Genomic DNA, 57,671 nt, shown 5'->3' on the forward strand with positions numbered 1-57,671 from the left:
GTTGGCAAAAAGCATTAAAGCAAATAAAATCACCATTCCTGCTATCTGCGCATATTCCAAGAACTTATCACTGGGTTTCCTACCTGATATCATTTCTATTAAAGTAAACAATACATGTCCTCCGTCCAGTGCCGGAATCGGCAGCAGATTCATAAATGCAAGTATGATAGAAAAGAAAGCAGTAATGTTCCAGAATGCCTCCCAGTCCCATCCTGTTTTTGGAAAAATGGAAGCCATAGTTTTAAATCCACCTAAACCTTTGTAAGCACCGGTTTGCGGATTTAAAATCATCTTGAACTGCTGAATGTAAAAGTCCAGTTGTTTTCCCGTTTTTTGAACGCCTGCCGGAAAAGAAGCAAGAAAGCCATACTTTTTTGTTTCCTGTTTAAAGATACCGAGGCTGTCTAATTGGTCCACATCGGTTAGTGTATAAAACCCTATTTTACCGGAAGTATCCACTTTCGTTCTGATAGCCACAGGCTTCTGATCCCTGATTACCGTAAGTAAAACACTGTCGTTCTTTTTCCGGTTGAGTATAGGAGCTACCTGGTCAAAAAATTGAACCGGTGTTGAATCTATTGCTACAATTTTATCAAAAACATGCAGGCCTGCTTTTTCACCAAAACTCTTATTTGATGAATCGAAAGCGCCAACTATAACCGGCACTCTTGGCATTAACAACGTGTTCCGTTTACCTTTCTTCTCTACCAATTGCTCTATCATATTTGGAGGTAACGTAACCGTTTGGTCTTTCCCATCCCGTGAAAAAGTAATTTGTTTTCCCAGAATAATCTTTCCCGGCAAATCGTTGAAATACTTAATTGAATCTCCATTAACCGCAATGATTTTATCACCGTTTCTTAAACCAATGTCATACATTAGGCTGTCTGTAATCCAAATGCCATCTTTTACATTAGCCATCGGCAATTTGGTATCGCCCCATTTGTACAGAATCATTGCGTAAAGAAAAAATGCAAACAACACATTCATAGTAACGCCTCCTAACATAATAATAAGCCGCTGCCATGCCGGTTTACTGCGAAACTCCCATGGCTGCGGAGGTTGCTTCATTTGCTCTTTATCCATGCTTTCATCCACCATACCGGAAATTTTTACATAGCCACCCAACGGCAGCCAGCCAATTCCGTATACGGTATCGCCAATTTTTTTCTTTACCAAAGAAAACCATGGATCGAAAAAAAGATAGAATTTTTCAACCCTGCATTTAAACCATTTTGCGGTTATGAAATGTCCAAATTCGTGAAGTATTACAAGAATCGATAAAGAAAAAATAAGATATGCGGCCTGCAATCCAACCTGAGGCCAGTTAATGGCTAATATTGTCATATAGTGTACGATGTGCGATGTTTGATGTACTATTTTTCGGTTTAAATTTCACTTCGAAATTATAAAAATGTTTTCGCTGGCAGGCTTTATAAATGTATTAATGAAGCGGCGAAATTACGTGCCTCACCGTCGCTTTCAAAATAATCTGTAAGATTTGGCTTTTCTATATAACTTATTTTTTCCATGGTCTTTTCGACTACTGCGGTAATATCAAGGAAGCCGATGCGGTTATTTAAAAATGCCCACACTGCTATTTCGTTTGCAGCATTTAAAACGCTGGGAAGGTTACCTCCTTTTTCCAAAGCAATTTTTGCAAGAACAAGGTTTCTGAAGGTTTTTATATCTGGTTCTTCAAAAGTAAGTGTGCTTATTCTTTTAAAATCCGTCTTTGGATTATTGTTGGGAAGCCGGTGCGGAAATGCAAGCGCATACTGAATTGGAAGCTTCATGTCTGGCAAACCCATTTGCGCTTTTATGCTTCCATCTTCAAATTCAACCATGCTGTGCACGATACTTTGGGGGTGAATAATTACCTGGATCTGGTCGGGTGCCAGGTTGAAAAGCCATTTAGCTTCTATCATCTCAAGCCCTTTATTCATGAGGGTTGCAGAGTCAATAGTAATCTTTGCACCCATATTCCAGTTAGGATGTTGCAGGGCGTGATGCTTCTTCACATTTACGAGAAAGTTTGGCTTCTTGCCAAGAAACGGGCCACCGCTCGCCGTTAAGATAATGCGCTCAATTTTATTTCTTGTCTCACCAACAAGGCATTGAAATATAGCTGAATGTTCACTATCTACAGGAATAACCGGTACCCTGTTTTCTAAAGCTTTCTGCATTACAATATCACCGGCTACCACCAGAGTTTCTTTATTGGCCAAAGCGATAGCCTTCCCTTTATCAATTGCCTTTAAGGTAGGTGTTAGTCCTGCAAATCCTACAATCCCTGCCAGCATCATATCATAGGTATCGAAATCAGCAACTTCTTCGAGTGCTGTTGCCCCCGCAAAAACCTTAATATCTTTTGGAATTAGCGCTGCTTTTACGGCATCATATTTTTTTTCATCACCAATAACTACTGCATTTGGCTTGTGTTTGATCGCCTGTTGAATAAGGAGTTTATCGTTGGTTTGCGCCGTTAATATTTCAACTTCAAATAAATCTGGATTGGCTGCTATTACCTCCAGCGCCTGCGTGCCTATAGATCCTGTGGAACCAAACACTGCAATCCTCTTTTTATTTGCTTCAGCCATAATAATTCTTTACTAATTGAACGGCATATTATTTTTTATAATAAAACACAAAAAACAGCTGCCAGATTTGGCAATTTACTTCAATAATCTTTGTAATGCCTCATTCACTTTTTTAAAATCGAAGCGGGATATTACTGTATTCATCATTTCGATTATAGCATTATTTTGAAGGTTACCAATAGAACCTTCATGCGTATGACTAAGTTGCAGACCATATTGGAAGGTATTATTTTCAATATCCATACCAATTTTCTTATAAGCATCACGCAAAGGAGTTCCCTGCAAAACCAGTTTATTCATTTCTTCAACACTAAACAGATATTTATATTTTTTATCCTGCAGAATATCTTTTTTTATCTCAATGTTCTTAATCATCAAAGTTGCCATCGATATACAGTTGCGTAAATTCTCAAAGGCAGGTATTAAATGCTCCTTTAATAACTGAAAATCGCGATGATACCCTGAAGGAAGATTAGCGGCCATCAGCATAATCTCGTTAGGCAAAGCCTGAATCCGGTTGCAATGTGCACGAATCAATTCAAAAACATCCGGATTTTTTTTGTGCGGCATAATACTGCTGCCAGTGGTAAGCTCAGCAGGAAAAGAAATAAAATCAAAATTCTGATTTAGATACAAACATGCATCCATACTTAACCTTGATAACGATGCACCAAAATTTGCCAACGCCTGCGCAACAATTCTTTCTGTTTTGCCGCGACTCATTTGGGCATAGACAACGTTATAATTCAGATCATCAAAACCAAGCAATTCGGTAGTTAACTTTCTATTAATAGGAAATGACGACCCATAGCCTGCCGCCGAGCCCAACGGATTTTTATTGACAACTTCCCATGCTCCATGCAACGTTATCATATCGTCAGCAAGGCTCTCAGCGTAAGCGCCAAACCAAAGCCCGAATGAGGAGGGCATTGCTAATTGCAAATGCGTATAGCCTGGCAATAAATGCGCTTTATATTTTTCGCTTTGCTCAATTAAAAGAGTAAAAAAGTCTTTTACATCATGAACCAGCATTTGAATTTCATGGCGCATGTATAATTTCAGATCCACTAAAACCTGGTCATTACGGGAGCGGGCACTATGTATTTTTTTCCCGGTATCTCCAAACTTTTTAATGAGCATCAGTTCAATCTGTGAATGAATATCTTCAACATCCTCATCAAGTTTGAATATTCCGGATTCGATGTCTTTATAAATTTCTTTAAGCCCTTTTTGCAGAACAGCTAATTCATCAGGTGTAAGCAAATTAATCGTTTGCAACATTTGAATATGCGCTAGAGAGCCCAGCACATCAAAAGGAGCAAGATACAGGTCGAGTTCCCTGTCTTTACCAACAGTGAAGGTTTCAACTTCTTTGGTTGAAGCAATATTTTTTTGCCAGAGTTTCATTTTGTTATTTTCAAGATTTTACCTCACGAATTACACTAATGATATTAGAATGAATTTGAAAAATTTTCCAGCAGCCGAATATATTTCCCAATGCCATCTTTTATTTCGTCAACAAAAATATATTCATCTGCACTATGACTCCTGGCCGAATCTCCCGGCCCTAATTTAAGCGTTGGAAAATTCATCAATGCCCTGTCGGAGCAGGTCGGTGACCCATATAATGTAAGACCTATGCCACTTCCAGCGATTACTAACAGATGCTTCTCTCCAATAAAAGACGGTTTTAATCGGGTACTCCTTGGCGTTATTTCACTGGTAGTATTGTTTCTTACTTCACTGATTACTTCATCAAATGAATAAAATTCGTTCACTCTTATATCGACAACAAAACTGCATTCGGAAGGTACAATATTATGGGCTTTATTTTGTGTGCTGATGGAGGTAACCGCCATGTGAACCGGTCCGAGAAACGGAGAAGATTTCTCAAACTGAAACGTACTAAACCAATGGATATCATTCATGGCTTTGTAAATTGCGTTTACGCCTTCGCTCCGTGCTGCATGGCCGGCAATACCGTGTGCTGTGCAATCCAGTACCAGCAAACCTTTTTCCGCAACAGCCATTTTCATCAACGTTGGTTCGCCTACAATCCCGCAATCAATTTTTGGCAGCTTAGGGAGAAGAATTTCTATTCCATCATGACCTGATATTTCCTCTTCAGCAGTTGCTGCAATTATTAAATTAAAAGGAAGATTTTCTTTTTCGTAGAAATAAACAAACGTTGCAAGCAACGCTACAAGCGGCCCACCCGCATCGTTACTACCGAGCCCAAACAATTTTCCATCTTTTTCAAAAGGTTCGAATGGATCATTCGTGTAACCGGCGTTAGGTTTTACCGTGTCATGATGAGAGTTTAATAAAACAGTAAACTTACTTTCGTCAAAATATTTATTAACGGCCCAAACGTTATTTAGAAAACGGTTGGTTGTAATATTCCGTTGTGTTAAAAAGTTATCAATCGCATCCGCTGTCTTGCCTTCCTCCTTACTGAAGGAAGGTGTTGAAATTAACTGCTTTAATAATTCCAGCGCTCCTGAGAATAATTTAAGTCGAGATTCGTCAAAATTTATTGTTCCGTTCATGAATTTATTTTTGTTCCACTTTCACCTCTCACTAATTGCAGGAGATCATTTGAATTGCCAATAATAACTTTTTTCACCCCATTATTTACAGCATCAAATGCATTATCAATTTTAGGCAAAATACCAGCAAACAATTTTTTTTCCTCCTTGAGTTTGTTGTAGATTTTGTCTTGTAATTCAGCAATAACAGACTTTTCATCAGTCACATCCGCAAGTACGCCATTTTTTTCAAAACAATAGATCAGCTGAACATCATACAATTTTGATAGCGCTACCGACAATACAGCAGCCATTGTATCCGCATTTGTATTTAGTATGTGCCCCTGTTGATCATGCGTTAGCGGCGCAACAACGGGAATCAAATTGTTATCGATAAATAACTTCCATGTCGACAAATTTATTTCTATAGCGTTTACATCACCAACCCATCCATAATCAATAGTCTTTACCGGGCGTTTTTTTGCAGGTAAAACATTGGCGTCTGCGCCGGAAAGGCCGATTGCATTACATCTCAGTGATTGAAGCGTTGCAACGATTTTTTTGTTTACCAACCCGCCATATACCATTGTAACTAAATCAATAGTTTCGTCATCTGTTATTCTTCTGCCATCAACATATTTCGATTGAATACTTAATTTATCACCGATTGCTGTGGCAATTTTGCCACCGCCATGTACCAGAATTTTTTTGTGGGGGATTGAAGAAAGCTCTTTTAGAAAAGATTGAAGATTATCCTTATCATCAATGACGTTGCCACCTATTTTTATTATATAAAGAATTTCTTTATCACCTGAACCAGAATCATTTTTTGTCATGGCAAATCCTTTAAAATCTTCGCCAATACAGCTTGTGCCGCCCACACCCTGTTAGCCGCCTGCTCTGTAACAATACTGCTTGGGCTGTCTAATACTTCATCGCTTAACTCAACGTTTCTCCGAACCGGGAGGCAATGCATCACTCTGGCATTATTTGTTTGCATTAGCTTTTCGTTTGTCAACATCCAGTCAGCATCATTGCTTGCTACTTTTCCATAATCTTTATAACAGCTCCAGTTCTTAACATATACAAAATCTGCATCTTTAAGCGCTTGCGCCTGGTCGTTAGTAACATTAGCATCATGGATAAATTTTGCATCAAGTTCATAACCTTCGGGATGGGTTACAGTAAAATCACAAGTATTCCACGCAGTCATCCATTCGCAAAAACTATTGGCAACGCATTGTGGTAATGGTTTTACATGGGGTGCCCAGGTGAGTACAACCCTGGGCTTTACTTTATTTTTTAAAGGAAGGTGATCCGCAATAGTAATAATATCGGTAAGGCTTTGCAATGGATGAACTGTTGCACTCTCAAGACTTACTACAGGAATGCCCGAATATTTTACAAACTGGTTCATGACATGTTCGCTATAATCCTTGTCCCTGCTTTTTAACAAAGGGAAAGTACGTACTCCCAAAATGTTGAAATAACGACCAAGAATAGGCGCAGCATCTTTTATATGCTCCACAGACGTTCCATTCATTATGGCGCCTTCCTCAAATTCCAGTGACCAGCCATCCTGCGAAGCATTAAAAACAATTGCTTCCATTCCAAGATTCTGGGCCGCAACCTGTGTACTTAATCTTGTACGCAGGCTGGGATTTAAAAAGATTAAACCCATTCGCTTCCCTTTACCTAAGGACTGCTGCGCAAATGGATCTTTTCTAAAATCAATTGCAGAACTTACCAGTTCATCTATATTGCCGGCATCTTTTACTGAAAGAAAGTTTGTCAATTTTTTTCTGTAATTAAGCGATAAAGATATAATTATTATAAGCTGACTGACGACACACCCGCGCCAGCATATTTTTTTGTAAGTGCGGTTACTTCTTCACGCAATGCATTCAAAAATTTATCTGCATCAGCCTTTATTAAGGCAAGGGAAGGCAGCAACCTTATTACGTTCGGCTTGGCTTCCCCGGTAAAAATGTGATGTTTCATCAGCAGGTTTTTTTTCAAATCCTTTAATCCAGGCGGAACGTCAAAGCCTATCATCAATCCCTTACCACGAAGATTTTTCAACTCAGTGATTTTTTTAATTTCTTCAAATAAATATTTCCCTGTTTGTTCTGCATTCGCCATCAAATTTTCAACATCAATTACTTCCAAAACTGCGAGAGCTGCCGCACATGCCAAATGATTACCACCAAATGTGGTGCCTAATATAAAATGTTTTGAATGAATGTGAGGCGCAATTGAAATGCCGGCAACCGGAAAACCATTTCCCATTCCTTTCGCCATTGTATAAATATCAGCGTCTATGCCCGCATAATCATGAGAATAAAATTTGCCGCTGCGACCATAACCGCATTGCACGGCATCTGCAATGAAAACGGCATTATATTTATCACACAAATTCCTGATTAATTTCAGAAATGAATCTGTTGCAACATTGATACCACCGACACCTTGTATACCTTCTATAATTACAGTGCTCACTTCTTCTCCGGCGTTATCAAAATAATTTTGCAATGCTACTTCATCATTGAATGGAAGGAAAACTACATTATCGGTTTCATTTACCGGTGCCACAATAGATGGATTGTCCGTTGCCGCAACGGCTAATGACGTGCGACCGTGAAAAGCTTTTGAAAATGAAATTATTTTTTTACGTCCATTATAAAAAGATGCAAGCTTCAAAGCATTTTCATTGGCTTCAGCGCCGGAGTTACAAAGAAAAAGCTGGTAATCTTTTTTGCCGGAAACTTCGCCCAACTTATTAGCGAGTTTTTGCTGAATCGGGATCTTTACCGAATTAGAATAAAACGCAATTTGCTCTAATTGTTCTTCAATTTTTTTTACCCAATAGGGATGCGTATGACCGATACTTATAACGGCGTGCCCTCCATACATATCAAGGTATTCATTACCCTTATCATCCCAAACATAAGAGCCGCTGGCCTTTACAATATTGATGTCATTAACGGGATAAACATCGAACATTTTCATATCAAAATATTTTAGAAGTAATTAGCCTTTAATTTTAGTCCAAGTGTTTCTTCAAGGCCAAACATAAGGTTCATATTTTGCAACGCCTGGCCGCTGGCGCCTTTCAGGAGATTATCCAATGTAGAATGAATTACAAGATTGTCTTTTTCTTTTTCTATATGAATAAAACAATTATTTGTATTAACAGCCTGCTTTAAAAATATCGGCTCTTCGCTGACTTTTACGAACGGGTGATCTTTATAAAACTCCTGATATAATTTATAAAGTTCTTCCAATTTCCTGGAAGACTTCAATTGCGAGGTTACAAAGATACCGCGGGTAAAGTCACCACGCCATGGAATAAAATGTATAGAAGCAGAACTGGTTCCTGATAAAGAATTAAGTGATTCATTTATTTCCCCAAGATGCTGGTGGGTAAGCGATTTATACGCCTGTATGTTATTTTGCCGCCATGAAAAATGCGATGTCGTGGAAAGCGATTGCCCGGCCCCGGTAGAACCGGTAATGCCCGTTGCATACACTTCACTAATCTCACCCAGTTCTGCTAACGGCAATAAACCAAGTTCGATAGTAGTGGCAAAACAGCCTGGGTTGGCAACATAGTTAGCGGTCCTGATTTTGTCCTTGTTAATTTCAGGAAGACCATATACAAACGTCTTATTTCTATATACCGAATGAGGCTTCAACCTAAAATCCTGCGACAGGGAAATAATTTTTATTTGTGCAGGAATTTCATTTTCCTCTAAATATTTTTTTGATTCACCATGACCTGTACATAAAAAAAGTACATCAACATCATCATTAGCAAATGCTGAAAACTGCATGCCGGTTTCATTCATTAAATCCCGGTGAATAGCATGGAGAGGTTTACCGGCATTGCTCTTACTGTGTACAAAAATCACCTCACTCATCGGGTGATTGACCAAAAGTCTTATCAATTCTCCTCCGGTATAGCCAGCGCCTCCAATTATCCCTACCCTAATTTTTTTGCTCATCAGCGGTATTTTTTACGGCATGATAAATTGCAGTCTGGTTTCCGAAAATCTTACTGAACCCTCTTACATCATTTCCACTCCAACCTGTATTCATTTCGCCATACTTACCAAATTTTGCACTCATTAAATCGTATGGCGATTCTATACCGGTAACCTGGTAGCGATAAGGCATTAGCTGAACAAATACATCACCGGTTACATGCTGTTGCGAAGAAATTAAAAATGCTTCGATATCTCTCATAACGGGGTCGAGTACCTGCCCTTCATGAAGCCAGTTACCATAAAATTCCGACAATTGGTTTTTGAGATTTAATTGCCATTTGGTAAGTACATGTTTTTCCAATGCATGATGCGCCTTGATAATAACAACAGGCGCAGCCGCTTCAAAACCTACGCGGCCTTTTATCCCAATGATGGTATCACCTACATGTACATCTCGGCCGATGGCATAGGGGCCAGCCAGGGTTTGCAAATATTGAATGGCTCCTACCGGGTGGTTGAATTTCTTTTTGTTGATTCCAACCAGTTCGCCATTTTCGAAATGTAACTTTACCTGCTGCGGTTTATTATTCGTAAGTTGTGTGGGCCATGCATTTTCGGGTATCATACCGTTAGATGATAATGTTTCTTTGCCTCCTACGCTCGTTCCCCAAAGGCCTTTATTAATGGAGTAAGCAGATTTTTCGAAATTCATTTTCACACCTTTCGATTTGAGATAGTTAATCTCTTCCTGCCTCGATAATTGCATATCCCTTATTGGCGTAATAATTTCAACCCCTGGTATCATGATATGAAATATCATATCAAACCTTACCTGGTCGTTGCCTGCGCCTGTACTTCCATGGGCTACTGCATCAGCTTTTAACTTCTTTACATGTTCCGCAATATGTAACGCCTGCGATAATCGTTCTGCGCTTACGCTTAGGGGATAGGTATTGTTCTTTAAAACATTTCCGAAAATAAGATACTTAATTATGGAATCATAATAGCTATTTACTGCATCTATGGTAGTGTGTGTTTTTACACCCAATGCTTTCGCATGTTTTTCTATATCTTTTAATTCCTTTTTTGAAAAACCTCCGGTATTTACAATAATACTGTGCACTTCATAATTCAATTCCTCTCTGAAATATTTTACACAGTATGATGTATCAAGGCCACCACTAAAACCAATTACTACTTTTTTAGTCATCACTACTATTTAAAGATTGAAGAAAAGACTCAATAGCGATTTATTTTTATCCCCTCTTTTTTTTAAAAACTTTATAAGCCTGCTCTGTTTCAAGCGCATAAATCTCTCGTATTGTTTAGAATGCTTTTGAAATTCTGCAGCCGTTTCCTCGGGCTTATAGTGATCCGCAGGATCGTACAACATGGCAGTACACATACAGTTCTTACGTTCCTTACTCATGAGGATATCATAGTTCACACAGCTCTTACATCCTGCCCAGAAATTTTCGTCATCAGTAAGTTCCGAATAGGTAACCGGCTCATAGCCCAAATCGCTATTAATTTTCATAACGGCCAGGCCGGTGGTAAGACCAAATATTTTGGCGTAAGGATATTTTTCGCGGGATAGATCGAATATCCTTTTTTTGATTTGTTTTGCTATGCCGGTTTTTCTGAAATCCGGGGCAACTATAAGCCCACTGTTTGCCACAAACCCTTCTTTACCCCAGGCTTCGATGTAGCAAAAGCCTACCCATGTATCATCGTTAGTAACGGCGATAACGGCCTTGCCTTCCTGCATTTTTTGTTGAATGTATTCTGCTGAACGTTTTGCAATGCCAGTTCCTCTTGCTTGTGCAGATGTTGCCATCTCATCAGTGATGGTTTGTGCATATTTGAAATCTGAGGAAGTTGCAATACGAACAATTATATTTGATTGTTCCACTTTGCGTTTTGTTTAAATGAATTATTTTTTGTGAGCGGGGATTTTTTCACTGATAGGGACAATGTCAACTGCCTCGGCCTATCAGCATCCAGGTCGAAAAAAACAGCGAAGAGGCATTCTTCGTTCAACATGATTTGTTGAAACCAGAGAAGAAAAATTTATAGAATTAAGACCTTTCACTTTTATAACATTTAATGAATTGAATGCAAATGTATATTTTTTTATTATTTATTCAGCAAAACGTTTCTAAGAATTTGTTATTGTTTGAGGGGAAGGCATTTTTATCCATTGCTGTAGTTGATCAGCAATGGCCCGGTCGTTACTCAGTCGTGGTACTTTATTTTGGCCGCCTAACTTACCAATGCTCTTCATATAATTAATAAATCCGTTCTTTTGAATTGGAATTATTTTTAATGGCTGGAGAATGTTTCCTTTAATGAGATCATCATAATATATGTTTCTCTTCCTCAGGTTTTCATCTACTTTAAGCGCAAACTGCTTCAAATTACGCGGAACGGTTTCAAACTCAATATACCATTCATGGTAACTTTTATTATCATCCCTCGAAATTTTTGGAGCAACTGTGAATTCGATAATCTTTATGTTTTCACCATCAGCAGCATTTAACAAGGCGCCTTCTACCTCCTCACCTATTACATGCTCGCCAAATGCCGAGATAAAATGTTTCACTCTACCGGTTACGACTATTCGATAAGGGTTTAATGAAACAAATTTTATCGTATCTCCGAGGTTATATCCCCACAAGCCTGCATTGTTGCTTACAATGAGAACATAGTTTTCATTAAGCTTAACGTCTTTTAAAGTAAGTCGTTTAGGATTTTTAGTAAAGATTTCGCCAGCCGGAACAAATTCGAAAAAAATGCCGCTATCAGTATTCAACAACATTCCTTCCTCTTTAATATTATCCTGGAAGGCAAAAAATCCCTCACTGGCCGGGTACAATTCAATAGTATCAATTGGCTTACCGATGGTTTCCAGGAGCTTGGCTTTATAAGGCTCAAAGTTTACCCCACCTTGTACCAGTACACTAAAATCAGGGAAAATATCTTTGATCTTTTTTCCGGTCTTTTTTACCAATGCATCAAAATACATTTGTACCCATGGTGGAATGCCGCTGATCAAAGTCATTTTCTCAGGAACTGTTTCCTCCACAATTCTATCCAGTTTCTCTTCCCAATCGTCAATACAATTGGTTTCAAACGTCGGCATCTGATTCGTGCGTAAATATTTTGGAATGTGGTGATTTACGATGCCACTTAATCTCCCCGTGGGAATGCCACCTACTCTTTCCAGTTCAGGAGAGCCACTTAGGAAAATCATTTTGCCATTTGCAAATTGCGAATTACCTGTTTTTGCCATATAGCAGAGCAACGAATTTCTTGCCGTGTTGATATGATTATCGATAGAATCTTTTGATATGGGGATGTACTTAATACCGCTGGTTGTGCCGCTCGTCTTAGCGAGATAAAGAGGAACACCTTTCCATAAAATATTGTGTTTACCCTGTTTTATCTTGTCGATATATTTCTTAAAATCTTCGTATTCTCTTATGGGCACATTCTTTATGAAATCGTCGTGATTTTTAATTTTTTCGAAATGATGGTCTTTGCCAAACTCGGTTTTTAAACCCGTTTTTATGAGAGATTGAAAAATATTTTCTTGGTCTGAAACAGCAGTCAGCATTGATTTGCGGACCTGCTTATATATATAAAGGGCAAAGGGTTTGGCGAAAAAGGATTTTATCTTCATTCTACAGGCTAATCTTAAGCCTGCAAATTACATATAATTGATTAAAACTATATGCTAAATCAATTACAATTACATTGCCATTCATTATCAAGGTCGATGCAGGTTATAACAACGAGGCCATCATTTTCCGGCGCCACCACTATCCTTAAATGCTGGTGCTCATTACTGTACCCTTCCAAGGCATACGTTTCATCGCCTTTTTTACCGGGGCCACTTTTGGCTTCATTTACTTTTCCCTCGTGGATGATCTCTTTTATTTCATCTTCAGTAATATGCCTGCAATCCATTCTGCATTTAGCATGTTTGGTTAAAATAAGGTGAGCTGTATTACGGAACGAATCATTGTTGAACCTATTTCCGGGAACATTGGGTTGTTTATGACCTACAATCAATTTAATCGCAAACAGCGCGACAAGCAACACAACCAGAATTATTGAATTCCTTTTCATATTCACGTTAGGGGATTTTGCACAATATAATTTCAAAAAACATAATTCTTTATTTTTGTCACAATATGTCAACCGCTAAATCTGTTGCTTTACATACATTAGGCTGTAAACTAAATTATTCCGAAACTTCAGCTATTGAAAGATTGCTGGAGAATGATGGCTTTGTAAAAAAAGATTTTACAGATGAGGCTGATGTGTATGTAATCAATACCTGCTCCGTTACAGAAAATGCAGATAAAGAATGCCGCCACCTTGTAAGAAGAATACAACGGAAAGCCCCAAAAGCACTGGTTGTCATTACAGGTTGTTATGCACAACTAAAACCTAAAGAAATTGCCGCTATTGAAGGGGTCGACCTTGTATTGGGAGCGGCGGAAAAATTTAATATTACCAGCCATCTCCGGCAACTTACCAAAGGCGACAGCACTAAAATTTGCAGTTGCGACATTGAAGATGTAAATGGCTTTCATTCTTCTTTTTCAATCAACAACCGCACGAGGACTTTTTTAAAAGTACAAGATGGTTGCGATTACAATTGTTCGTTTTGCACTATCCCAATGGCCCGCGGGAAAAGCCGGAGTAATACAATAGAAAATATTTTAGCTGAAATAAAAGAAATTGCAGGAAGTGGTGTAAAAGAAATTGTGCTTACTGGAATTAACCTGGGTGATTTTGGGAAGGACAACAATGGCAATAAAACCACTGAAGATTTTTACGATTTGCTTCAATCCATTGAAAAAACTGAAGGCGTTACCCGCTACCGCATTTCATCAATTGAACCAAATTTATTGTCCGATAAAATTATAGAACTCGTTGCCGGCAGCAAAAAAATAATGCCTCATTTCCATATTCCATTGCAAAGCGGAAGCAATAAAATTCTGGCGTCTATGCGCAGGCGTTATAGGAAAGAGTTGTATGCTGAAAAGATTGCACTCATAAAAAAGCTGATCCCTGATTGCTGCATCGGTGTTGATGTAATTACCGGCTTCCCTGGAGAAACTGATGAAGATTTTAATGAAACCGTAGCCTTCCTTAAAGACATTGACGTATCTTATTTGCATGTATTCACCTATTCGGAAAGAACCAATACTTATGCGTTGAATATCGAACCCGTGGTACCTGTTGGCATTCGTAATAACAGAACAAAAATTTTGCGTAATCTGTCGTATAAAAAATTACAGGACTTCAGCCAAAAACATCTTGGTGAAACAAGAAAAGTTTTGTTTGAACAGCCTGACAAAAACGGCATGATGGAAGGCTATACCGATAATTATATAAAAATTTCTGTACCTTTTAAAGCCGAATGGACCAACAGTATAATCGACTGGAAATTACAATGAAAACTTTTTTGGTAAATATTAAGTTCGATTTCGTTAAGAATTTTATGGACTACGTGCCGGAACATCGCACCTATATCAACATGCTCATCAACACAAATGTAATTGAGAGTTATGCTGTGAGCATGGAAACCCACCGCTCCTGGATTATTATAAATGCTGAAACCAAAGAAGAAGTTAAGAAGATACTTGCCAAGTCCTCTTTATATCAATTCTGGACTTATGAAATCGACGAGTTATTTGTTTACGATAGCCAAAATTTTCGCCTGCCGAAACTTGAATTGAATTAAACCGATTTTTCTTCGAGTTCGGTTAATAAAGATACCTGCGCAGCATTAATTTTTTTCTTCGCCTCATTAATTAAGAACCATTCTCCTTTATCTATTTCCGGAAAGTTTTGAAGTTTCCCTGAACGAGGTGGCCATTCCATTTCAAAGTTGTTAGAGTTAATAGTTGCGGCGTCAATATTTTTTTCTATCGCCCATGCCAATACAGTTTTACCCGATTTTTGAACGACTGAGCGTAATTGCATAAATCTGCCTGAAATGGTATTTCCCGTTTCTTCTGAAAATTCGCGAATTGCTGCCTGAAGCGGCGCTTCATTTTCATCGAATTCCCCTTTAGGTATTGACCAGGCCCCTTCGTCTTTATTCTTCCAAAGCGGTCCGCCGGGGTGCACCAGGAAGACTTCCAACTTGTTTTTGTTTTTTCTGTAAAGCAATAAACCCGCACTTTTTTTCATTGTCATAACAAAAAAATTTGAAAAGTGTCTTCAATTTCCCAACGTTGACTTATATTGTATGACACAAAACTGTAAAAAAAATTTAATTCGTGTTAAATACATTTTTGCCGGGCCATCGGCATGATATTTTCGCGGATACTTTGCTTAATTTACTATTGATATTAAACTATGAAAATTAAAACTTTTGTTCAATTTGTGATTCTTATTTTTTTTACAGGAATATTTATTTCCTGCAAGAAAAATAAAGACACCCAGGGCACGACCCCGCCCACAGATTCCACTACTTTGGCAGCAAAAGCCAGGGACTCTGCATTAATCGATGCCAGGGATTTTTACCTGTGGTATAATAATATTCCCTCAACTTTTAATGCACAAAGCTATGCCGATCCCGGTGCTATTATGACGGCAATAAGGGCCTACAGTAATGAACCAGGATACACCTCACCGGTTGACAAATGGAGCTTTGGGGTATTAAAAACTGACTGGAATCAACTTAGTGGCGGAATCGGATCAAACGAGAGTGTTTCAGTAAACGGCGATTTTGGCTTTAGTGTTTTTTTCAGGGTTGATGGCGATCTGAGAGTGAAATTAGTGGAACGGCTGTCGCCTGCGGGCATTGCAGGTGTTCAAAGAGGTTGGCGGGTTACAAAAATTAATGGTAGCGCCAATATTAATATAGCAAATGCCGATTTTATCGTTAACAGTGTTTTTTACAGCGCAACTACCACCTTCACATTTTTGAAACCCAATGGCACTACGGTCGATGTGACGCTAAATGCGACTACTTACCCACAGCAAACTGTCTACCTCGATTCTGTTTATAGCGTTGGCGGAAAAACAATTGGGTACATGGTGATGAATTCTTTTTTGGGTGATACCGCCCAAATCAATAGCGACCTTCAAGATGTGATGAATAACTTTTCCACAAAAAATGTGAGTGACATCGTAGTTGACTTGCGATACAACGGTGGTGGTTACGTTTCGCTGCAACAAAAGCTTGCCGACTACCTCGCTCCCAAGTCGGCTAATAACCAGTTGATGATGAAAGAAACTTTTAATGATAAGCACCAAAATTATAATACCTCCTTATACTTTAGCAAAGCGGGGCCTTTAAATCCTAACCATATACTTTTTATCGTTTCGCAAAGTACTGCCTCTGCCAGCGAATTATTGATTAACAATTTAAAGCCTTACATGACAGTTAAGCTCGTTGGCCCAACCAATACCGATGGAAAGCCCGTTGGCTTTTTCCCTATTTCTGCCGGAGACTGGTATGTATTCCCCGTGTCTTTCCGCTCGACAAACAGCGCCAATTCAGGGTCTTATTTTAATGGATTTACTCCCGATGCAATTGTCGCAGACGGTCTCGACAAAAACTGGGGTGATACTTCGGAATCGTGTCTTGCAAAAGCAATTAAGTATATTACCACAGGTACTTTTATTGCCCAGGGTCCGCAACAAATTATTAAAGAAGATCCTGCGGTAAGTGCCGCGAATAGCACTTTGGATAAAGCATCATTTAAAGGAATGATTGACGCAAGAGGGATGAGATAACTGCATTCGCCATCGCATGGCTCCTGGCCTGGTCTTGCATTTTAAGTATTTCTATCTCGCTGGTATAATGTAACGTGTGCTAAATAACTTTTAGAGGTTTTATTTAGTTTTGCATTTCGTATGATTCGCGGATCTGAATTTGTAATCCTAACAATTCTCAAATTCTTACTATGTCCTATCTCCATTATTATAAACACAATTTTGCGCCGGAGAAAATTGATTTGCCATTTCAATTGAAAATCAATTTTAAAAAACTCATTGATTGGTGGAAAGACCAGGCTGCAGAAACTCATTCTTTTGAAACAAGTAGGGCGAAAGAAATTTTAAAGAGAATTGAGAAGATTCCCGAACTGTCGGGCCCATTTGATGATTTCAACCTTATTGAAAAATACCAGGAAGATATTAAACTCCTGTTATCGCCTTTTTTTCCGTCGCTCACTTCTACCAACGAAATTAAGGCAGCAGGTATTCCATTTAAGCCAATGGTGTTTAACCTTACCAAACGTTTTACCAATATATTGGATAGCGCTCAGGGTGATTTTATTATACCCGAAAATGATCCCGACCTAATTTACATGTTTAGCTGTGTAACTGTTCTTAACGGTTATTATAAAGCTAACCTAAGCCTGATGCCCAATTTATTCTTTAACATCCGAAACAAACAAACAGGAATTGTACACCGGTACAGGGCTTTTATAAATGTTGATTTCACCGAGGTAATTCCAGGCCCTGACGTTAAACCCCTCTCTGAAAAAGATATACTCGAATTAACCAACAACTTTGGAAATACGGAATTATGGAAGAAAAAAATTCCTCCTAACAGTTTTAGCTTTGAAGGGTTTACCATCCTAACACTCTTCGATGTAACACGTGATGAATCTGTTTCTGCATTAAAATTTGATTTAATAAAAAAAGATTCATTAACCGAACCCGCCAACATTGAGCAAATACAGGAGAACCTGGGAGCCATGCTCCACATACCCGGGTTACGCACCGGTTTTATTTCATTTAATAAAGACAGGGAAATGTTGCAATCGATAGGTTTTGGCAACAGCATTATCATATCTGAGAAAAAGAATATAAAAATAGACGACGCATTTTGCAACCAGTCGAACCTGTTTATGTTCGAAAAAAATCACCCGCTCGTCTTTCAAAACATAGATGAGAAAAATCCTGACCAAAATATCTTCGTAAAAAAACTTACGAAGCTGGGCCTTAAAAGTTACCTGGCTTTGCCTTTGTTTTATAATGATCAACTAATTGGAATACTCGAAGTTGGGTCGCGTGAACCCAATGCGTTGAATACGATCACGGTTTACAAATTACAGGAAGTTATCTCGCTATTCACTATAGCGATGAAAAGATCGCAGGATGAAATGAAAAATCAGATCGACGCAATCATCCGTCAAAAATGCACTGCTATTCATTCAACCGTTGCCTGGCGTTTTATTGAAGCTGCAGAGAGATTCCTCGAATTAAAGTTGAATGTTGATGAAGATAAAATGGAAGACATTGTTTTTACAAATGTTTTTCCGTTATATGGGCAAACTGATATTCATGGTTCTTCCGTCGAACGTAATCTTTCTATCCAGGCAGATTTAATTGAGCAATTGTCCCTTGCCAAGAACATTCTAAATCTTTCTGTAAAAAAATTCGGGCTGCCTGTCTATAAAGATCTTAGGTTTCGGGTAGATGGTTACATTCAGCAGTTGAGCCAGGAATTATCCGCCGGTGATGAGAACATAGTATTGGAATTTCTCAAGAAGGAAATTTACCCGGTATTTACTTACTTACACAGCCAGGACACCGAGATACATGAGGCATTGCAGCACTACGAAAAGCAGCTTGACCCGGTATTAGGATTGTTATATAAGAAAAGAAAAGCTTACGACGAGACAGTGAAGCTTATCAACGAAAATATCTCCGCGTACCTTGATAAAGCCCAACAGGCCGCACAAACAATGTTTCCTCATTATTTTGAGAAATATAAGTCTGATGGTGTGGAACACAATTTATACATTGGACAATCGATGGTGAATAATAAAAAGTTTCACCAGCTTTATTTGCAAAATCTAAGATTGTGGCAATTAATTATAACCTGCGAAATAGAAAATGAAGTACATCGTTTAAAACCACGACTTAAAACCAAGCTGGATGTATGCTCACTTATTTTGGTTCATAGCCAGCCGTTAAGTATTCGCTTCAGAATGGAAGAAAAAAAGTTTGATGTTGACGGAGCTTATAATGCCCGCTATGAGATAATAAAGAAAAGAATTGATAAAGCCATTGTTAAGGAATCAGGTGAGCGGCTCACTCAGCCAGGTAAAATCGCAATCATCTATTCGAATGAAAAGGAGGCAAAAGAATACATGCATTATATTCATTATTTGCAATTTATTAATTACCTCACTTCTGAAGTGGAAACACTCACGCTTAAAGACCTGCAGGGAATGACGGGCCTGAAGGCATTGCGTGTTTCAATCTCGTACAATAAAAATACCGGGTTAAAAGAAAGTAAAGCAGTTGAATTAATAAAAGAAATAAGTCACAATTAAAACAGCCGGATTCTTTCTGCAAACTGTCTTTTTCGGTGCAAATTATTTTCTGCTATTTTCCCAATCTTAAGTTTGCGAGAAACTCTTTGGTTTTTTCTGGATATATGCCCACCTTATGAGTGCGTACAACATCTGGCACAACTTTGCTGGAATTGGCTACTGTTAACACTATCCTTTTTGACGGCAACATGGGCATATGACAGTCAACACAGTTGTCAGCCAATAGAAAATGGGTGTCCTGCGGGATAGAGAAACTATCATGTTTTGTGTTGGTATGGCAGGTAATGCATCTCTGCGAAAATATTTTGGGGCTATTAAATTCGTTGACATGTACGTTATGGCATGAAGAACAATCCATTTGCTGCGACATTTGAAAACATTTACTCGCCGTGAGCAATCCGTATTGGTTACCATGCACATCAAGTGTTGCAGTACTATCTTCATTATATCTTACATGAGAATAGTTATCGAGCGTATCGCCTATTGTAAATTCGAACGCAGGTTTTATTGGAATTCTAAAACCTGAATGACAAAGGGCGCAACCATCGAGCCGTTGCTGCCTGGCGAGTTTCGAAATGCTAACGATATACTTCGCTGTTTTTTCTTCAGGATGCTCCTGCTGGTAGGCAACATGGTCCGCCGCAGGTCCGTGGCACCTTTCACAATCTATGCCATATAATATTTGCGACCTGTCGTAAAAAGTCTCGCCGTTTGCATCCGTATCTGCTTTTGCATAGGTGCCATGGCATTCGAGGCATTGAGCAGGAATAAGCCTGTCGAACTTTATAAAATTGTCGGGAAATCCCGGACTGTTGCACCAACTATTCAGACTAGTATAATAAGAAACAGGAAGCTCAAATAATTTATTGTCATTCCAGTATAAATAAGTTTGTCCCTTTCTGCCAGATCCTATCACAATATCAAAACGTTCACTTTGATATTCGATTCCATTAATATAAGCCTGCTGAAAAAAGGAATCATTTTTCTGCCGCATGATAACTTCCATCCATTTGTTATAAACAAACCTATTGTTACCCTTTACAAAACTTCCTTTAATAAATTGTTTATCGGCCGGCCGTGAATCTAAATAATGAGCGGTTATAAGGTGTGTATCGTAAATATCTTTGTGGCAATCGGCGCAAACAGCAGAACCGGCAAATTTTTTATCGGTTGTATCCCGTATCATCTTCCAGTTTCGATCGTCATTAAACGTAGTGGACATCACATTTCCTACATACAGCAATACCAGTATTCCAAATACTACAACATGTGTTTTTTTTATTTTTCTGAAATATGGAAACATAATGCGGCGTAATAATCAGGTAACAATCAAGAAGCTGTTTTGTTTAAAATTATAAATACGGAATAATGATTAAGTAGGTTGCCTGGGAACAATAGGAATATTTGATGATAATGTTGAGCCCGCATAAGAAATACCAATAATCAGAATTTAGAAGGCACCCATTTAATTTAACGAAAATGAATCAGACAGGAAGTTGACATTCGTTGAGTAATTGCCGGGCCTAAAATCAATATTGAATTAAGAAAGCACCGCCGGTATACAAAAGAAATGAAAGGTTTCAACTTACTCAGGAACGAGTGTTGGCATAATCTACAAATAACTATGCAATAAAAAAATGATTGTAAAAATAGTTATAGCAGCAAGCACAATCAAAACGACATCAGGATATTCCTGAATTTTTTTTATTAGAGACAAAATCGGATTTTTAATGATTCCAAAATACACCATATAATCTTAATCTCCAACGTTAAGTTCATTCTTTTATTATGCGCTTGAAAAAACAATTTCGCGGGGGAAATAGTCCGTGATAAGAAGACGCAAGAAACTGTGAACTCCGGATATTCCAACACGTTCTAACGATGCCCCTAAACGCCGCAGATTCTCTTGCAATTCTGTATTACCAATCTATTGGTAGGCCCGGCGGTACAAACATCGTCTTATCCTTTTCTATTCACAAACTAAAAAATACAATTATGAAAAAGATTATCACATTAATATTTTTCGCAGGGCTTGTAAGCACATCTTTTGCGCAAACGGGTCATCGCAAAAAAATAATGCAACAAACAATGCGAATAGTTGCTAATCTACATGGTCGGGAAAGAGCGACTTTGGGGATGCGAAAACTTCCCATAGCATGGCAGGAAATTCAAAAGACCAATGGAACAAACGAGGTAAAAGTCATGGATATGGTCACGACGGTTGCAGGGAAGGTCGGAATAGATACAAAGGCAATCACTATGGTCATCACAGTCATAACAGGAATCATTCTCACAGAAACAGCCACAGGAGAAGTCTATCTTTTTAGGTCTTTTTATCAAGACCTCGATTAATATTAAAACTTAATAATAAAAGGCTGCAATTTTGCGGCCTTTTTTATCATAATTCGACGCAACAATTTAAGCCGGTTTCCCTCCTTTTATGCGTGTTAGCACTGAAGTTCATAACTTAAACCCTACCACCAGAAATTTTTAATCCTTTAAAAATTCCAGGCTTGCCTCCAGCACGGCGTTCATTGCGGGAGGTAAATCATTAGAAGTCCAGGGATGGCTTCGTCCAAATACATGATCGCTTTGTACAGTAAACAATTGCGCGGATGGTTGCCAACTTTGAAGCTTAAGTGCGCTTGCTATTGGAACAGAATTATCCACTGTGCCATGGCAAAGCATTATTGGAATATCAATACTTTTGATGGCATTTTCTATGTCCAGCTTTTCATGGTTCGTCACATAGTCCTTATACAATTGATAACGCAGCGGCATCTCTTGTTTTGTTCGGGTATTTGTATAATATTGAACACCGTTCTCCTTCCACTCCTTCATTTTTTCTGCAGGCCAATTACCCCATGGAGTTTTACATTCGCTAATACTTGCCCAGGTAATTAATTTTTTTACTCTTTTATCTTTTGCTGCCTGCAGCATCGTTATTCCTCCACCCATACTATGTCCTAATAAAGTAAGGCGACTAAGATCCATCGACCGACTGAATTTATTTGAAGGAGCACAAATCCAGTCTATCACCAGGCGGAGGTCTTCCAGTTCAATTGAATAATTATTGTTACCAAAGGCTTCCAGGTCCACAAACTCTTCGGGGTGTTCGGGTGAGGTTCCATTATGAGAAAAATTAAATTTCACGAATACATAACCAAAGGCTGCAAATTTTTTAGCTATTAAATCAAAATTACCCCAGTCTTTAAAGCCATTAAAACCATGGGCATAAATGACGACAGGCCTTCGTATCGTTTCATCCTCAATAAATATATCAAGCGTCATTGGCATTTTGTCAACTCCTTTCAATAATATATTTTTCTCGATTAGCATTTCGTTTACAAATTTTAAGAAGAAAGCTTTTTATAACAATTCATTAGTTGGGTTAATATTATCAAACTAATCTAGCTCCGGATTTCTTATTTCAGTTTTACTTTAAATTTTCCGTCGGTTATAGTTACGGCATCTCCATTTACATTATATACGGTCCCGCTGAAAGAGCCGGTAACGACTCCCGTATTGTAAACAAAATTTTGAACTTTTATTACGAATGGTGCAGTTGGCAAACTTATTAATATGTCTTTAGGCGCATTATTATCATAATAATAAAATGCGGTTCGGTTGGTGCTCAGGTTAGATCGATCCTGGTCTAGCGGAACGTCAAGGTATACCGATAATACCAAGCCCGTATCAGCAGAACAGGCTGAAGGCCCAAATACAGTGAAGTCTTTTTTCGAATTGCCCCCAATAAAACCCGGGTTGGTGGCACCTCCACATAAAAACGAATTTCCTGTTTTGAAACTCCAGTGTCCAATGGAAATATCGCTTGCAGGATTACAAAGCGAGCAATCGGGAAATGCTTTAACAGTGCCGACTGGCCCCGGGCTGGCAGTATCTCTTACCAACCCGGTTGTGTCTATTCCTTCAATGCTGTATTCTTTATAACATCCAGTATTTTGCAACAGAATTGTTAGCAACATAAAAGCAAGAACCAGGAAATAATATGGTTTTGAAAACTTCATAAAAGGTGCCACTAAACAAGAATGTTCCGGTAAACAAATTTAGATAATAAATACCAGCCGCTAAATCATGTTTTCTAAACGCAACGCAGTTAACAAAGGTTGTACTTTTAATTACAGCACGGCGACTTCTTTTCAGCAATCTCGATGTTTTGGTTTACAATCTCTGTATTGAATTTCACAATTGTAACGACAAAACATGTGGCGGCACATCAATTGTCGCGGAAAAAAAATTTCCCAATTTTACATCTTCGTTCCTTTAATAAGTAAAACAGATTTTATTGATTGATCTTTCAAATGCAAAAATTTCTTTCGTTCCTCGTCTTTTTGGAAATTTTCAAAATCCTGTTCGGTATCAAACTCCACTAAATGGATTTCGTAAGGTTGTTCAATTTGATGTTCAATCAAAGTATTTTCCGTTGGCCGTACCCGCAATAACATTCGACCGTTATATTTTGAAATTACGGGAATTGCAATGTCTTCAAATTGATTAAATACATTTTCCTGCCCTTCTATAATATAAACCAATTGAGTAATAAAAATCATTTCTAAGGTGATTGTTGGAGCTGCAAACTTAATAAAAGTTGTGGGCGGAATTCCGCGACTTTATATCTAGTCTTTCTTCTATAATGAAAAGCAAATATCCTTAAACAAAAAAGTTTCATAGTTTTATGAACATGTCTTTTTAATATTTTTTTATGGAAAAATTAAACCTGTTTTTTTCCAGGATAAGGGAACTAACATTTTGGCAAAGATTATTTTCCTGGCGCCAGGTCAGGAACTTAAGTTATGATGCTTTTGAAGAATTTAAAACCCTTCAGAAAGACCTTACTAATAAAAAGAATCAACTCGATTTATTGGAAAAAAAATTATTGCAGGTAACCACGCAAAGCGAAGGATTGCAAAAGAGCATTCTGCAATTTGAAAAGTCTGTCTATAAAAAAGAAGAAGAAATCACTTCTCTAAATTATAAAATAGATGAATTAAACAGGACCATTTCACAACTAACGTTAGCTAATTCTAAATTTGAAAATACCGAAGAAGAGAGAACCAAAACTTATGAAAATAAAATAACCCAGCTTAATCAAATAAAAGAAACACTGGTTAATGATACCAAACGGCTGCATGATGATCGATTAGAGGAAGAAAGAATTGCCAACGAAAAATTAAAACGACAATGGAGTGAACATGAAATAAACGTGCAGCAAACTTTAAAAATCATTTGCCAGAATCATTTGATAAAATATATTGACGAGGTTCCCTTTCGTGGCAGTCCCGACAACACAATTGAAATCGCTGATGAATATATCATTTTCGATGCCAAGTGTCCTGCCAATGATGACCTTATCAATTTCCCGAAATATATAAAGGCGCAGTCGGAAACTGTGAAGAAATATGCCAACCAGGATAGGGTAAAAAAAGATATTTTTTTAGTGGTACCATCCAGCACCATTCATGTTATAAAACAAGTAACCTATAACATGGGAGATTATAATGTTTATGTAATTACCAAGGATGCACTGGAGCCTATCTTATTATCATTGAAGAAAATTGAAGACTACGAATTTGTAAATCAGTTAAGCCCCGAAGAAAGAGATAATATCTGCAGGGTAATCGGCAGATTTGCGCATACCACAAAAAGAAAAATACAGATAGACCAGTTCTTTGCTTCTGAATTTTTAGAGATTCTTGTAAAATGTACAAATGATTTACCGGAAGACATTTTGAAACAAGTAGTAGAATTTGAAAAAGCAGAAAGGTTAAATCCCCCTACAGAAAAAAAAGCCAAACAGATACTTACCAAAGAACTGCAGGATAAACATGAAGCTATTAACGCGGAAGCGGGCATTAGAGAAGTTGTTATTCCAATAAATTTTGAAGAAGTTAGGAATTTGGAGTGAGAAGTTCAATGGTGAATTTGCATCAAAACATTTTTCGCTTTATACAACTAATTATGCATGGCAAAGCAGAAGTTAATTAGCCAGCTTTGATAGTGTGGCCTTGTGCGTTACAAACTTTAAGCAAATAATAAGTATTGCAATTCTCAATGTATCCCAGAGCAAAACGTATGACACTTTAAACGCAACATCAAATAAACGATGACCCGCTGAAACAAATATTATTAACGATTTGAGTTCTAAGATCATTAATATTACCTGGGAGAGTACATACAAATAGGAAATTGATTTTAATAAAAAGTTGTTTTTCTTTAACGGGCTTAGTATGGTAGCAAAGTATAGCAAGTCCATAAAGATGTGGACGTAAAATTCGGGATATTGATTTATCCGGTGTTGAGGAAATCCTCCAATAAACATTAGAATATAGGCGCTTAATAAGAAGATAGCGCCAAGCCTGAAATAAATATTTCCCTTAAATAACAAATCAGGAACATACTGAACACGGGTAATACTAAATGAAAGAAAAAATAACCCTAGCATGAGGAGTGCTTCATTTAAATGCAATCCCATATATATTTCAAGACCAGTTAGTAAGGCTGTGAATATCATCAATAAAAAGCCTTTATTTTTCATTTCTTTTGGATAGAATCTATCGAATTTGAGTTGTTAAGATATTCGGTACCAAAAACAATACAGCATATGAACGCAGCAAATCCCTTTCTCTAGAATTTCAGATCATTTTTTTTATACAACCTTTCATATTTACTGTTTCTGTGGGCACCGATACTGGTGCCTATTCCACTGAAAATAATCTTAGTCATGTAATTGAAAAATGAAAAGTCCTTTAGTCTTTCGAAATAAATAAGGCCGGTTCTCGACGTATTATTATTTCTCACATAAAAGAAATTTACCAAATTACTTTCGGTACTCTTCAACAATTTTGTTTTTTCGGTTCCGCCCTTCTTTAATAATTTAATGTGCATGTTATGATAATAAAATTTCATTTTACCCCAGGCAACGTTTTCATTCCCGATGGCATTCATTTGGAAATTGTCCAAGTAACCAGTAATAAATTTCACGTTGGAAAGTGGCGCCAATAAAGGGTTTAAAATAGAGAGTGGGCCAGGTTTTACACGCAGATTAAGTCGGAAGCCATACAACGAATCCTTATAAGACTGATGTATATTAACCTCGAATGGAGCTTCATTTAAAAGACGACCATCTATGTTAATTGATAAAGAATCCTTTTGAAGTAGTTGATCATTCTTAATATTGTTGATATTGCCATTTAAATGCGTAAGTTCCAGGGTGCCGTTAAGCCGCGATTTAGCATTTCTCTCCGTATAGGTTACATTTCCATCGTGTATTAAAACCTCGTTAACGGCAAGAGGCATATCAATTTTTTTTATTTGTTCTGTAAATAATTTTTTTCTAACGTCCGGCAACATCGGTGGAAATTTATCACGGTAAACATTTATATATGGATGATTTAAATTAGCTGTTTGTAACGCCAGGGAATTTTCATTGAATAGTTTAACCAAATCAATGCCGGCAAACAAGGATTGGCCAGCATTAAAATATATATAATCCATTTGATAATGACTCGATGCTATTGCAGAATCGCGGGATATTAATGGATGGTAATTGATTGAATCTGCAATAAGTTCCTTTTTATTCCCATTGTACTTTACATTATCAACTTGCCACGAAGAATGTTTAGTGATATAATTTGCTGAAGAAGTACTAAACCAGGCGTCGGCATTTGCGGCAAGTAATTTAAGTGGATTTCTTATTGCATCGCTGTTTAATGCTACATTACCCAGCGACAAGTCTTTCAACAATAGATGATTTTCTTTTATATTGAAAGCGAACCCTTTGGAATTTTTTAAATTTAATACTGCGACAAATGCCTGCCACGGGCGTGAGTTTGCAGCGAAAGGGTAGTTAATCTTTTGCAGGCTTACATTTATATTACGGTCAATATCCACAACTTTTTCATCTCCTTTAATGTATGCTGCTTTGCCTGATTGCAAAGTAAAATCACCGGCGGTAATTTTATCCGAATCAATCGCAACGTCATCTATCTTTATTATACTTTTTTTAGAATAAGGTAATAAAATACTGCTGCGGGATAAACTGTCCTGCAGCAATAAATTGATAGCAGGTTCAGTAATATTTAAGTGTTCAATTTTAAATGAAGGAGCTTTGTTTGAACTTTTTAAAACTGTTGATGACACATTATGTTGCCGGAAATTTATATCGGGAGATTCTAATACAACATTTTTAAGAAAAACATCATTGCTAAAATATTGGTTGAAAGATCCTTTTAATTGAACAGAAGGAATAGAAACAGTTAAACTTACGGCACTATCGTTTCGTTGAAACACAGCATCTTTAAAATCCTGCGCATTATCGTTTAAATTAAATTTCGTCGTTTTCACTTGTATAGATCCATTTGCAAAATTCAATGCTTCCCCGGCAAGATGCAATCCCTTCATTTCAACGGGCCCGTCGTAATTTTTAAATATTGATTCTATTTGAACATCATTTATAAATGCATTCGCTTTATTTTCGTTTTTTTCTATTTGCAAAGAAGTTTGCCTGCCTTGTATGTTTTTTAAAAGTAATGATGTATTTCTGTGACGCCGTTTGCCCTCAACGGATAGATTTACTTTTATGGTGCCTTTTCTCCACAGCAGGCCATCAACTACAAAACTCTTATTGTTATTTTCTGAATAGAGCGTGTTGATTGTCACATCTTCAATCTTCGAATCAATCTGGCCACTATTGTTTTTAATAAACAGTTCTCCGGCGTGCAACTCGTTATTCGCATCAAAGACTACATCTTTCAATTGCGCATTTATATCGCCAATTTTAAGAAGACCATCAGTGAATGATAATGTTTCAACATCGTTATAAAGACGTACATGTTTAATGTCAATAAAATTTTTACCCAGGAGTCCAAGATTAAGTCCGTTTAATTGCAAAGAATTATTAATTCCCCAGTTAACGTTAATGGTTCCATTTATAACTTCAAGTTTGTCAATCGCCATAAAATCATCAAACGTGTAGGTGGAATTAAAGAGCATTGATTTTCTGGAAATTTCAACCTTTCGGTCTTTTTTAAAATTTATAACCGGGTCGTATAATATGGCTTTGGTGGCTGTTAAATATTGATTGAAAATCAACTCAGACCAGTCGATACCTAAAAGAGCAAAATAATGTACGTTGTAGTCCCTGTAGTTCCTTGCTTTATTTTTGCCTGACACAGTGTGTACCGAAAAATTATTCAGCAATAATTTATCATTCGAAAAACGGACACTATCAAAAGAAAAAACAGAAGTACTATCAGCATTGTAGAGCTTGTACCCTTTTACCATCATGTCAAAACTCTCCAGGGATACCAACTGGGATGAATCGGGATTAATGCGAAGATTTTTTATTTGGAAGTTAACCTTACCTGAATGAAAGTTTGACAGCGCTCTTTTTCCTTTCACATTCAAATGTATATCGGCGTTCATTACTCCAACAAAACGAAGGTCCAGGTTTCCAGAAAAAGTTTTCAAAATATTTTCAATATCCGGTATTCCTTTGGCTGTTTTGCTGCTATCACTTCTCGAAGAATTAAGGTTGATATCGGTGACGGGATTTTCGCAATAAACTGAATCTGCCCTTATAATATTTCTTTTACCCAGGGCATTAAAATCAACTCCCACAAGCGCTAACCTTTTAAAACTAATGGAATAACTATTTCCCGATTCATAAGTTGGCAAGCCAATAATTGTACAACTGTCGAGTATTATACTCCTCGCCTGCTTTATAGAAAGCGTCTTAAATATTAATTTATGGATGCCATCGCTAAAAGCAATATCCTGGTTAGAAGAACTAAAATCAATATCATTTTTCTCAAAATACTGACCGGGATGATCTCTGTATTTATTGAGCTTTTTAAGGGTGAAATAAATGTTGGACAACTCAATTGGCTTTTTGCCGGGTGATAGATTGTTAAGAATAAGCTTTGCATTAATAATATAAATTGAGTGAGTGTGTAGCTCTGAAACACCTTCTTCTATTGAATTATATATTTTTCCAAGTTCAGCACCGATGGAAAGTTGATTCGTTGAATCAGCGCTACTTTTTATATGATTGTTGTAAACCTCAATAATTGGATCATAGGCTTTAATTTCCTTTATTTCCAATGTCCGATGATACAGGAGTGACCATATTGAATTGGTGTGCAATTTGATTTTCCTGAAACTAACCTGGTACTTGTTAGGACCATTATTCTTGTCTGTACCTGAAATGTTGGCTTCGCGAATATTTACATCGCTATTAATAAAATCAAAAGTTGCCTCAGCAAGCTTTAACTTTAGCCGGCCACCGGATCTTTCGTTAAAAAGATTGATTAAAATGCTTTTTGAATTATGCACAAACCAGGCGTATCCTGCGCCAAGGCCAATTATAAAAGCACAAAAGATTCCGATACCCAACTTTATAAAATGCTTCCGCAAAGGTCTAAGGCTTTTTGTTGACATAAAAAGTAAGGATTAATCAATCATTTCTGTATTTTAATTTGTAAAAATAACGAGATAATTTCTGCCTTCATTTTAATGGTCAGGATTATTAAAAGCCTAAGCCCGGATAATGAAATGGCGATTAAATCGTTTAATACTCTTTACAATGAGTATCTTTTACTTAAATCGTATTCAAAAGGGTGCTTCATAATGATAATGGTGAGCAAATTATTTTCTTAATTTTAACTAATAATACTACTACCAATGAAAACGATCAAGATAGGATTGTGGACTATTTTTTGCATTGCGTTCGCCTCGTGTCAGAAAGAGTTTAGTAATGAGGACCCCGGCGGCACCACACCAACCGCTTCCAAAAGGGTAAAAACATATACTGAGGACATAACATCTGGAGGGACGCATTCGGTAACTACTTTCGATCTCAGCTATGACAACTCCAACAGGCTTCTTAGCATGACTTCCGAGACGAATCCGGGGGATAAGATTGTATTTAATTATGGTAACGGTAGTTTTACCAGCGATATCTATAATTCTAATGCGTTATCTATACATGAAATGTTTTTCCTTAACAGCAATTCATTTGTTGACAGCACTTTTCAATATAACGATACGAATGATACCACCACAGAGAAATATATTTACAACGGCGCCAAACAATTGGTTACTTTCAAAGAGTATGATTATTCCGTGTTAACCGGCGGCGTTTTAGCTAATACAACCAATTATAAATACGATAGCAACGGTAATCAAATATCAGCTACGGACAACTATTCAGTAACACTTTTTGATTATACTGCGCTCGCAAATACCATTGTAATTGGCGCCCCTTACTTTCCAGTAAACAAATACCTGGTAAAAACTACTACCTATAGTTTTGGCGTTTCATCCATAATTCTCAGTCATACCTACACTTTCGATGGAAGCAACCGGCTGAGCACTGAGACAATAACGGATGGCGCGACATATACTTTCATAAAAACATACACCTATTAGTGACTTGGGTTAAATACCATTTCCTTTCCTCCACATAAAAAAAATCTCAAACAGTTACGTTTGAGATTTCGAAACTTCATAAGAAACCCAGTTAAAAAATTTTGCAGGAAAGAATCTTTATTTTTTCCTGGTATATGTTGATGTTAATTAAATAGAGTAAAGCAATTTGTATGCCATTCCAACGGGTATTGGACGGGTGAAAATATTATTAATATCTAAACTTTTTTAATTGCACATCCCTCTTCCGCGCAAAAAAATTTAAGTCAGCAGAATCTTTTCGCATTCACCCCTCACATTGTCGTTTTTGCACATCATCGATTCAATGTGATCAATATAATTTTATCCTAACAAAAAAATATTGATTATTAAAAAAATTAGCAATGAAAACGACGAAAATTATTTATTGGGCTACCACTATGCTTATTGTTTTGTTTGATGGCCTTATTCCTGCATTAACATCTAACACAGAATTGGCCAGGCAGGGTATCAGCCATTTGCAGTATCCCGATTATTTTAGGGTGATGCTTACATTTTTTAAAGTAGCCGGAGCTTTAGCATTGATTTTACCGTTTATAAAAGGCAGGTACAAGGAATGGGCTTATGCGGGTTTTGGAATCGATTTTATCTGCGCAGCTATTTCTCACTGGGTTGTGGATGGGTTTGGCGCATTAGCCATTGTGCCGCTGATTGCTTTTGCGGTATTAGCTATATCATATGTTTTTTATAACAAAATAAATAGAAAGAGAGAAGTGAGATCGTCTATCACCAATTCCAACTCTCAAAAACTAAAGACTCCTGATCATGTCTTTGTCCCCTTATCTTAAAATACTCAAATGAAAACAAAAGCAACCTTCTAGTACCCGGCTTTAAATGTAAAGTCAAATAAAAAAACCCGGCAATTTTAAAACCAGGTTTTTTATTTAAAACTTATTTTTTTGCTTCAACTTTTACGATCCTGTATAAAATTCGTGCTGGCGGATTGAGGGATATTTTTTGAAGTGAATCAAGCGCCGTGCTGGGAAATGTAACGCTAGGGCTCCAGGTTGGATTTAGCGCCGATTTTAAATTTGAATAAAGATCAACAGATAAACAATTAAATTTCATGTTGCCTCCTGTCGGCAATATCACAATGGAATTGCCCCAGGCTTTCTGATCTACCTGGTTATTATCCATCGCGGTCTTAATAAATGGTCCCCAGTTGTTTTTTTCTATCGCATTAAACTGATTAGGGTCTGACGAGTTATGGTAGTTAAACATAACATAGTTGAAATCTTTATCAGGTACAGCATTTGCCACCTGCACCCACGCATTATCCATTATAAATACTTCAGCGGTTGTTGTACTTATTGAGTTCGTTTCTATTTTTGAAATGGGCACACCCGGAAATAGTTTTGTGGGGTCGAAGACCTTGCTAAGATCTGCATTGATATCGGGGAAAGAATTTACAAACATATAGTTTGACGAAGTACCCAGATCTGTACCACCTACCTTTTCCAAAAGAGCCCAGAAACTCATTTTGCCGTCATCGATCGCTTTCCGTGCTACTTTGCTCCAGTAAGTCGTTTCCCTCTTTATAAATTCAGCTACCTTGTCAGGAGCTACATGCCGATACTGATAAGTGGTAATATCCTGTGCCCTCATTGAATTGAAGGAGCCCAGCATGATGGCCATAATAAAAAACATAATCGGTAATCTTTTGAAATAAATTCTCTTTTTCATTTTTTTGAAGTTTTAGTAATGAAGGATAAATAATTAGTATAGATGCCAGCATAAGTTTGCAACTCATTCTTATCAGAAAATTGATTTGACAAGACGCGACATAGTTCTGGATCAAATAGCAGGGAATTAAGTTAGCACCAAATCGTAAGGGAAACGAAAAAAGAAAGTATTATAAAACTTGTTACGAAAATTAATCATAATATTTCAATTCAACAAGTTTAATAACCAAAACGGCTACCCTAAAATTTTATTGAGGTACGAAGTTACCACATTGGGAAATTTTATGGGCGCAGCAGGATTATCAGGATAATCGTTCAATTGCAAATGCCACCAGCTTACCGTGTTCCATTTGTTCAATTTATATCCAATGTTTGTATAGTCGGCGAGCCGGGTAAAGCCAAAGCCTTTGTGAAACAAAACACTTTTATCGTTGGGTATTGTGATACCGGCATACACGTTCCTGCATCCCTGGTGTCGTAATATCTCAAACAAAACTTTGTACAATGCCTTGCCTATTCCTCGCTGCTGATACTCATTATTTATATACACAGAACTTTCAGCGCACCATTGATACGCTGCTCTTTCCCTGTGCCTAGTGGCATACGCGTAGCCGGCGATTACACCGTCCATTTCATAAACCAGCCATGGCCAGTTCTGCTGATACGTAATTATTCGTTGTTCAAAATTTTCCGTGGAAGGGATTTCCGTTTCAAAAGTAACGGCCGAATTGATAATATATGGGATATAAATATCGAGGATAGAACCAGCATCTGTAGGCCTTGCAAGACGAATTGTTTTCATAAATAAATTTACAATTTCAGAATGATTTATGAAAACACAATTAGCAATTGATATTGATTTAAAATTTTCCTTGAGTCAATATAAACTTAACCATTATTGAACCAGTTTAATGCCAGTTTGTGTAAATTCAATTTTTCGTTCGCGATATAATTTACCCGTAGTCATTTTAAATGTCTTCTTGCTCATGCCAAAAAAAGAATAAATATCTTCCGGTGACGATTTATCGTGGTAAGGGAGGTAACCATCATTTTCCTGCAACAATCGCAATACTTTCGCACTTTCATCTTCAACACGGTTGTAGCCGGGCTTACCAGCGACAACATCTATCATAAACTCGCCGTCTTCATTTACCGGATATATTTTTTTTATAAACCCCGGAAAGCGATCGCCAATTTTAATGGGGCGATACACTTCATTAAAATGCAATAAACCCGTGTGCTGATTATTGATGATCACCACGTATCCAAGATCGCTTTTTCGATAAATTAAAAGATCAACCAAATCCATTTCTTTTACGCTTAACTCCTTGTTGGAAAGAAATGGTTCCAGTTTTTCAGTAGCAAATAATCTACCCGTTTGTTCATCCTTCAGTATCTTAACTACATACTCTCCATTTGGAATCATAAAACTTACCTGCCTGCTTCTTGGTATAAATAAATCTTTCATTAATCCCCAATCTAAAAAAGCGCCTTGCTGGTTGGTGCTTACCACTTTTAATCTCACAATATCACCCAATACTCCTAATGGCTTTTGTGTAGTGGCAATAATCCTGTCTTCGCCATCATGATATACAAACACTTTTAACTCATCTCCTATTTTCGTTCCGGCAGGCACAAATCGTTTTGGCAATAAAATACCAATATCGCCATCATCAAGAAAAACACCCATAGCTTTTTCTTTTATTACCCGAAGCACATTGTATTCACCAATTTTTATCATATTGAAACCGACGTATTAACGTAAAGATACTGTAATCAAAAAACTGAAAGATTCAAATTTGTTGTTGAAGTACCTGGCAGCACTCTTCAGTACATGCGTTTTTCAAAACCGTTAGTTACGAAAATCTTATTTGCAGATTTTCCGTATCTAACCGTTCCATGCATTCAATAATCTTCTTATAATAATAATTTCACCCGTATGATAACTGTTATGATCTGCCAATACCAATGCTTCTTTTAACAGGCTCTGACCAGTACCATGCTTAAATGGCCTGAATAAATCATCCCCTGCATTCTCAATTAATTTTATAAAAGATTCGCGTTCTGTTTGTATTTTTTCCACACATTTTAGCCATGCCTCTTCAGATTGAGGGGCAGATTCTTTCGGCCAATAACCTTTCGGCCATTCCGGAGAAACATGCTTTGGATTTCGCGAAAATTCAAGAAGATCCCATTGGGCAATTCGAATGTGTTCAGTGATCTGCCAGATACTGTAGGGAAGATTCCCCGGTTTTTCGCCTAATAATGAGTAAGGTATGTTCTCAAGCGCCTCATCGAGAAATATATGGGCATTTCCTTTCTCAATTAAATCAACAATATTTTTCACGAGTATATTAAATTGAGAAGAAGTAATTCTTTGTTTGTTCATAATAGATTGACTTTTTGCGTATTGCAATATGTTAACAAATTAGTTCTTTTTCTACAAAATAATTTGGCATAAAAACAGTTTATCATATAGTATTTAACACAAATTTTTGTCCCCGGCTGTTTGCTTACGGACTCGTTTAACGTCTAACTATTAGCGTTAAACTAAAAATTACTTATCATGAAAACGAATTCTACACACCAGGAGATTTTATTATTGACTGGAACTACATTTTCTAAAAGAGAATGGTGTGAAAAAATTTCCGATAAAAAAAATAATCTTTCGGAAAAAGAACAGTTGGAAGAAGCGTGTTGGAATGGCTTGTTACCCGAAATTTTACCCGAAGTGTATTTACACTCAGAATCAGATAAAAAATTATTTCTTTGGCAAATAAAACAAGGAAATTCTTTTATAGATCTTGAAATGGGCGACATTCCCGAAGAAACGGAGAAAGAATTTTCCATAGACCCATATTCATTTCTGCACCTTCAATTACTTTCATAAAGACAAAAGCTTACAGGAATAAGACCTGTAAGCTTTGTTATCTTCATTTTATTATCCTCGCAAAAAACAATTAACTTGGCGCGCTATAAATAACTGCGTCATGAAAATTATTCTGGTAAGTTTTTGTATTCAAATAATTCTAGCAACAGCTTCTGCTCAAACAAAATTTTCTCCTCCTCCCACACCTGCAATTCCCGTTGAAGACACGTTGCACGGAGTAGTGCTTACTGACAATTACCGTTGGCTTGAGGATAAAGAAGATCCAAAAGTCATTGAATGGACAAAAGCGCAGCATGACTATGGTATACAATATTTGAACGCGTCTCAAAAAATACATCCCGGCGTTCGCAATGAAATTGCTGCTTACATTGACATAGATTACGAAGGACCGTTAAGCAAACACGGCAAACGCGTTTTTCAAAACGTAAAGAAAAAAGGTGACAAACAATATAAATTATATACCATTCTCAACGGAAAAAAAATACTGATTTGGGACCCGGTTAAATTAGATACTTCAGGTAAGACCTCTACCTCCGGCGTGGATTATACTTACGATGGGGAACGGGCAGCCATCAGCGTGCAGAAAAGTGGTGCAGAAATTTCGACAACATATATTATCGATACACGAACTGGCAAAATACTATACACTCCCCTTCTTAACACAGATGGTTTTAACTGGACAAAAGACCAGCACCATGCATACTTTACCATTCGCAGCCAGGAAGATGTAAACAAACAATTGCCGCTAAAAACATACCGCTGGGAAGTGGGCGCTCCGGCTAAGACGGCCGAATTTATGGGCACAACAGCCGATGCGAAAAACAGTTACTTCGTTTATGATAACCGTTATAGCGACGTCAGCTTTTATGGCGAAGGCGACTTCTACTCCAACAAATGTTATATGCGAAAGACCGGCACTAACGACCAGGGAATATTAATTTATGAAAGCAAAAAATCGACTTGCTACCCGGAAGCCATCGGAGACAAACTGTACATTCTCACAAACGACAACGCACCAAATTACCGGTTAATGGTAGCCGAAAAAAATGATCCGGAATATAAAAACTGGAAAACGCTGATTCCTGAAAGTGTAACTGTAATGCAGAGCTACGTCGTTACTAAAAACAACATTATTATCCAGGACAAAAAAGATATACAAAGCAGGCTGACATTGTATGATCTTGATGGAGATAAAATAAAACAAATCGATCTGCCTGAGACTGGAAATGTGGCTGGAATAAGTTATGACAGGGAAGAAGATTCCATCTATTTGACGCTGAATACTTTTACCTCAATGCCAAAAATTTTTGTAGCGTCGCCATCTAATTTTAAATGGCGTTTATATTATGAAAGGAAATTACCGGTCGACATGAGCAATGTTGTTGGTGAAATAAAATTTTATTATTCTAAAGACAGCACAAAAGTTCCTGCATTTGTAATTCACAGGAAAGACATGAAACTCGATAGCGCCAATCCTGTTTTACTCACCGCTTATGGTGGGTTTAATATCGGAATTGAACCACATTACTATGGATTTTTTGCTCCCTTTCTTAACCGCGGGGGGGTAATTGTGGAAGCAGGAATAAGAGGTGGCGATGATTATGGCGAAAGATGGCATCGTGAAGGTATGTTGGCCAACAAACAAAATTGTTTTGATGATTTCAATTCGTGCGCCGAATGGCTGATAAAAGAAAAGTACACGAGCCCTTCCAAATTGATTGCCATCGGTGGCAGCAACGGTGGATTGCTCATGGGCGCAATAGCGACGCAACGCCCGGATTTATATAAAGCCATTGTTTGCGAAGTTCCTTTACTCGATATGTTGCGTTACCAGAAATTTTTAATTGCACGTTATTGGATTCCGGAATACGGCACATCAGATAACGACGCTGACTTTCGCTGGTTGCTCCGCTATTCTCCTTATCAAAATATTCGGGTAGGCGTTAACGTACCAACGATGCTGGTTACAGCCGGAGCTAACGATAGCCGTGTGGATCCCATGAATGCAAAGAAATTTGTAGCTGTACTTCAAAACAACATCGGCCAGGTTAGTCCCATAATTTTACACATGGATTATGACAGCGGCCACGGCAGCGGTCAAAGCACTAAGCAATCCATCGATAATTGGGATTTTGTTTTTGAATTTATTATGAATCAATGGGGGCTGTAATTGCTTCTGGCATTTAAATGCCGCGATAATTATCATTTGCATAGAAAAAAATACCTTTACAAAAATTTATTTTATGTCAGTAAACTGGAATGGAGTCTTCCCGGCTCTTACAACGAAATTCACAACTGATGATCAGTTGGACCTTCCCATGTTTAAGAAGAATCTTGATGCGCAATTACGGGCAGGCGTTCATGGCATAATATTGGGCGGCACATTGGGTGAAGCAAGCACTTTAACGACAGAAGAAAAATCGCGATTGGTACAGTTTGCGGTGGAAAATGTGGCAGGGAGAATTCCGGTAATATTAAATATAGCCGAAGGTGCAACAAGCGAAGCGCTAAGGCAGGCAGAACTTGCTGAAAAATGGGGCTGTGAAGGTTTAATGATGCTGCCCCCAATGCGATACAATAGTGATCACCGCGAAACAGTAACTTATTTCAAGAGAATAGCAGACTCAACTGCGTTACCCATAATGATTTACAACAATCCTGTTGATTATAAAATAGAAGTTACCCTGGATATGTTTGCCGAATTGACAGAATGCAAGAATATACAGGCCGTAAAAGAATCTACCCGTGACGTAACCAATGTAACGAGGATGCTTACACGATTTGGCGGCCGTTATAAAATACTGTGCGGCGTAGATACCTTAGCAATGGAAGAAATGCTGATGGGAGCTCATGGCTGGGTAGCAGGCCTTGTGTGTGCTTTCCCCGCTGAAACAGTAGCAATTTATAATCTCGTAAAAGCAGGCAAAATTAAAGAAGCTACTTATATCTATCGTTGGTTTATGCCCTTGCTGGAACTCGACATTCATTCCAAATTGGTTCAATATATAAAACTTGCTGAAAGCCAGGTGGGCCTTGGCACAGAGCACGTTCGCGAACCCAGGCTAACCTTGGCAGGAGCAGAAAGAGAAAGAATTTTAAAAGTAATTAATGATGGCATCGCCTCAAGACCCCGGCTTGCCAATTATTTACAGCAGGAAACATCCTATACCGCTTCTTTAAAAAGTGTATCTCTATAAAAAATCTCAGAAATGTTAGCAACTAAAAAAAACCCTTCGGCAACTACTTCAATTGATGAAATAATGCAGCACGCTTTGCAGGCATTTAATGAATACAAAAATACTTCAGCGGAAAAAAAAGCTATTTTCCTGGAAACGATTGCCAATGAAATAGAAGCATTAGGGGATGTTTTGATAAACAAGGCAAGTGAAGAAACCAATTTGCCCGCAGGAAGATTGACAGGAGAACGGGCAAGAACTACTATGCAACTTCGCACGTTTGCAGCAATGGTAAAAGAAGGAAGTTGGGTGGAAGCTTCCATCGATACGGCTATCCCTGATCGTCAACCGGTTCCCAAACCCGATATAAGAAAGATGTTGATTCCGCTTGGCCCCGTAATAGTATTCGGAGCCAGTAATTTTCCTTTTGCCTATTCTACTGCTGGCGGGGATACTGCGTCAGCATTAGCTGCGGGTTGCAGTGTTGTTGTAAAGGCACATCCAGCCCATGTTGAAACTTCAACTATGGTTTATGAGGCCATTAAAACCGCCATCGAAAAATGTAGGATGCCCGATAATGTTTTCCAACACGTAACTGATGAAGGTTTCACAACGGGGAAAGCCCTGGTGCAGCATCCGGCGACAGCGGCTGTTGGGTTTACAGGTTCCTTTAGCGGTGGTACGGCATTGTATGATTATGCAACCGAGCGAAAAAATCCGATTCCGGTATTTTCTGAAATGGGAAGCATTAACCCGGTTATTTTTTTTGAAGAGACCTTACAAAAAAATGCAGATGCATTGGTTAAAATGTATGCTGGTTCTGTAACATTGGGCATGGGGCAATTTTGTACTAATCCAGGTTTGATGATTGCGGTTGAAAGCAAAGCACTAAATGACTTCTTGGAAAATTTAAGTGAAGAAATTTCAAAATTTATTCCTTCAAAAATGTTGCACGAAGGAATTCAAAAAGCATACATAGAAAAACAGGAGAAAGCACTGTCGCAAAAAGGCGTTACACTCGTCAAAAAATCTACTTCCCAGTCTAACGGTATTAAAACACTTCCCGCAATTGCTACCGTTAGTGGTGAAACATTTTTAAATAACCCAACCCTGCACGAAGAGGTATTTGGCCCTTATTCTTTAATGGTAAAATGTAACGATATTAATGAACTGAAGCAGGTGTGGCAATCAGTTGCGGGCCAGCTCACTACTTCCTTAATGGGCACCGATAAAGATTTTAATGATAACAAGGAATTAATTGCAATTGCTCCAACAATTGCAGGCAGAATCAATTTTAATAATCCTCCTACCGGTGTGGAAGTTTGCCCGAGCATGGTTCATGGCGGGCCCTTTCCTGCAACTACGGATAGCCGTTATACTGCAGTTGGCATTAACGGCGTTAAGCGCTGGGTAAGGCCTGTTTGTTTCCAAAATTGCCCGGAGTATTTATTGCCCGAAGAATTAAAAAATCTAAATCCTAAAAAAATATTCCGGCTTGTGAACAGCCAACATAACAACGGAGATGTTGAATAAATATCAGCATGATCTCAGCCCTACATAAAATACATGAAATATATTTTTGAATGCATTGATGCACACACATGCGGTAACCCGGTAAGGTTGGTAGTAAAAGGTGGTCCGGAGTTACAGGGAAATAACATGAGTGAAAAACGCCAGCATTTTTTAAAGGAATTTGATTGGATTAGAAAAGGCCTGATGTTTGAACCACGCGGACACGACATGATGAGCGGAAGTATTCTATATCCGCCACACGATCCTGCCAATGACGTTGCAGTTTTATTTATTGAAACAAGTGGATGCCTCCCGATGTGCGGACATGGAACTATTGGCACAATCACCATTGCTATAGAAGAAGGGCTATTGACACCAAAAATTCCCGGCATCGTTCGCATGGAAGCTCCAGCCGGATTAGTAAAGATTGAATACAAAATGAAAGGCGATAAAGTTGCGTCAGTAAAACTTACGAATGTGCCATCATTTCTCGCAGCAGAAAATATCACCGTTGATTGTCCTGATCTTGGCAAACTCCACGTAGATGTCTCTTACGGCGGAAATTTTTATGCGATTGTAGATGTGCAGGAAAATTTTAAAGGTCTTGACAATTATACTGCCGATCAGTTAATAAGTTGGAGCAGGATAATGAGAAAGCGAATCAATGAAGAACATACATTCGTTCATCCCGAAAACGCAACGATCAATGGATGCTCGCATATTTTATGGACAGGCAAAACATTAGATGAAAGTTCTTCAGCAAGGAATGCCGTCTTTTATGGTGATAAAGCTATTGACCGCTCACCCTGCGGCACCGGTACATCAGCGAGAATGGCCCAATGGTTTGCAAAAGGAAAATTAAAACAAGGCGATATTTTTATTCATGAAAGTATTATTGGCTCTAAGTTTATTGGCACTATTGAAAAAATTACTGAAGTCGGAGGCAGGCCTGCCATTGTTCCGGGCATTGAGGGCTGGGCAAAAATTTACGGGCATAACGTAATAACAATAGACGAAGAAGATGACCCCTATGCTTTTGGGTTCCAGGTGATATGAATAACCATGATAAATTGTTTTATTGTTAAGTTATTAAGTTTGACTATTGAAAATTCGTAAAAGATAGATGGCTAAGATAATTGTAATCGGCGGCGGAATAATCGGCTTAAGCAGCGCTTATTATCTGCTACGGAAGGGACATCAAATAACTATCATCGATAAAACTGACATGCTCGATGGTTGTTCTTACGGCAATGCCGGCTACGTTAGTCCCAGTCATTTTGTTCCGTTAGCATCTCCGGGTATTGTAAAGCAAGGATTTAAATGGATGGCTGATTCGAAAAGCCCTTTCTATGTGCAGCCAAGGTTAAGCAAAAGTCTTGTGAACTGGGGAATGAAGTTTATCAGGTCGGCAACAAAAGCCAATGTCGATGCTTCGGCTATCCCTCTCCGTGATATTAATTTATTGAGCAAACAATTGTATGAAGATCTCTGCCATGTTCCAGGTTTTAACTTTTATTATGCGAACAAAGGAATGCTTGATTTTTTTAAAACAGATGCGAATGAACGTCACGCAGAAGAAATGGTTGAAGCGTCGAACAAATTAGGCCTCGAAGCAACACTTTTGAACAAACAGGAAGTGGAGCAAATGGAACCCGACCTCAACATGGACATCAAAGGCGCCGTTTATTTTAAATGCGATGCGCACATGTATCCAAATAAACTGATGAGGGATATGATCGCTTATCTTGGAACCAACGGTGTCACCAATAAAACCGGCGAAGAAGTGAAAAGTTTCATCAAAGAAGGCAATAATATCAAGGGAGTACGAACTAATACTTCTGAATATTTTGGAGAACACATCGTGTTAGCAGCAGGAGCATGGAGTGGCGAAGTAGCGGCTATGTTGCAGCTAAATATACCCATGGTGGGCGGCAGGGGCTATTCCATGACATTTGAAGATTTACCATTCAAAATAAAGCAACCGATTATTTTAAGCGAGGCTAGAATAGCATTAACGCCAATGGCTGAAAATAAAATCCGGTTTGGCGGAACTATGGAAATAACATCCACCAATACACCACCAAGAATGAATCGTGTTATGGGGATACTCGAATCGGTAAAAAAATATTTTCCTGATGTGGATTTACCTTTCCCCGAAAAAGATAAAATATGGTTTGGCTTCAGGCCATGCTCGGCCGACGGGCTACCTTATATCGGTAAAGTGAGCAAATATAATAACCTCGTTATCGCAAGTGGTCATGCTATGTTGGGATTAAGCCTTGGTCCCGCAACAGGAAGGTTAGTAAGTGAAATTGTTAGTAATGAAGCAACAAGCATCGACATTAAAGCTTTTAATCCCGATCGTTTTAATTAATCATTATTTGCTCTAAATTAAAACCACCTTTAATAGCCTTAATTCTAATCCTGTTTCGGCCTGCCGCCAGGTGAATATTTTTTACGATTACCGTTTGCCATGCGTCCCTAGCTCCTTTTTTTGTAACATCAACTTGATCCGCCAACATTTTTCCATTAGAACTTATAGAAAATTTACCATCATCATTCGAAGATGCGACAGCGAAATTGAAATTATAATTTCCACTTGCAGATACATCAATTGTGTATTGCAACCATTCACCATCTTCAATATGGCCGACATAATAAGTCTCGTATTTTGAAGAGTCTTGATAAATATCGACACCGTCATTGCGATAAACCCTGCCACGGTTGCCGGCGCTGTTTACTCCTGAAGAACGATAGTTTGCTGTATCCAAATCATAATAAGCAATACCATTTCTTCCTAAATCATAATCGACCGCATTGATAACTATACTGTCTTTAAGATGATGCAAACGATAAGGGATTGCTTTGGCTGAGAATGGTTGCCTGAACATACCATCAATAACATCTTTATGAAAAATATTATTTTCTTCTCTTGCATAAACCGCCAGTTCCAGCAATCCACTGTAGACATTACTTTCTTTCGGTTTTCTTCCGTTGCCATTCATATAATCCCTTACTGCATCATAATTTAAATTTGATCTTATTTCCAAAGGATTATTGGCGCCCATTTTCTTTAATGGCCACATAGACCAACCGATATTATTTTTTTCCAGCAAACGAATTTCTTCTGTGTACCAAACATTAGAATTCTCGCCAGTTTCGCCTAACCACACAGGAACGTTGTATTTATTTCTCGCATCAATAATTCGTTGAATATTTTCCGGTTTGTTATAATCCCAATATTTATGAAAACTCAACACCATGTTTTTATCCCAGGTCGGTAAAATTCCATTGTAGTTATTGCCCCATCCATTGCCTTCAATAATTATGAGATGATTTTTATCTACGGAACGAATTGCACTGGTTATTTTCTGAAACAACTCTCTTATTGGCGCATTGTTTTTTTCTTTAGTTCCATTACGATCATTTACCGTATCCGTAAAACCCCAATTAGGTTCATTCAAAATATCATAGCCGCCAATCCACGGTTCATTTTTATAACGATCGGCTAATTTTTTCCAAAGTGCTATTGTCTTTTGCTTATTAGCTTCGCTTTGCCACAAGGAAGGTTTTGTCGGGTCGCGATCAGAAATATTAATGTCGTTGCCTTGCCCGCCCGGCGCTGCATGCAAATCTAGTATGAGGTAGATGTGGTTGGCTTTACACCACGACAATAAACTGTCGGTTAACGCAAACCCTTTATCGAGCCAGGTATTCTCCCCTGCCACCGGTTCTTTGTCTACCGGTAACGTATAAAGGTTGTAATGCATCGGCAACCGTACTGAATTAAAACCCCACGCATGCATTGCATCAATATCTTTCTTTTGAATAAAATTATGCAACCACGCTTCATAGAATTCTTCGGTTTCTTCAGGTCCCATTAATTCTTCAATGCGTGACCTTATTTTATTTTGTTGCGCATCTTTATAAATTCCGAGCATATAGCCTTCCTGCAACATCCATCCACCCAGACCTTCTCCTCTTAACAGAACATTTTCTCCTTTTGCGTTTACAATTTTTTTCCCGTCAGCTTTTAAAAAGCCCTGGGCCGGTAGTTCATTAAAAACTATCAGCAATAAAAAAAAGCAAATGGTATGCTGAAAGATTTTCCCTGGAAATAATTTTGTGTACATCTTAAACTTTTTACCTACCCTAAATGACGAAACCATTTACCAAACATAGGTTGCCACCGCTTTTCCTTCTAATGTTGCCGAAGCATTTTTCCCTTTGTAACTAATCGTGAAAGTTTGCGGACTCTTATTATCATTCGCAACGATCAACACTTTTTTATTATTAGGTGTTGTAAATGCTACATTGGGCAATGTTTCAATATCGTTTGACGCAATACGGACAGAGCCGGGCCTTACAAACTTTGAAATATGGGCCATTGAATAATAAGCAATATTTCTCGTATAATCGTTGCCGTTAATAGTAACTGCGCCCTGGCACATGGAACAACCACCCCTGTCAGTATAGGGTTTAAAATCAGGGCCGGCAGCAAGATTCCATTCCAGCACATTGCGGCACCAGTTACGGGTAGCGCCGATAATAACACGACTCACAGGATCCGCAATGATCATTCTTGTTGTATCATGAAATTGAACCACCATTTGTTCCGTGAAATAAATATTCTTCCCGGGATGCGCATTGTGAACCACTGTGAATGCATTCACCTCTCCACCGTATAAATGAAATGCTGATCCATCAATATATTTTGCTGCTTCCGGATCATCCAAAATTGTTATGGGATAATCGGGCCTGTCTGCGTTATGATCGTAAATAAGAATCTTGGTTTTTATCCCTGCGGCTTTAAAGGCAGGCCCCAAATTATTTTTTACAAAATCTTTTTCTTCAGGAGCCGTTAACAAAAGGCTTGGATTATTACCGGGATGCAACGGTTCGTTCTGCACAGTTATCGCATCAATAATAATTCCTTCAGCTTTCATTCGCTGTATATATTTTACAAAATACTTTGCATACGCCGCATAGTATTCCGGCTTCAATCTGCCACCTCTTGTATCATCATTTGTTTTCATCCATTTAGGCGGCGACCATGGCGAACCCAAAATTTTTATAGAAGGATTAATCGCCAAAATTTCTTTCAATACCGGTATCACATCCTTTTTATCGGGGCCAAGATCGAACTTTTCCATATTGACATCAGTTTCGCCTTCCCGCAAATCATCGTAAGAAAACACATGATCATTTAAATCGGATGAACCAATGCTTATTCGCAGATAGCTTACGCCTATTGCATCACCTTTCGTTCCAAAAAGTTCATGTAATAAATTTGAACGGCTTTCAGCACTCATGTGTATGATAGGCGTGGCACTTCCGCCCGTCAATGCAAAACCAAAACCTACCATAGATTGATAGGCCGGCTTATCATCTACTGTAATTACGGGATTAGCGCCAGGTATGGCATCAAATTGAAGTTGCTTATCCAGGTGCCGAAACAAAAACGTTTTATCAGGATTCGTTAGCCAAACATCAATCCCATTCTTCGTCTGTGCATGTACGTTTGTAAACCCCGTTGCGAGAAAAAAAGCAACACAATATTTCAATTTATATTTCATTAAAAAGGATGCGTTAACGGAGTGCTTCAAAACTATTTCAGCTTTGAAACCTGGTCGTTATAAAATTTTACTGTTTCTATAACATCCGGCACGCTATGATACCAGTTAGATTCATGTTCTATAGAAAACATACCGCTGAAATGCTGGCGCTTCAATTCCTGGAATATTGGCGGAAAATCAATTACGCCTTTGCCGACAATGGTATCTTCCGCTTTTGTATCATCAAATTTTTTGATGTCTTTTAGATGTACGCCGAATATATGACCTTCCAGTTTTTTCAGGGCATCAACCGGGTTAATACCATTACGTGCCCAATGGCCCAGGTCAGCGCATGAACCAATATTTGGATGGCCAATAGTTGCCGCAAGAACAGAGTCCGGGCTCCAATAAACATTCGGTTTCGGATGATCGTGAATAGCCACTTTAATGCCATAAGCACCTGCCATACTATCAACCATATCCCATTGATTTTTGAGCGGCTCAGCCGTAATGTAGCTTAATCCAAATTCTTTGGCAAGATCAAAAGCTTTCGTCCATTCGTCACGTGTTTTAGGGACAATAACTCCCATGGCAACAATGCTTATACCTTTTTGCTGCAGCAACTGTTTTAATTTGGCTTTACTCTCATCGGTCATTTTTATACCAAAACTGTCTTTCATTCCTGCGCCTAGCGGCTGGCCCCAAAATGCTTCAATATATTTTACCCCGGCACTATCTACTTTATCAAGAGCGTCAGCAAAAGTGAACATTCTGAAAGTCCACATTTGGACACCAAGTTTCCAATTAGAAGTTACATCGGTTGAATCTGACGTTTTCATGGCCGTTGAATCAGTTGTGCCGGAATCTGTTTTTGATCCTGTGGAATTACATTGGATTAATGCAATCATGCATAATAAACCTGCAAGAGATAAAGCAATCTTTTTCATATGTGTGTTTTAATTTAAAAGGAAGCGGAAAGGTAATTATTAATGAGAAAATATTTCGCTTGCTCCATCTTTTAATCAATAAAAAAGAAAATATCTACTAATTATTTTTTGTAGAAACTGCCTGATTGCGGTGTCGTAAATTTATGATTGTTGGCGACCACGCAACCGATAACATAATAAGAACATTGGGATATCGTTATAATAATGAAATCAGAAACTAGATTTACTGGCCAAATCGCCCCCTAAATGTGGGGGCAATTTGAAAGGTCTTTCCCCGAATCTCCATCGTTCGTCTTCCTCATTAATTATTGTAATTGCTTTACCACTTTACAGTAATAATTCTTACATTGAACAATATTAGTTTTGCACAATATGTCTTTAATTCAACAGCCAGCGTACCTTATTACCATTATTTTATTATTAATTGTATTTTCTGAATGGCTCGCTCAGAAGAAATTCTTTAAACATCTTGGCTCCGTCTTGATTATTATAATCGGGGCAGCTATCTTGTCCAATCTCCGAATTATTCCATCATCTGATAATGCTCCTTCGTTATACGGAAAAATCTTCGAGTATGCTGCGCCGTTGGGGATATTTTTTTTATTGATTGATATACGAATTAAAGATCTCAAACTGGCAGGGCTTCCCATGATGCTAATGTTTTTTATTGGCGCAGCGGCGTCGATAGCGGGCGTAATTATTAGTTACAGGATCGTTTCTCCGCAACATCATATTGGCCAGGCTTATGCTGTTGCCGGCATGTTTACAGGAACTTATATCGGTGGCGGCGCTAATCTTAGCGCTGTAGCTTTACAATATGGTGTAAATAAAAACGGGAACCTCTTTGCGGCCGTTAATGCGGTAGATAATATCATCACGGCCGCCTGGATTTTTGTGACCATCTTTTTTCCACCGATTTTGCAAAAAGCCTTTCCGCGAAAAAAAATAATTCCCCCGGAGTTAAAGGGAATTACAGATGTCGACATCGATAGCTTTATCAGCCATGCAAGACCGGAGATAACAATCACGGATATTTCATTGCTACTGGCGCTTGGTTTTGGCAGTATGTTTATCGGGTCAATTGTTACAAAATACTTTCCCCAAATACCATCCATACTTGTATTGACTACGCTTGCATTAATATTTGCGCAAATTCCTTTTGTACAAAAATTAAAAGGTTCTAAAATTTTAGGACTGCTCATGATTATGATCTTTCTTGCAGTTATCGGCGCATTTTGCGATATCCGTGCACTAATGCAAAATGGTGAAGTAGCTGGCACGTTATTATTATGGGACACTATTCTTGTCTTAATACATGGCGTAATAATTTTTTCTATAGGTGGCCTGTTAAAACAAGATTGGGATATTGTGTCCATTGCAAGCAATGCAAATATCGCAGGTGCGACCACGGCGCCTGTATGTGCTGTAAGTCTTGGCCGTTCTGAACTCCAGCTACCGGGTATATTGGCAGGTTCTGTTGGAAATGCAATCGGAACCTATCTTGGAATTTTAATTGCAGAACTCTTGCGATAATAGCATCCATCAGCAGATGAAGTCTTTCTTATAGTAAAGTCAAACGTCGTTATTTTATACTTTTCTTTTTTGATGCTTTGGCTTTTTTGTTAAACTCCAGCGAGAGCCCAACCCAATAGTCAAAATCTTTTTTCGTTTTCATCCCTTCTTCGTTTACATAAACAAAACCTTTGTATTCTCTTCCTCGCATTACTACAGATCTGCATCCTTTCTTTTTAACAACTGCGTCGTGCAATTCAGGATCAATACGGCACATGATTTCATCATTGCTAACGCTAACGCACATTTTCCCATCTACCATAAATGTAATACCACGAAACATTTTCTTTTCCTCTACTTTAGATAAATGTGCAAGGGCGGTCCTCACTTTCACAGCGAGTTTTTCGTTGTAAGCCATGGTTATTAATATTTGTAATTCAAAACTAAATAATCATTGAATAAGTCTGCTTCGCAGAAGGCAACAAAATAAATTTTTTCAGGTCAGGCTATTCGTCACCTAAATATTTTAATACATAATTAATCATTAGCTTAGCCACCGTAAAAATTTGCAATGAATAAATTTGTTTTTACCACTTTAGTTTTACTTGTTATAACCGGCTGCAATCAGCCAACCTCAACTACGGCAAATATGAGCAATGCTTCTCTTAATAAAATGTTTGATAATTATTATGAAGACCGCATGAAATTGTACCCGATAGAGGCAACTCAAAACGGGGACAACCGGTATAATGACCAATTACCAATTTATATAACCGAATCGTTCAAAGACAAGCTGCATAATTTCTATACAAAATATTTAAATGAAGTTGAAAAATATGACAGATCAACACTCGACAAAAATGATTTGATCAGTTATGAAATTTTTGACCGCGAAATGAAAATGCAGTTAGAAGCATTGGATTTGAATATACTATATCCCTCAGAAATGGCCTGCATATACATTCCGTTCCAGCAGTTTTGGGGATTGCCCATCACGATGGGCCAATTAGGTTCCGGTGAAGGCATTCAGCCGTTTCAAACGGAAAATGATTATAGCAATTGGCTAAGCAGGATAAAACAATTTTCCGTGTGGAGCGATTCTGCAATTGCCGGTTTTAAAAAAGGCATCAAAGCAAAATATGTTTTACCAAAAGCAATTGTTTTGAAAATGATTCCGCAAATGGAAGCGATGACCATGACCGATTCATCTAAAAACATTTTCTATGGCCCGGTTAAAATGTTCCCGGCATCTTTCAGCGATTCATTAAAAAAAGAGATGTTCCAAAAATATGTTTATGCGATCAATACTTACATCATTCCGTCATATAAAAAACTTGGATCATTTTTAAAAGATGAATACCTGCCCGCCGCAAGAACTTCAACGGGATACAGCGCATTGCCGGGAGGGGAAAAAATTTATAATTATTTGGTAAGATACTGGACTACTACCAATAAAACACCGGATGAAATTTATAACACTGGCCTTGCCGAAGTAAAAAGAATAAGAAATGAAATGGAGAGAGTAAAAGATGAAACGGGTTTTAAAGGAGACCTAAAGTCATTTTTTGAATATATGAAAACGGATAAAAAGTTTATGCCTTTCAAAACGCCTGAAGATGTGTTGAATGCATTCAGAAATATAAAAAAGAGAATTGACCCTAACTTAAAGAAAATGTTTGGCCGCACACCAGGAACGCTTTTTGAAATAAAGCAAACCGAGGCGTTTCGTGCGGCCAGCGCCAGCGCTGAATACAACCCTGGTTCACCCGATGGAAGCAGGACGGGAATTTTTTATATACCCATTTTGAATGCGACAAAATTCAATACAACTTCCGGTATGGAATCACTTTTTTTACATGAAGCTATTCCCGGACATCATTACCAGATATCGTTACAACAGGAAGACACCAGCCTCCCAAAGTTCCGGCGCTTTGCATGGTATGGCGCTATGGGCGAAGGCTGGGCCTTGTATTGCGAATCGCTGGGAAAAGAATTGGGCTTATATACGGACCCTTATCAATACATGGGCGCATTGGGCGATGACATTCATCGAGGCATAAGACTGGTGGTTGACGTAGGAATGCATTTGAAAGGAATGACGAGAGAGGAAGCCATTAAATATATGATGGATAATGAAGCTATAAGCGAACAGGGCGCTACCGCTGAAATAGAACGCTATATGGTAATACCGGGACAGGCATTAAGTTATAAAATTGGCGCATTAAAAATAAGAGAGCTTAGAGAAAAATATGAAAAACAATTGGGTGACAAGTTTAAGCTTTCAGATTTTCATGATGAATTATTGAAAGATGGGGTAATGCCGTTAGATATACTGGAAAGTAAAATGGATGCATGGGCGGAAAGCGTTAAATGATATTTAAGGCGATCATTTAAAGCTCATCTTGCTGAAAAAATTATGCTTTATTATAAACTTTCAAAACCGGTTCCCGAAGAACACTGGCTTCATCTGTACAATGCCAGTAAATAACGTCAGCTATCGCTTCAGGTTTTACCCAATTGTCGAAGTTAGCATCAGGCATCGATTTGCGGTTAGGAACTGTATCGATTGTACTTGGCACGACTACACTGGTAACAACATTTTTTCCTTTTGCCTCCTGGTTCATTAATTCGGCCAAGCGAAAAATCAACGACTTGGCGAGACCATAAGCTACCATGCCTTTCCCATTCCTCGCATCGAGACCAGGCTTCGACCCGATTATAAAAATTCTTCCGTTATTATTTTGCATCATTTCAATAAATACCGGCCGGGCCACATTGTAAGCAGTTTCAAAATTTAATTTGTATTGTTTTTCGATATCAGTTGTTTTTGTATCGGCTATGGTGCCCATTGCAAAACCACCAACTGTTAATACCGCAACATCTATATTTTTATGTTTTGAAATCACTGACTCAACAAATTTACCCGATGCATCTTCATCACCAAGATCCACAATAATTTTTTCAAATTTGTCAGCGGGAAAATCAAGTTGGGTAGTGTCAGAAGGAATTGCCGTTCCAATTACAAAATATCCCTCATCAATAAATTTTTTTACAACCGCTTGCCCCATGTTACCGGTAGCTCCTGTTACAATTGCTGTTTTCATATGTGATCAATTTATGTGTAAAATATCATTCCAAAATTATGTATCCTAAGTTTATATTCTTAATTATTCTTACATTTAACACCCGCGACTGCTGATGTGACTTAACCAAGAATTTTATTTCATGCACTTAACACCAAGAGAAACCGAAAAATTATTATTATTTCTCGCTGGAGAACTGGCAGAGAAACGCAAGGCCCGCGGACTCAAATTGAATTACCCTGAGTCAATAGCACTCATCAGCAGCCGGCTGCAGGAAGCCGCCCGTGACGGAAGAACTGTCGCCGACCTAATGCAATATGGTGCGACCATTTTAACCCGTGAAGACGTAATGAAAGGAATACCCGAAATGATCCACGAAGTACAAATTGAAGCCACGTTTCCCGATGGAACTAAACTGGTAACAGTCCATGATCCGATCAGGTAAATTGTAATTAAAAATTAAGATTTATGATACCTGGAGAATATTTTGTTGGAACGAAAGATATTGAATGCAATGTGGGGCGCAAAACGGTTATCGTTGCGGTTGCGAATACAGGCGACAGGCCGGTACAGGTTGGTTCTCATTTTCATTTTTTTGAAGTAAACAGGCAGTTGGAATTTGATCGCGAAAAGGCATTTGGAATGCGATTAAATATTGCCGCAGGCACCGCGGTCCGGTTTGAGCCGGGCGAGGAAAAAGAAGTAGAATTGGTTGCTGTCGCAGGAAATAAAAAAATATTCAGTATCAATAATCTTGTGAATGGAAATCTAGATGATAAAGATGTAAAACAAACCGCCTTAGGTAAATTATCAACCTTACATTTTAAAAATAAAAAAGCATGAGCCTTCATATCAACAGGATAAAGTATGCAAACATGTATGGGCCTACTGTTGGTGACAAAGTAAGATTGGGCGATACCGATCTTATCATTGAAGTGGAAAAGGATTATACAATCTATGGCGAAGAAAATAAATTTGGCGGTGGCAAAACAATCCGCGATGGCATGTCGCAATCATCCACAAAAAAAAGAAATGAAGGCGTACTCGATTTTTTAATTACAAGTGCATTAATAATAGATCACTGGGGAATTGTAAAAGCAGATATAGGAATAAAAGACGGTAAAATTGTCGGCATCGGCAAGGCAGGCAACCCGGATATAACGGATGGCGTAAACGCAAATATGATTGTAGGCGCCTCAACAGAAGTGCATGGCGGCGCCGGTTTAATTGTTACACCCGGCGGTATAGATTCACACATCCATTTCATTTGCCCGCAATTAATTGATCATGCATTATTCAGCGGTATTACCACCATGTTAGGCGGCGGCACCGGGCCTGCAGATGGCACTAACGCAACGACGGTTACCCCGGGCGCGTGGAACCTTCAAAAAATGCTCGAGAGTGCCGATGCATTCCCGATGAACCTGGGTTTTTTAGGCAAAGGAAATTGCGGAACAACAGGGCCTCTGGTTGAACAAGTGGAAGCCGGTGCAATCGGACTTAAAATTCATGAAGACTGGGGATCAACTCCTGCTGTAATTGACGCAGCCTTGCGGGTTGCCGATGCGCTGGATGTGCAGGTCGCCATCCATACCGACACATTAAATGAAGCTGGTTTTTTAGAAGATACCATTAATGCAATTAAAGGAAGAACGATTCATACTTATCATACTGAAGGCGCCGGGGGCGGTCATGCTCCCGATATTATTAAGGCCGCGATGTATCCAAACATTTTACCTTCATCAACTAATCCTACGAGGCCATATACGGTTAATACCATTGATGAGCATTTAGACATGCTGATGGTTTGCCATCATTTGGATAAATCAGTTCCGGAAGACGTTGCTTTTGCGGATAGCCGAATCCGTCCGGAGACAATTGCCGCAGAAGATATTTTACATGACATGGGTGTTTTTAGTATGATGAGTTCTGACAGCCAGGCGATGGGCCGCGTAGCCGAAGTAGTAACAAGAACCTGGCAAACGGCAGATAAAATGAAAAAGCAAAGAGGCTTTTTACCTGAAGACGAAAAAAATAACAATGATAATTTCAGGGTAAAAAGATATGTGGCGAAATATACCATTAACCCGGCAATAACACATGGCATATCCGGTTATGTGGGCTCCATAGAAGTTGGAAAGTTTGCTGACCTGGTGCTTTGGAAGCCAGCATTGTTCGGCGCCAAGCCGGAAACGATAATTAAAGGCGGCATGATCATCGCCAGCAGGATGGGTGATCCCAATGCCTCTATTCCTACTCCACAACCTGTAATTTACCGGCACATGTTTGGCGCCTACGGCAAAGCGTTATACAATACCTGTTTTACTTTCGTTTCACAAATCTCAATCGACAATGGAGTTGTTCCATCATATAATTTACAAAAGCAAATTCTGCCCGTGAAAAATTGCAGGAACATTGGTAAAAAAGATTTGATACATAATGATAAAACTCCACAAATTGATGTAAATCCCGAAACCTATGAAGTAAAAGTAGATGGCGAACACATAACCTGCGAACCTATGAGCGAAGTTTCACTTGCCCAACGTTATTTTTTATTTTAAACAAATTAATCAATGATAATTGTAAAAGAAAAATCAGGTAACATTTACTCATCGGTTAATGACAACCGCGATATAGATGCGCTGCAAATTGAATGGCATGAGGCAAGAAAACGTATACTTCATAAAGAAACAAAACAGGGCAGAGCGATTTGCATAAAATTTATGAGGGAAAATCCTGATTTAAAAGAAGGCGATATTTTATTCCAGGATGACAAAATCACAATTGCCGTTGAAATCATTCCCTGCGAATGCATTGTTCTGAAACCTTCAAATATGCGTGAGGCTGCAGCCGTTTCCTATGAAATTGGTAACCGGCATTTACCGCTATTTTATGAAGCTGATGAATTACTGGTTCCATACGATGTTCCCCTCTACAACCTGTTGGTCACGTTAGGTTACACTATAAATATAGAAGAAAGAAAATTAAACTGCTCCTTTCAAACAACCGTTCTACCGCATCTACAGGTAGGCATGGCTGATAGCCTGCTAGACAAGATTCACCATTTTACAACTTCGTTATAAATGTATCCCGATAGCCTTTTGCAATTGCTGCATGTAAGCGATTCAGCCTTACCAATTGGCGGATTTTCACATTCATCGGGACTGGAAACGTATGTGCAGGGCGGAACTGTCAATGATAAAGTTTCTGCCAAAGAATTTGTGATTCAGCAACTCTCACAAAATATTTTTTATACAGATGCCGCTTTATTATCGTTAGCTTATGATGCAGCATGTAATAACGATTTAGAAACCATCATTGAACTGGACAACCTTTGTACCGCTGTTAAACTGCCCCGGGAAATAAGGCTTGCCAGTAATAAATTGGGTGTTCGTCTATTAAAAATATTTGAAAACAATGATGCATTTGTTTTGCCAAAAAAATATAAAGAATGTATCCTTAACAATGAGGCTTTCGGCCATTACTGTATTTCCTTTGGCATATTATCGTATGCAATGAATATTGATAAACAACAGGCCCTCACCGGGTTTTATTATAATGCCGCCAATGGATTTATAACAAATTCAGTAAAGCTAATTCCGTTGGGTCAGCAGGACGGACAGGAAATATTAAGATCGTTATTTCCATTCATAAATGAATTAGCCAATCAAAGTTTACTACCCGATAAAGATATGGTTGGCTATTGCTGTGCAGGCTTCGATATCCGTTGCATGCAACATGAACAACTATATTCGCGGTTATACATGTCTTAAAAATGAAAGAAAGAAATTATATCAAAATTGGTATCGCAGGTCCCGTAGGATCAGGCAAAACAGCATTAATCGAAAGATTATCAAGAGCTATGTATAACGATTACAGCATCGGCGTAATCACCAATGATATTTATACTAAAGAAGACGCGGAGTTTCTTACAAAAAACAGCTTGCTTCCAGTTGAAAGAATTATCGGCGTGGAAACAGGCGGTTGTCCGCATACAGCTATCCGCGAAGATGCAAGTATGAACCTGGAAGCAGTAGAAGAAATGGCAACCCGCATTCCTGGTGTTGAAATAATTTTTATTGAAAGTGGTGGTGATAATCTTTCGGCAACTTTTAGCCCGGACCTTGCTGATGTTACCATTTTTGTTATTGATGTTGCAGAAGGCGATAAGATTCCCCGCAAAGGCGGCCCCGGAATTACAAGAAGCGATTTACTGGTGATTAATAAAATTGACCTGGCGCCTTATGTTCATGCCGATCTTGCCATAATGGAACATGACGCAAGAAAAATGCGTAAAGGCAACCCGTTTGTTTTTACTAATCTTATGGATGGCACCGGACTTGATAGTGTAATCGGCTGGATTAAAAAATATGCCTTGGTTGAAAAAACAAAAGAACCTATGCTATGCCGTTAGATAACCATTTACATATTGCAGCGGCATATAAAAATGACAGAACATTTTTAAAACACTGTTTCTATAAACAACCCTTCAAATTAGCTAACATTACCGAGAATAAGTCTGACGGGTTATTGCGGCTGATGATTACAAGTTCGTCTCCCGGTATATTGAGTAATGATAATTATAATATTGAAATTGAAATTGAAGAAAATGCAAATGTTCATTTAACAACGCAAGGCTATCAAAGGCTTTTTACAATGGCTGATGCTGCAAGTCAATCTATGAACGTGCATGTGGCTAATAACGGATCATTCACATTCTTGCCGCATCCAAATGTACCACACGAAGCATCCAGCTTTTCATCATTCAATAATATTTATTTACAAAAAAAGCATAGTCTTGTTTGGAGTGAAGTTATCACCTGCGGAAGAAAATTAAGTGGCGAAGAATTTAAGTTTACAAGGTTTCAAAACGTTACTAACGTTTATTTGAATAAAAAATTAATTGTAAGAGAAAATGTTTTGATCGAGCCCGCTAAAAGAAATATCTATGCCATTGGGCAACTGGAAGGATATACCCACCAATCAACTTTATTATTTATAAATGATTCAATTGATATGAAAGGACTATTCGAAGAGAGCAAAAAACTTTTATCCTCAATTGACAACATTCTTTTTGGTATTTCCATGCTTCCTGTAAATGGATTAATCTTTCGTATTTTGGGTTATAAGGCCGAACAGCTATTTGATTGTAATAAGAGATTGGCTGCGTTCATACTTAAAGAAAATTTACATGAAAATGAATATCATTGAAAACAAAATTTACGAGATTAGAGGACAAAAGATAATGCTTGATTTGACCTTGCCACTTTGTATGAGGTAGAAACACGGGTCTTAAACCAGGCCATTAAACGAAACCTGGAAAGTTTTCCGATCGATTTTATGTTTCAACTTACTGCGAAAGAGTGGATTACAATCTCATCATCACAAAATGTGATGATGGAAAAACTGCCTAAAAACAGAACTGGTAAATATCGGCCATACGCATTTACCGAACATGGCGTAACCATGCTTGCCAGTGTATTGAAGAGTCCAAAAGCGAGGCAGATGAATATTGCCATCGTAAGAGCATTCGTCGCTTTGCGCAAATTTGCTCTCAGCTATAAAGAACTTGCGGAGCAAATTAAAATAATAATGGACAGGCAAGATGGCGTTGACGGACAACTATCACAGATTTATGATGCCTTGGAAAATCTATTGGATAAAAAAACTGATGAAGAATCAAAACTTACCAAATGGAAAAACCGGGAACGCATTGGCTTTAAAACGAATAACTAATTACAACAACCAATAGTATTCAAAATTGCCCGCCTTTAAAATATTTTACCAGATCATTTAACTTTGGATTTTCAATTAATCTTTTATCAATCCTTCTTAATAATGTATCTGAAATAAACCAGTTCATGGCATAGGAAGGTTCAGTACCAAATGCACCACCTGTTGCATTGTGACTATATTCAGCCGAATCCTTATACAATGAAATCCGGTTATAATTGGCATGATGGCCACCAAATTCATTAATGTCATTAATGTAATTTATTAGCCTCATATCATTAACCGTCGTTTGCATATCATAAGCTCCCGCAATGGTAAGAACCGGGCTCATTAAATCATTCCTGATAGGAGCAACAGGCTGAAGAGTGGCATTTTGATCGACAGGGCTGTTAACAATATGTAATATCGTAAAACGTAACTTTTTTATTTGCGGGTACAGTTTACCGTTAGCGAGGCTATCTTCCTTTTCAATATTTAAAATTCCCCTGATCGTTTCCTGGATTACGCCTGCACCGGAATTATCGAAATAACCACCGTCAACAAAATAACTATTGGCAATTCTTCCTGCCGGACTCAGGTAAGGAAATCTTGCGCCAAGAATGGCACCGGATGTTATGCTGATATCTTTGTTTGCACCTAGCAAACCTACTACATCTATTCGTTC

Annotated in this window: 53 protein-coding genes (1 of these 53 running past the window's edge); 24 read left to right on the forward strand and 29 right to left on the reverse strand. The window is 38.2% G+C overall.

Annotated elements, in window-relative coordinates; translation table 11 throughout:
• The 12 genes from rseP to ACO1O5_RS11830 all read right to left on the reverse strand — a co-directional run.
• Window positions 1–1,347: RIP metalloprotease RseP (gene rseP / locus ACO1O5_RS11775; protein WP_486270414.1), on the reverse strand; the 1,347-nt coding region annotated here is incomplete at its 3' end.
• A gap of 86 nt (window positions 1,348–1,433) precedes the next feature.
• Window positions 1,434–2,600 carry a 1-deoxy-D-xylulose-5-phosphate reductoisomerase gene (locus ACO1O5_RS11780; protein WP_486270416.1) on the reverse strand — a complete coding sequence of 389 codons (1,167 nt, stop codon included), beginning with the start codon at window positions 2,598–2,600 and terminating at the stop codon, window positions 1,434–1,436.
• A gap of 75 nt (window positions 2,601–2,675) precedes the next feature.
• Entirely contained in the window at window positions 2,676–4,007 is a 1,332-nt protein-coding gene (gene argH / locus ACO1O5_RS11785; RefSeq protein ID WP_486270418.1) for an argininosuccinate lyase, read from the reverse strand.
• Between the two features lie 44 nt (window positions 4,008–4,051).
• Window positions 4,052–5,149, reverse strand: coding sequence for a M20 family metallo-hydrolase (locus tag ACO1O5_RS11790; protein ID WP_486270420.1), 1,098 nt, complete (start codon window positions 5,147–5,149; stop codon window positions 4,052–4,054).
• The gene (argB, locus tag ACO1O5_RS11795) at window positions 5,146–5,964 is read right to left on the reverse strand and encodes an acetylglutamate kinase (RefSeq protein WP_486270421.1); all 819 of its coding nucleotides are present in this window, start codon (window positions 5,962–5,964) and stop codon (window positions 5,146–5,148) included. Before argB ends, ACO1O5_RS11790 begins: the two co-directional genes overlap by 4 nt.
• Window positions 5,961–6,923 (reverse strand): N-acetylornithine carbamoyltransferase, encoded by a 963-nt coding sequence (locus ACO1O5_RS11800; RefSeq protein WP_486270423.1) that lies wholly within the window; start codon window positions 6,921–6,923, stop codon window positions 5,961–5,963. Before ACO1O5_RS11800 ends, argB begins: the two co-directional genes overlap by 4 nt.
• Window positions 6,924–6,958: 35 nt before the next feature.
• A complete protein-coding gene (locus ACO1O5_RS11805; protein WP_486270425.1) occupies window positions 6,959–8,137 on the reverse strand; it encodes an aspartate aminotransferase family protein in 1,179 nt (392 codons plus the stop codon).
• Window positions 8,138–8,148: 11 nt separating this feature from the next.
• On the reverse strand, window positions 8,149–9,132 hold the full coding sequence (gene argC, locus ACO1O5_RS11810; protein ID WP_486270426.1) for an N-acetyl-gamma-glutamyl-phosphate reductase: 984 nt from the start codon (window positions 9,130–9,132) through the stop codon (window positions 8,149–8,151).
• A complete protein-coding gene (gene argG, locus ACO1O5_RS11815; RefSeq protein WP_486270428.1) occupies window positions 9,116–10,324 on the reverse strand; it encodes an argininosuccinate synthase in 1,209 nt (402 codons plus the stop codon). The genes argC and argG overlap by 17 nt, the downstream gene beginning before the upstream one ends.
• Window positions 10,325–10,333: 9 nt before the next feature.
• Window positions 10,334–11,026 carry a GNAT family N-acetyltransferase gene (locus ACO1O5_RS11820; protein WP_486270429.1) on the reverse strand — a complete coding sequence of 231 codons (693 nt, stop codon included), beginning with the start codon at window positions 11,024–11,026 and terminating at the stop codon, window positions 10,334–10,336.
• A gap of 246 nt (window positions 11,027–11,272) precedes the next feature.
• Window positions 11,273–12,796: a GH3 auxin-responsive promoter family protein gene (locus tag ACO1O5_RS11825; protein WP_486270431.1), complete on the reverse strand. Its 1,524-nt coding sequence runs from the start codon at window positions 12,794–12,796 to the stop codon at window positions 11,273–11,275.
• Between the two features lie 59 nt (window positions 12,797–12,855).
• A complete protein-coding gene (locus ACO1O5_RS11830) occupies window positions 12,856–13,245 on the reverse strand; it encodes a DUF4258 domain-containing protein (protein ID WP_486270433.1) in 390 nt (129 codons plus the stop codon).
• Window positions 13,246–13,310: 65 nt separating this feature from the next.
• Here ACO1O5_RS11830 and mtaB point away from each other — a divergent pair, with 65 nt between their 5' ends.
• Entirely contained in the window at window positions 13,311–14,585 is a 1,275-nt protein-coding gene (gene mtaB, locus ACO1O5_RS11835; protein WP_486270435.1) for a tRNA (N(6)-L-threonylcarbamoyladenosine(37)-C(2))-methylthiotransferase MtaB, read from the forward strand.
• Window positions 14,582–14,872, forward strand: coding sequence for a hypothetical protein (locus tag ACO1O5_RS11840; protein WP_486270436.1), 291 nt, complete (start codon window positions 14,582–14,584; stop codon window positions 14,870–14,872). Before mtaB ends, ACO1O5_RS11840 begins: the two co-directional genes overlap by 4 nt.
• Here the strand turns inward: ACO1O5_RS11840 and ACO1O5_RS11845 are convergent.
• Window positions 14,869–15,330 carry an NUDIX hydrolase gene (locus ACO1O5_RS11845; RefSeq protein WP_486270437.1) on the reverse strand — a complete coding sequence of 154 codons (462 nt, stop codon included), beginning with the start codon at window positions 15,328–15,330 and terminating at the stop codon, window positions 14,869–14,871. The genes ACO1O5_RS11840 and ACO1O5_RS11845 overlap by 4 nt on opposite strands.
• Window positions 15,331–15,492: 162 nt before the next feature.
• Here ACO1O5_RS11845 and ACO1O5_RS11850 point away from each other — a divergent pair, with 162 nt between their 5' ends.
• Together ACO1O5_RS11850 and ACO1O5_RS11855 are read left to right on the forward strand one after the other, a co-directional pair.
• Window positions 15,493–16,878, forward strand: coding sequence for a S41 family peptidase (locus ACO1O5_RS11850; RefSeq protein ID WP_486270439.1), 1,386 nt, complete (start codon window positions 15,493–15,495; stop codon window positions 16,876–16,878).
• A 170-nt stretch (window positions 16,879–17,048) separates the two neighbouring features.
• Complete coding sequence (locus ACO1O5_RS11855; protein WP_486270441.1) at window positions 17,049–19,433, forward strand: GAF domain-containing protein; 2,385 nt, start codon at window positions 17,049–17,051, stop codon at window positions 19,431–19,433.
• A gap of 52 nt (window positions 19,434–19,485) precedes the next feature.
• Here ACO1O5_RS11855 and ACO1O5_RS11860 read toward each other — a convergent pair whose 3' ends face one another.
• A complete protein-coding gene (locus ACO1O5_RS11860) occupies window positions 19,486–20,736 on the reverse strand; it encodes a multiheme c-type cytochrome (protein WP_486270443.1) in 1,251 nt (416 codons plus the stop codon).
• Window positions 20,737–21,428: 692 nt separating this feature from the next.
• Between ACO1O5_RS11860 and ACO1O5_RS11865 the strand changes: the two genes are divergently transcribed.
• A complete protein-coding gene (locus ACO1O5_RS11865; protein ID WP_486270445.1) occupies window positions 21,429–21,785 on the forward strand; it encodes a hypothetical protein in 357 nt (118 codons plus the stop codon).
• Between the two features lie 138 nt (window positions 21,786–21,923).
• On the opposite strand, the gene ACO1O5_RS11870 is transcribed toward ACO1O5_RS11865, so the two are convergent.
• The 3 genes from ACO1O5_RS11870 to ACO1O5_RS11880 all read right to left on the reverse strand — a co-directional run bounded on the left by ACO1O5_RS11870 (window position 21,924) and on the right by ACO1O5_RS11880 (window position 24,004).
• Window positions 21,924–22,772: an alpha/beta hydrolase family protein gene (locus tag ACO1O5_RS11870; protein ID WP_486270446.1), complete on the reverse strand. Its 849-nt coding sequence runs from the start codon at window positions 22,770–22,772 to the stop codon at window positions 21,924–21,926.
• Between the two features lie 86 nt (window positions 22,773–22,858).
• Entirely contained in the window at window positions 22,859–23,461 is a 603-nt protein-coding gene (locus ACO1O5_RS11875; RefSeq protein WP_486270448.1) for a hypothetical protein, read from the reverse strand.
• Between the two features lie 240 nt (window positions 23,462–23,701).
• Window positions 23,702–24,004, reverse strand: coding sequence for a DUF1330 domain-containing protein (locus tag ACO1O5_RS11880; RefSeq protein WP_486270449.1), 303 nt, complete (start codon window positions 24,002–24,004; stop codon window positions 23,702–23,704).
• Window positions 24,005–24,156: 152 nt separating this feature from the next.
• Here ACO1O5_RS11880 and ACO1O5_RS11885 point away from each other — a divergent pair, with 152 nt between their 5' ends.
• Window positions 24,157–25,359, forward strand: coding sequence for a hypothetical protein (locus ACO1O5_RS11885; protein WP_486270451.1), 1,203 nt, complete (start codon window positions 24,157–24,159; stop codon window positions 25,357–25,359).
• Between the two features lie 72 nt (window positions 25,360–25,431).
• On the opposite strand, the gene ACO1O5_RS11890 is transcribed toward ACO1O5_RS11885, so the two are convergent.
• Together ACO1O5_RS11890 and ACO1O5_RS11895 are read right to left on the reverse strand one after the other, a co-directional pair.
• Window positions 25,432–25,989, reverse strand: coding sequence for a hypothetical protein (locus tag ACO1O5_RS11890; RefSeq protein ID WP_486270453.1), 558 nt, complete (start codon window positions 25,987–25,989; stop codon window positions 25,432–25,434).
• 89 nt (window positions 25,990–26,078) lie between these two features.
• Window positions 26,079–29,891 (reverse strand): hypothetical protein, encoded by a 3,813-nt coding sequence (locus tag ACO1O5_RS11895; protein ID WP_486270455.1) that lies wholly within the window; start codon window positions 29,889–29,891, stop codon window positions 26,079–26,081.
• Between the two features lie 243 nt (window positions 29,892–30,134).
• On the opposite strand from ACO1O5_RS11895, the gene ACO1O5_RS11900 reads away from it, so the two are divergent.
• Window positions 30,135–30,881, forward strand: a complete 747-nt coding sequence (locus ACO1O5_RS11900) for a hypothetical protein (protein ID WP_486270456.1) — start codon at window positions 30,135–30,137, stop codon at window positions 30,879–30,881.
• A gap of 380 nt (window positions 30,882–31,261) precedes the next feature.
• Window positions 31,262–31,705: a DoxX family protein gene (locus ACO1O5_RS11905; RefSeq protein WP_486270458.1), complete on the forward strand. Its 444-nt coding sequence runs from the start codon at window positions 31,262–31,264 to the stop codon at window positions 31,703–31,705.
• 103 nt (window positions 31,706–31,808) lie between these two features.
• On the opposite strand, the gene ACO1O5_RS11910 is transcribed toward ACO1O5_RS11905, so the two are convergent.
• From ACO1O5_RS11910 to ACO1O5_RS11925, 4 genes are all read right to left on the reverse strand, one after another.
• Entirely contained in the window at window positions 31,809–32,600 is a 792-nt protein-coding gene (locus ACO1O5_RS11910; protein ID WP_486270460.1) for a hypothetical protein, read from the reverse strand.
• Between the two features lie 234 nt (window positions 32,601–32,834).
• Complete coding sequence (locus tag ACO1O5_RS11915) at window positions 32,835–33,401, reverse strand: GNAT family N-acetyltransferase (protein WP_486270462.1); 567 nt, start codon at window positions 33,399–33,401, stop codon at window positions 32,835–32,837.
• A gap of 93 nt (window positions 33,402–33,494) precedes the next feature.
• A complete protein-coding gene (locus tag ACO1O5_RS11920; RefSeq protein ID WP_486270464.1) occupies window positions 33,495–34,340 on the reverse strand; it encodes a CvfB family protein in 846 nt (281 codons plus the stop codon).
• Window positions 34,341–34,487: 147 nt separating this feature from the next.
• Entirely contained in the window at window positions 34,488–34,988 is a 501-nt protein-coding gene (locus ACO1O5_RS11925) for a DinB family protein (protein ID WP_486270466.1), read from the reverse strand.
• A gap of 177 nt (window positions 34,989–35,165) precedes the next feature.
• Between ACO1O5_RS11925 and ACO1O5_RS11930 the strand changes: the two genes are divergently transcribed.
• From ACO1O5_RS11930 to ACO1O5_RS11955, 6 genes are all read left to right on the forward strand, one after another.
• Window positions 35,166–35,489, forward strand: a complete 324-nt coding sequence (locus ACO1O5_RS11930) for a hypothetical protein (RefSeq protein WP_486270468.1) — start codon at window positions 35,166–35,168, stop codon at window positions 35,487–35,489.
• Between the two features lie 100 nt (window positions 35,490–35,589).
• A complete protein-coding gene (locus tag ACO1O5_RS11935) occupies window positions 35,590–37,659 on the forward strand; it encodes a prolyl oligopeptidase family serine peptidase (RefSeq protein WP_486270469.1) in 2,070 nt (689 codons plus the stop codon).
• 73 nt (window positions 37,660–37,732) lie between these two features.
• Window positions 37,733–38,686, forward strand: a complete 954-nt coding sequence (locus tag ACO1O5_RS11940; RefSeq protein ID WP_486270470.1) for a dihydrodipicolinate synthase family protein — start codon at window positions 37,733–37,735, stop codon at window positions 38,684–38,686.
• A gap of 12 nt (window positions 38,687–38,698) precedes the next feature.
• Window positions 38,699–40,198 (forward strand): aldehyde dehydrogenase (NADP(+)), encoded by a 1,500-nt coding sequence (locus ACO1O5_RS11945; RefSeq protein WP_486270471.1) that lies wholly within the window; start codon window positions 38,699–38,701, stop codon window positions 40,196–40,198.
• A 33-nt stretch (window positions 40,199–40,231) separates the two neighbouring features.
• Window positions 40,232–41,233: a 4-hydroxyproline epimerase gene (locus ACO1O5_RS11950; RefSeq protein ID WP_486270473.1), complete on the forward strand. Its 1,002-nt coding sequence runs from the start codon at window positions 40,232–40,234 to the stop codon at window positions 41,231–41,233.
• A gap of 67 nt (window positions 41,234–41,300) precedes the next feature.
• Window positions 41,301–42,551 carry an NAD(P)/FAD-dependent oxidoreductase gene (locus ACO1O5_RS11955; protein WP_486270475.1) on the forward strand — a complete coding sequence of 417 codons (1,251 nt, stop codon included), beginning with the start codon at window positions 41,301–41,303 and terminating at the stop codon, window positions 42,549–42,551.
• On the opposite strand, the gene ACO1O5_RS11960 is transcribed toward ACO1O5_RS11955, so the two are convergent.
• The 3 genes from ACO1O5_RS11960 to ACO1O5_RS11970 are packed head-to-tail and all read right to left on the reverse strand — an operon-like array spanning window position 42,544 to window position 46,679.
• Window positions 42,544–44,310, reverse strand: a complete 1,767-nt coding sequence (locus ACO1O5_RS11960) for a cellulase family glycosylhydrolase (RefSeq protein ID WP_486270477.1) — start codon at window positions 44,308–44,310, stop codon at window positions 42,544–42,546. The two genes, ACO1O5_RS11955 and ACO1O5_RS11960, sit on opposite strands and share 8 nt — an antisense overlap.
• Window positions 44,311–44,346: 36 nt before the next feature.
• Complete coding sequence (locus ACO1O5_RS11965; RefSeq protein WP_486270479.1) at window positions 44,347–45,753, reverse strand: glycoside hydrolase family 30 protein; 1,407 nt, start codon at window positions 45,751–45,753, stop codon at window positions 44,347–44,349.
• Between the two features lie 32 nt (window positions 45,754–45,785).
• Window positions 45,786–46,679, reverse strand: a complete 894-nt coding sequence (locus ACO1O5_RS11970; protein ID WP_486270481.1) for a sugar phosphate isomerase/epimerase family protein — start codon at window positions 46,677–46,679, stop codon at window positions 45,786–45,788.
• A gap of 372 nt (window positions 46,680–47,051) precedes the next feature.
• Here ACO1O5_RS11970 and ACO1O5_RS11975 point away from each other — a divergent pair, with 372 nt between their 5' ends.
• Window positions 47,052–48,212, forward strand: coding sequence for a DUF819 family protein (locus tag ACO1O5_RS11975; RefSeq protein WP_486270483.1), 1,161 nt, complete (start codon window positions 47,052–47,054; stop codon window positions 48,210–48,212).
• A 49-nt stretch (window positions 48,213–48,261) separates the two neighbouring features.
• On the opposite strand, the gene ACO1O5_RS11980 is transcribed toward ACO1O5_RS11975, so the two are convergent.
• Window positions 48,262–48,609, reverse strand: coding sequence for a TfoX/Sxy family protein (locus tag ACO1O5_RS11980; RefSeq protein ID WP_486270485.1), 348 nt, complete (start codon window positions 48,607–48,609; stop codon window positions 48,262–48,264).
• Between the two features lie 153 nt (window positions 48,610–48,762).
• Here ACO1O5_RS11980 and ACO1O5_RS11985 point away from each other — a divergent pair, with 153 nt between their 5' ends.
• The gene (locus ACO1O5_RS11985; protein ID WP_486270487.1) at window positions 48,763–50,565 is read left to right on the forward strand and encodes a DUF885 domain-containing protein; all 1,803 of its coding nucleotides are present in this window, start codon (window positions 48,763–48,765) and stop codon (window positions 50,563–50,565) included.
• Window positions 50,566–50,605: 40 nt separating this feature from the next.
• On the opposite strand, the gene ACO1O5_RS11990 is transcribed toward ACO1O5_RS11985, so the two are convergent.
• Window positions 50,606–51,295: an SDR family NAD(P)-dependent oxidoreductase gene (locus tag ACO1O5_RS11990; protein ID WP_486270489.1), complete on the reverse strand. Its 690-nt coding sequence runs from the start codon at window positions 51,293–51,295 to the stop codon at window positions 50,606–50,608.
• A 121-nt stretch (window positions 51,296–51,416) separates the two neighbouring features.
• Here ACO1O5_RS11990 and ureA point away from each other — a divergent pair, with 121 nt between their 5' ends.
• Genes ureA through ACO1O5_RS12030 form a run of 8 tightly spaced genes read left to right on the forward strand, consistent with a single transcriptional unit; the run spans window position 51,417 to window position 57,010 of the window.
• A complete protein-coding gene (gene ureA, locus ACO1O5_RS11995) occupies window positions 51,417–51,719 on the forward strand; it encodes an urease subunit gamma (protein ID WP_486270491.1) in 303 nt (100 codons plus the stop codon).
• 23 nt (window positions 51,720–51,742) lie between these two features.
• Window positions 51,743–52,117 carry an urease subunit beta gene (gene ureB, locus ACO1O5_RS12000; RefSeq protein ID WP_486270492.1) on the forward strand — a complete coding sequence of 125 codons (375 nt, stop codon included), beginning with the start codon at window positions 51,743–51,745 and terminating at the stop codon, window positions 52,115–52,117.
• A complete protein-coding gene (gene ureC, locus ACO1O5_RS12005; protein ID WP_486270494.1) occupies window positions 52,114–53,835 on the forward strand; it encodes an urease subunit alpha in 1,722 nt (573 codons plus the stop codon). Before ureB ends, ureC begins: the two co-directional genes overlap by 4 nt.
• Window positions 53,836–53,847: 12 nt before the next feature.
• Window positions 53,848–54,357, forward strand: a complete 510-nt coding sequence (locus tag ACO1O5_RS12010) for an urease accessory protein UreE (RefSeq protein WP_486270496.1) — start codon at window positions 53,848–53,850, stop codon at window positions 54,355–54,357.
• Window positions 54,358–55,047 carry an urease accessory protein UreF gene (locus tag ACO1O5_RS12015; protein ID WP_486270498.1) on the forward strand — a complete coding sequence of 230 codons (690 nt, stop codon included), beginning with the start codon at window positions 54,358–54,360 and terminating at the stop codon, window positions 55,045–55,047.
• A 2-nt stretch (window positions 55,048–55,049) separates the two neighbouring features.
• On the forward strand, window positions 55,050–55,688 hold the full coding sequence (ureG, locus tag ACO1O5_RS12020) for an urease accessory protein UreG (RefSeq protein ID WP_486270500.1): 639 nt from the start codon (window positions 55,050–55,052) through the stop codon (window positions 55,686–55,688).
• Window positions 55,679–56,485, forward strand: coding sequence for an urease accessory protein UreD (locus ACO1O5_RS12025; protein ID WP_486270502.1), 807 nt, complete (start codon window positions 55,679–55,681; stop codon window positions 56,483–56,485). Before ureG ends, ACO1O5_RS12025 begins: the two co-directional genes overlap by 10 nt.
• 57 nt (window positions 56,486–56,542) lie before the next feature.
• Window positions 56,543–57,010 (forward strand): ORF6N domain-containing protein, encoded by a 468-nt coding sequence (locus tag ACO1O5_RS12030; protein WP_486270504.1) that lies wholly within the window; start codon window positions 56,543–56,545, stop codon window positions 57,008–57,010.
• Window positions 57,011–57,029: 19 nt separating this feature from the next.
• Here ACO1O5_RS12030 and ACO1O5_RS12035 read toward each other — a convergent pair whose 3' ends face one another.
• A protein-coding gene (locus ACO1O5_RS12035; protein ID WP_486270506.1) for a patatin-like phospholipase family protein crosses the window boundary here: on the reverse strand, window positions 57,030–57,671 show its 3' end. 1,722 nt of this gene lie beyond the right edge of the window; only the last 642 of its 2,364 coding nucleotides appear in the window; its start codon lies off the right edge, out of view — the gene reads right to left on this strand; the stop codon is at window positions 57,030–57,032.

Source organism: Ginsengibacter sp. (assembly GCF_057362405.1).

Coding starts and splice junctions, on each gene's coding strand:
- ACO1O5_RS11870 (WP_486270446.1), bottom strand. CDS start 22,772: ATGCTAATCGAGAAAAATATATTATTGAAAGGAGTTGACAAAATGCCA.
- ACO1O5_RS11960 (WP_486270477.1), bottom strand. CDS start 44,310: ATGTACACAAAATTATTTCCAGGGAAAATCTTTCAGCATACCATTTGC.
- ACO1O5_RS11985 (WP_486270487.1), top strand. CDS start 48,763: ATGAATAAATTTGTTTTTACCACTTTAGTTTTACTTGTTATAACCGGC.
- ACO1O5_RS11935 (WP_486270469.1), top strand. CDS start 35,590: ATGAAAATTATTCTGGTAAGTTTTTGTATTCAAATAATTCTAGCAACA.
- ACO1O5_RS11890 (WP_486270453.1), bottom strand. CDS start 25,989: ATGAAAAATAAAGGCTTTTTATTGATGATATTCACAGCCTTACTAACT.
- ACO1O5_RS12010 (WP_486270496.1), top strand. CDS start 53,848: ATGATAATTGTAAAAGAAAAATCAGGTAACATTTACTCATCGGTTAAT.
- ACO1O5_RS11905 (WP_486270458.1), top strand. CDS start 31,262: ATGAAAACGACGAAAATTATTTATTGGGCTACCACTATGCTTATTGTT.
- ACO1O5_RS11965 (WP_486270479.1), bottom strand. CDS start 45,753: ATGAAATATAAATTGAAATATTGTGTTGCTTTTTTTCTCGCAACGGGG.
- ACO1O5_RS11855 (WP_486270441.1), top strand. CDS start 17,049: ATGTCCTATCTCCATTATTATAAACACAATTTTGCGCCGGAGAAAATT.
- ACO1O5_RS11950 (WP_486270473.1), top strand. CDS start 40,232: ATGAAATATATTTTTGAATGCATTGATGCACACACATGCGGTAACCCG.
- argH (WP_486270418.1), bottom strand. CDS start 4,007: ATGAAACTCTGGCAAAAAAATATTGCTTCAACCAAAGAAGTTGAAACC.
- ACO1O5_RS11850 (WP_486270439.1), top strand. CDS start 15,493: ATGAAAATTAAAACTTTTGTTCAATTTGTGATTCTTATTTTTTTTACA.
- ureA (WP_486270491.1), top strand. CDS start 51,417: ATGCACTTAACACCAAGAGAAACCGAAAAATTATTATTATTTCTCGCT.
- ureC (WP_486270494.1), top strand. CDS start 52,114: ATGAGCCTTCATATCAACAGGATAAAGTATGCAAACATGTATGGGCCT.
- ACO1O5_RS11875 (WP_486270448.1), bottom strand. CDS start 23,461: ATGAAGTTTTCAAAACCATATTATTTCCTGGTTCTTGCTTTTATGTTG.
- ACO1O5_RS11895 (WP_486270455.1), bottom strand. CDS start 29,891: ATGTCAACAAAAAGCCTTAGACCTTTGCGGAAGCATTTTATAAAGTTG.
- ACO1O5_RS11980 (WP_486270485.1), bottom strand. CDS start 48,609: ATGGCTTACAACGAAAAACTCGCTGTGAAAGTGAGGACCGCCCTTGCA.
- mtaB (WP_486270435.1), top strand. CDS start 13,311: ATGTCAACCGCTAAATCTGTTGCTTTACATACATTAGGCTGTAAACTA.
- ACO1O5_RS11915 (WP_486270462.1), bottom strand. CDS start 33,401: ATGAAAACAATTCGTCTTGCAAGGCCTACAGATGCTGGTTCTATCCTC.
- ACO1O5_RS11840 (WP_486270436.1), top strand. CDS start 14,582: ATGAAAACTTTTTTGGTAAATATTAAGTTCGATTTCGTTAAGAATTTT.
- ACO1O5_RS11925 (WP_486270466.1), bottom strand. CDS start 34,988: ATGAACAAACAAAGAATTACTTCTTCTCAATTTAATATACTCGTGAAA.
- ACO1O5_RS12015 (WP_486270498.1), top strand. CDS start 54,358: ATGTATCCCGATAGCCTTTTGCAATTGCTGCATGTAAGCGATTCAGCC.
- ACO1O5_RS11910 (WP_486270460.1), bottom strand. CDS start 32,600: ATGAAAAAGAGAATTTATTTCAAAAGATTACCGATTATGTTTTTTATT.
- ACO1O5_RS11900 (WP_486270456.1), top strand. CDS start 30,135: ATGAAAACGATCAAGATAGGATTGTGGACTATTTTTTGCATTGCGTTC.
- ACO1O5_RS11805 (WP_486270425.1), bottom strand. CDS start 8,137: ATGAAAATGTTCGATGTTTATCCCGTTAATGACATCAATATTGTAAAG.
- ACO1O5_RS11940 (WP_486270470.1), top strand. CDS start 37,733: ATGTCAGTAAACTGGAATGGAGTCTTCCCGGCTCTTACAACGAAATTC.
- ACO1O5_RS11920 (WP_486270464.1), bottom strand. CDS start 34,340: ATGATAAAAATTGGTGAATACAATGTGCTTCGGGTAATAAAAGAAAAA.
- argB (WP_486270421.1), bottom strand. CDS start 5,964: ATGACAAAAAATGATTCTGGTTCAGGTGATAAAGAAATTCTTTATATA.
- ACO1O5_RS11790 (WP_486270420.1), bottom strand. CDS start 5,149: ATGAACGGAACAATAAATTTTGACGAATCTCGACTTAAATTATTCTCA.
- ACO1O5_RS11830 (WP_486270433.1), bottom strand. CDS start 13,245: ATGAAAAGGAATTCAATAATTCTGGTTGTGTTGCTTGTCGCGCTGTTT.
- ACO1O5_RS11845 (WP_486270437.1), bottom strand. CDS start 15,330: ATGACAATGAAAAAAAGTGCGGGTTTATTGCTTTACAGAAAAAACAAA.
- ACO1O5_RS11970 (WP_486270481.1), bottom strand. CDS start 46,679: ATGAAAAAGATTGCTTTATCTCTTGCAGGTTTATTATGCATGATTGCA.
- ureB (WP_486270492.1), top strand. CDS start 51,743: ATGATACCTGGAGAATATTTTGTTGGAACGAAAGATATTGAATGCAAT.
- ACO1O5_RS11865 (WP_486270445.1), top strand. CDS start 21,429: ATGAAAAAGATTATCACATTAATATTTTTCGCAGGGCTTGTAAGCACA.
- ACO1O5_RS11885 (WP_486270451.1), top strand. CDS start 24,157: ATGGAAAAATTAAACCTGTTTTTTTCCAGGATAAGGGAACTAACATTT.
- ACO1O5_RS11860 (WP_486270443.1), bottom strand. CDS start 20,736: ATGTTTCCATATTTCAGAAAAATAAAAAAAACACATGTTGTAGTATTT.
- ACO1O5_RS11975 (WP_486270483.1), top strand. CDS start 47,052: ATGTCTTTAATTCAACAGCCAGCGTACCTTATTACCATTATTTTATTA.
- ACO1O5_RS11990 (WP_486270489.1), bottom strand. CDS start 51,295: ATGAAAACAGCAATTGTAACAGGAGCTACCGGTAACATGGGGCAAGCG.
- argG (WP_486270428.1), bottom strand. CDS start 10,324: ATGACTAAAAAAGTAGTAATTGGTTTTAGTGGTGGCCTTGATACATCA.
- argC (WP_486270426.1), bottom strand. CDS start 9,132: ATGAGCAAAAAAATTAGGGTAGGGATAATTGGAGGCGCTGGCTATACC.
- ureG (WP_486270500.1), top strand. CDS start 55,050: ATGAAAGAAAGAAATTATATCAAAATTGGTATCGCAGGTCCCGTAGGA.
- ACO1O5_RS11945 (WP_486270471.1), top strand. CDS start 38,699: ATGTTAGCAACTAAAAAAAACCCTTCGGCAACTACTTCAATTGATGAA.
- ACO1O5_RS11880 (WP_486270449.1), bottom strand. CDS start 24,004: ATGATTTTTATTACTCAATTGGTTTATATTATAGAAGGGCAGGAAAAT.
- ACO1O5_RS11780 (WP_486270416.1), bottom strand. CDS start 2,600: ATGGCTGAAGCAAATAAAAAGAGGATTGCAGTGTTTGGTTCCACAGGA.
- ACO1O5_RS12025 (WP_486270502.1), top strand. CDS start 55,679: ATGCCGTTAGATAACCATTTACATATTGCAGCGGCATATAAAAATGAC.
- ACO1O5_RS11930 (WP_486270468.1), top strand. CDS start 35,166: ATGAAAACGAATTCTACACACCAGGAGATTTTATTATTGACTGGAACT.
- ACO1O5_RS11955 (WP_486270475.1), top strand. CDS start 41,301: ATGGCTAAGATAATTGTAATCGGCGGCGGAATAATCGGCTTAAGCAGC.
- ACO1O5_RS11825 (WP_486270431.1), bottom strand. CDS start 12,796: ATGAAGATAAAATCCTTTTTCGCCAAACCCTTTGCCCTTTATATATAT.